39 protein-coding genes and 2 rRNA genes (2 of these 41 only partly in view) are annotated in these 42,500 nt (G+C 43.5%); 8 read left to right on the top strand and 33 right to left on the bottom strand.

From position 1 onward, the window contains the following. The 12 genes from AC5SXE_RS10535 to AC5SXE_RS10480 all read right to left on the bottom strand — a co-directional run. Positions 1–1,051, bottom strand: the 5' portion of a protein-coding gene (locus tag AC5SXE_RS10535; protein ID WP_303883232.1) for an NAD(P)/FAD-dependent oxidoreductase. Its footprint begins 203 nt before the window's first position; 1,051 of the gene's 1,254 nt are visible here — the first part of the coding sequence; the start codon lies at positions 1,049–1,051; the stop codon falls past the left edge of the window. Further along, positions 1,048–2,529, bottom strand: a complete 1,482-nt coding sequence (locus AC5SXE_RS10530; RefSeq protein WP_323721846.1) for an NAD(P)/FAD-dependent oxidoreductase — start codon at positions 2,527–2,529, stop codon at positions 1,048–1,050. Before AC5SXE_RS10530 ends, AC5SXE_RS10535 begins: the two co-directional genes overlap by 4 nt. A gap of 142 nt (positions 2,530–2,671) precedes the next feature. Continuing rightward, on the bottom strand, positions 2,672–4,183 hold the full coding sequence (gene glpK, locus AC5SXE_RS10525; protein WP_323721845.1) for a glycerol kinase GlpK: 1,512 nt from the start codon (positions 4,181–4,183) through the stop codon (positions 2,672–2,674). A gap of 25 nt (positions 4,184–4,208) precedes the next feature. Next, positions 4,209–4,610 (bottom strand): dihydroxyacetone kinase phosphoryl donor subunit DhaM, encoded by a 402-nt coding sequence (gene dhaM, locus AC5SXE_RS10520; RefSeq protein WP_493917363.1) that lies wholly within the window; start codon positions 4,608–4,610, stop codon positions 4,209–4,211. A gap of 4 nt (positions 4,611–4,614) precedes the next feature. Beyond that, positions 4,615–5,256, bottom strand: coding sequence for a dihydroxyacetone kinase subunit DhaL (dhaL, locus tag AC5SXE_RS10515; protein ID WP_310847849.1), 642 nt, complete (start codon positions 5,254–5,256; stop codon positions 4,615–4,617). A 4-nt stretch (positions 5,257–5,260) separates the two neighbouring features. Beyond that, positions 5,261–6,259: a dihydroxyacetone kinase subunit DhaK gene (dhaK, locus tag AC5SXE_RS10510; protein ID WP_310847851.1), complete on the bottom strand. Its 999-nt coding sequence runs from the start codon at positions 6,257–6,259 to the stop codon at positions 5,261–5,263. A 148-nt stretch (positions 6,260–6,407) separates the two neighbouring features. Beyond that, positions 6,408–6,983 carry a glycerol-3-phosphate responsive antiterminator gene (locus tag AC5SXE_RS10505; protein ID WP_303882097.1) on the bottom strand — a complete coding sequence of 192 codons (576 nt, stop codon included), beginning with the start codon at positions 6,981–6,983 and terminating at the stop codon, positions 6,408–6,410. Between the two features lie 129 nt (positions 6,984–7,112). Continuing rightward, the gene (locus AC5SXE_RS10500; protein ID WP_493917362.1) at positions 7,113–7,886 is read right to left on the bottom strand and encodes a hypothetical protein; all 774 of its coding nucleotides are present in this window, start codon (positions 7,884–7,886) and stop codon (positions 7,113–7,115) included. Between the two features lie 271 nt (positions 7,887–8,157). Further along, a complete protein-coding gene (locus tag AC5SXE_RS10495; RefSeq protein ID WP_303882099.1) occupies positions 8,158–9,009 on the bottom strand; it encodes a lysophospholipid acyltransferase family protein in 852 nt (283 codons plus the stop codon). Between the two features lie 137 nt (positions 9,010–9,146). After that, positions 9,147–9,356, bottom strand: a complete 210-nt coding sequence (locus tag AC5SXE_RS10490) for a TOBE domain-containing protein (protein WP_303882100.1) — start codon at positions 9,354–9,356, stop codon at positions 9,147–9,149. A gap of 18 nt (positions 9,357–9,374) precedes the next feature. After that, positions 9,375–10,658 carry a tyrosine--tRNA ligase gene (gene tyrS / locus AC5SXE_RS10485; protein ID WP_303882101.1) on the bottom strand — a complete coding sequence of 428 codons (1,284 nt, stop codon included), beginning with the start codon at positions 10,656–10,658 and terminating at the stop codon, positions 9,375–9,377. A 103-nt stretch (positions 10,659–10,761) separates the two neighbouring features. Next, entirely contained in the window at positions 10,762–12,270 is a 1,509-nt protein-coding gene (locus AC5SXE_RS10480; RefSeq protein WP_303882102.1) for a hypothetical protein, read from the bottom strand. A 288-nt stretch (positions 12,271–12,558) separates the two neighbouring features. Here AC5SXE_RS10480 and AC5SXE_RS10475 point away from each other — a divergent pair, with 288 nt between their 5' ends. Beyond that, the gene (locus tag AC5SXE_RS10475; protein WP_310847855.1) at positions 12,559–13,080 is read left to right on the top strand and encodes a DUF2179 domain-containing protein; all 522 of its coding nucleotides are present in this window, start codon (positions 12,559–12,561) and stop codon (positions 13,078–13,080) included. On the opposite strand, the gene AC5SXE_RS10470 is transcribed toward AC5SXE_RS10475, so the two are convergent. Then, a complete protein-coding gene (locus AC5SXE_RS10470; protein WP_433913040.1) occupies positions 13,027–14,421 on the bottom strand; it encodes an ATP-binding protein in 1,395 nt (464 codons plus the stop codon). The two genes, AC5SXE_RS10475 and AC5SXE_RS10470, sit on opposite strands and share 54 nt — an antisense overlap. After that, positions 14,421–15,056 (bottom strand): response regulator transcription factor, encoded by a 636-nt coding sequence (locus AC5SXE_RS10465; RefSeq protein ID WP_303882107.1) that lies wholly within the window; start codon positions 15,054–15,056, stop codon positions 14,421–14,423. The genes AC5SXE_RS10470 and AC5SXE_RS10465 overlap by 1 nt, the downstream gene beginning before the upstream one ends. A 160-nt stretch (positions 15,057–15,216) precedes the next feature. On the opposite strand from AC5SXE_RS10465, the gene AC5SXE_RS10460 reads away from it, so the two are divergent. Next, a complete protein-coding gene (locus AC5SXE_RS10460) occupies positions 15,217–15,618 on the top strand; it encodes a hypothetical protein (protein WP_433913039.1) in 402 nt (133 codons plus the stop codon). Between the two features lie 75 nt (positions 15,619–15,693). On the opposite strand, the gene AC5SXE_RS10455 is transcribed toward AC5SXE_RS10460, so the two are convergent. The 7 genes from AC5SXE_RS10455 to malQ all read right to left on the bottom strand — a co-directional run bounded on the left by AC5SXE_RS10455 (position 15,694) and on the right by malQ (position 23,240). Then, complete coding sequence (locus AC5SXE_RS10455) at positions 15,694–17,583, bottom strand: AAA family ATPase (RefSeq protein ID WP_493917361.1); 1,890 nt, start codon at positions 17,581–17,583, stop codon at positions 15,694–15,696. Positions 17,584–17,594: 11 nt separating this feature from the next. Then, complete coding sequence (locus tag AC5SXE_RS10450) at positions 17,595–18,371, bottom strand: AAA family ATPase (protein ID WP_493917360.1); 777 nt, start codon at positions 18,369–18,371, stop codon at positions 17,595–17,597. Then, on the bottom strand, positions 18,368–19,483 hold the full coding sequence (locus tag AC5SXE_RS10445; RefSeq protein ID WP_493917359.1) for a metallophosphoesterase family protein: 1,116 nt from the start codon (positions 19,481–19,483) through the stop codon (positions 18,368–18,370). The genes AC5SXE_RS10450 and AC5SXE_RS10445 overlap by 4 nt, the downstream gene beginning before the upstream one ends. Beyond that, entirely contained in the window at positions 19,480–20,046 is a 567-nt protein-coding gene (locus AC5SXE_RS10440) for an HDIG domain-containing metalloprotein (protein WP_493917358.1), read from the bottom strand. The genes AC5SXE_RS10445 and AC5SXE_RS10440 overlap by 4 nt, the downstream gene beginning before the upstream one ends. Before the next feature lie 136 nt (positions 20,047–20,182). Continuing rightward, positions 20,183–20,815: a hypothetical protein gene (locus tag AC5SXE_RS10435; RefSeq protein ID WP_493917357.1), complete on the bottom strand. Its 633-nt coding sequence runs from the start codon at positions 20,813–20,815 to the stop codon at positions 20,183–20,185. Further along, positions 20,793–21,737: a chemotaxis protein CheV gene (locus AC5SXE_RS10430; protein ID WP_303882115.1), complete on the bottom strand. Its 945-nt coding sequence runs from the start codon at positions 21,735–21,737 to the stop codon at positions 20,793–20,795. The genes AC5SXE_RS10435 and AC5SXE_RS10430 overlap by 23 nt, the downstream gene beginning before the upstream one ends. Positions 21,738–21,764: 27 nt before the next feature. Then, entirely contained in the window at positions 21,765–23,240 is a 1,476-nt protein-coding gene (gene malQ / locus AC5SXE_RS10425; RefSeq protein ID WP_493917356.1) for a 4-alpha-glucanotransferase, read from the bottom strand. A gap of 151 nt (positions 23,241–23,391) precedes the next feature. Here malQ and nifJ point away from each other — a divergent pair, with 151 nt between their 5' ends. From nifJ to AC5SXE_RS10405, 4 genes are all read left to right on the top strand, one after another. After that, the gene (gene nifJ, locus AC5SXE_RS10420; RefSeq protein WP_310847867.1) at positions 23,392–26,949 is read left to right on the top strand and encodes a pyruvate:ferredoxin (flavodoxin) oxidoreductase; all 3,558 of its coding nucleotides are present in this window, start codon (positions 23,392–23,394) and stop codon (positions 26,947–26,949) included. A 173-nt stretch (positions 26,950–27,122) separates the two neighbouring features. Continuing rightward, complete coding sequence (gene ppsA / locus AC5SXE_RS10415) at positions 27,123–29,504, top strand: phosphoenolpyruvate synthase (protein WP_310847869.1); 2,382 nt, start codon at positions 27,123–27,125, stop codon at positions 29,502–29,504. A gap of 90 nt (positions 29,505–29,594) precedes the next feature. Next, the gene (locus AC5SXE_RS10410) at positions 29,595–29,939 is read left to right on the top strand and encodes a cupin domain-containing protein (RefSeq protein ID WP_310847871.1); all 345 of its coding nucleotides are present in this window, start codon (positions 29,595–29,597) and stop codon (positions 29,937–29,939) included. 254 nt (positions 29,940–30,193) lie between these two features. Continuing rightward, positions 30,194–30,745, top strand: coding sequence for an RNA 2'-phosphotransferase (locus AC5SXE_RS10405; RefSeq protein WP_310847873.1), 552 nt, complete (start codon positions 30,194–30,196; stop codon positions 30,743–30,745). 119 nt (positions 30,746–30,864) lie between these two features. Here the strand turns inward: AC5SXE_RS10405 and AC5SXE_RS10400 are convergent, their stop codons facing one another. From AC5SXE_RS10400 to AC5SXE_RS10370, 7 genes are all read right to left on the bottom strand, one after another. Then, complete coding sequence (locus AC5SXE_RS10400) at positions 30,865–32,250, bottom strand: MATE family efflux transporter (RefSeq protein WP_310847875.1); 1,386 nt, start codon at positions 32,248–32,250, stop codon at positions 30,865–30,867. A 199-nt stretch (positions 32,251–32,449) separates the two neighbouring features. Further along, entirely contained in the window at positions 32,450–34,096 is a 1,647-nt protein-coding gene (gene hcp, locus AC5SXE_RS10395; protein WP_310847876.1) for a hydroxylamine reductase, read from the bottom strand. A gap of 1 nt (position 34,097) precedes the next feature. Further along, positions 34,098–34,328 (bottom strand): hypothetical protein, encoded by a 231-nt coding sequence (locus AC5SXE_RS10390; RefSeq protein WP_310847877.1) that lies wholly within the window; start codon positions 34,326–34,328, stop codon positions 34,098–34,100. Next, positions 34,325–34,774 (bottom strand): RrF2 family transcriptional regulator, encoded by a 450-nt coding sequence (locus tag AC5SXE_RS10385; protein ID WP_310847879.1) that lies wholly within the window; start codon positions 34,772–34,774, stop codon positions 34,325–34,327. Before AC5SXE_RS10385 ends, AC5SXE_RS10390 begins: the two co-directional genes overlap by 4 nt. A 96-nt stretch (positions 34,775–34,870) precedes the next feature. Beyond that, positions 34,871–35,644 (bottom strand): TIGR02757 family protein, encoded by a 774-nt coding sequence (locus AC5SXE_RS10380; RefSeq protein WP_493917355.1) that lies wholly within the window; start codon positions 35,642–35,644, stop codon positions 34,871–34,873. Between the two features lie 95 nt (positions 35,645–35,739). Beyond that, the gene (locus AC5SXE_RS10375) at positions 35,740–36,267 is read right to left on the bottom strand and encodes a flavin reductase family protein (protein ID WP_303882128.1); all 528 of its coding nucleotides are present in this window, start codon (positions 36,265–36,267) and stop codon (positions 35,740–35,742) included. Between the two features lie 107 nt (positions 36,268–36,374). Continuing rightward, positions 36,375–37,790, bottom strand: coding sequence for an NAD(P)/FAD-dependent oxidoreductase (locus AC5SXE_RS10370; RefSeq protein ID WP_303882129.1), 1,416 nt, complete (start codon positions 37,788–37,790; stop codon positions 36,375–36,377). A gap of 140 nt (positions 37,791–37,930) precedes the next feature. On the opposite strand from AC5SXE_RS10370, the gene AC5SXE_RS10365 reads away from it, so the two are divergent. Further along, entirely contained in the window at positions 37,931–38,686 is a 756-nt protein-coding gene (locus AC5SXE_RS10365; RefSeq protein WP_493917354.1) for an SIR2 family NAD-dependent protein deacylase, read from the top strand. A gap of 31 nt (positions 38,687–38,717) precedes the next feature. Here AC5SXE_RS10365 and AC5SXE_RS10360 read toward each other — a convergent pair whose 3' ends face one another. Together AC5SXE_RS10360 and AC5SXE_RS10355 are read right to left on the bottom strand one after the other, a co-directional pair. Continuing rightward, positions 38,718–39,158, bottom strand: a complete 441-nt coding sequence (locus AC5SXE_RS10360) for a Fur family transcriptional regulator (protein ID WP_310847884.1) — start codon at positions 39,156–39,158, stop codon at positions 38,718–38,720. Next, the gene (locus tag AC5SXE_RS10355; protein WP_310847886.1) at positions 39,155–40,177 is read right to left on the bottom strand and encodes a molybdopterin-binding protein; all 1,023 of its coding nucleotides are present in this window, start codon (positions 40,175–40,177) and stop codon (positions 39,155–39,157) included. Before AC5SXE_RS10355 ends, AC5SXE_RS10360 begins: the two co-directional genes overlap by 4 nt. A 136-nt stretch (positions 40,178–40,313) precedes the next feature. Between AC5SXE_RS10355 and AC5SXE_RS10350 the strand changes: the two genes are divergently transcribed. Further along, a complete protein-coding gene (locus AC5SXE_RS10350; protein ID WP_303882139.1) occupies positions 40,314–41,126 on the top strand; it encodes an XdhC family protein in 813 nt (270 codons plus the stop codon). On the opposite strand, the gene AC5SXE_RS10345 is transcribed toward AC5SXE_RS10350, so the two are convergent. The 3 genes from AC5SXE_RS10345 to AC5SXE_RS10335 form a co-directional block, all read right to left on the bottom strand. After that, entirely contained in the window at positions 41,089–41,703 is a 615-nt protein-coding gene (locus AC5SXE_RS10345) for a nucleotidyltransferase family protein (RefSeq protein WP_303882141.1), read from the bottom strand. The two genes, AC5SXE_RS10350 and AC5SXE_RS10345, sit on opposite strands and share 38 nt — an antisense overlap. Positions 41,704–41,769: 66 nt before the next feature. Beyond that, positions 41,770–41,885: ribosomal RNA gene (gene rrf / locus AC5SXE_RS10340) — 5S ribosomal RNA — on the bottom strand. A gap of 53 nt (positions 41,886–41,938) precedes the next feature. Continuing rightward, positions 41,939–42,500, bottom strand: a 23S ribosomal RNA gene (locus tag AC5SXE_RS10335); it runs 2,437 nt beyond the window's last position.

Below are 42,500 nucleotides of genomic sequence, written 5' to 3'. Positions count from 1 at the left end.
ACAGCCATTGAGGAGAATAAAGTCTCACGTTGCTACCTCCCAGTATCTTAATCTTTCTTGCTGGTTCTTTTAATTCTCCTGCAGCGAAAAGGGCAGCATTTTTGCCAGCCCTCTCTCCTTCTTTGCTCACCCAATCAACGAGATCGTAGACGATAACAACATTGCCAGCAGCAAATATCTTTGGCTTTGAGGTCTGCAAAAGTTCATTAACATAAGGCCCTTGAGTAACCGGATTTATCGCAACACCAGCCATTCTGGAAAGTTCGTTCTCGGGAATAAGGCCTACTGCCAAAAGCAGCGTATCGCAACCTACAAGACGCTCAGTTCCTACAATGGGTTTGCGATTCATGTCAACCTTTGCAACAGTTACTCCTTCTAGCCTATCCTTTCCATGGATCTCCACAACGGTTTCTTCCAAATGAAAGGGAATGCCATAATCATCCAAACACTGGGCTATGTTGCGCCTAAGCCCACCCGGCCACGGCATGATCTCGTAAACACCCAATACTTCTGCCCCTTCCCATATCATCCTCCTTGCCATTATGAGCCCAACGTCGCCTGAACCCAAAATGACAACTTTATTCCCAGGCATGTAACCTTCCATGTTGACCAATCTTTGAGCCGTACCGGCAGTGTATATCCCGGCAGGCCTTGTCCCAGGTATGCCTAAAGCACCTAAAGGCCTTTCTCGACATCCCATCGCCAAAACCACGGATTTAGGCGTCACCTTTTTGATGCCAAGCGAAGGGTTCATTATCCAAAAAGAACCATCGTCTTCCATGTGAAACACCATACTGTTCATCAAAAACTCCACACCGACTTCCCGAGCCTTGCTAATCCATCGGTGCATGTACTCGGGCCCGGTCAATTCCTCGCCAAATATATGCAATCCAAATCCTGGATGTATACATTGCTGTAATATACCGCCAAGATCCCAGTCTCTCTCGAATATGACAACCCTTTCGGCACCAGCCTTTTTTGCACCTACGCCTGCTGCTATTCCAGCAGGACCGGCACCAATAACCGCTACGTCTACGGTAATATCACTCATAATCTGCCCTCCCTAAACCAATACTCCTTGGTTTTCCCCACTAACATCCTCGAATGACCGCCGTGTCTCGTGACCTCTTCCCTCGGGATGTTAAGTTCTCGAGCCAGTATATCTATAACCCTGGGTCCGCAGAAACCGCCTTGACATCTTCCTGCTCCCGCGCGTGTCCATATTTTCACAGCTGCAACGGTCCGAGCCCCTCTTCTTATGGCTTCTATGACTTGGCCTTCTGTCACGCTTTCGCACCTACACACTATTTGAGCATATCTTGGATCTTCTTTAGCCAAATCAGACCTTTCTTCCATCGAGAGATAGGCAAACCTGGGAATATGCCTACGCTCCGGTACAAACTTTCTGTTAGGCTTAAACTCGACTAAATCCTTCAACTCATTTTTCATTCTTTCAACTATATGCTGTGCAATGGCAGGGGCGGAGGTAAATCCAGGAGATTTAATTCCAGCAACGTTGACGAAGCCATGAGGTTTCTTTAAGATTCCTATGACGAAATCACCCGTATCAGGATCTGCCCTCAATCCGGCAAAAGTTGTTATAGCCATATTAATTGGAATTGGTGGGATGAGTCGCCTTGCCCCTTCAATAACCTGATCTAATCCCTCCGCAGTTGTTGCAGTTTTATTTCTATCTACTTGAAATATAGATGTGGGGCCCATTAGCAAGTTATGGTCAGTTGTACTGGCTACGGTTATGCCCTTACCAGCTTCGGAAGGACATGCAAAAAAGAAACTTTTAACCAGATTTCCGACATATTTGTCAGAGATAAAATAGTCTCCTCTCCTTGGGTGTATGATAAAACTATCGTCACCTACCATGTGTGCTACCTCGTCTGAATGCACCCCAGCTGCGTTTATGACTATAGGACTTAAAAACATTCCCCGATTCGTTTTAACACCAACGACCTGTCTTTTATCCTGAGAAAGGATCACATCCAACATTTCTGTCTCCAAAAACAATTCCACTCCGTTTTGCTGCGCATTATCCATGAAAGCAAGTACAGCTTCAAAATTGTTAATGGTACAACCAGTGGGAGCCCAGAGGGCTGCGATGATTCCCCTTGATGCATTAGGTTCACGCGACCGCAGTTCATCACCACTTATTATCTCTACCGAAGGAACCCCATTCTTCTTGCCTTGCTCAAGCAGCAACTCCAGATGAGCTATCTCATCCTTGTCTAAGGCACAAACATAAGAGCCAACTTCATTAAGCGTGAAGTCAAGTTCTTCGCGCAAATTCCTGTATATCAGGTTGCCCTTCGGACAAAACTTAGCTTTAAAAGAACCTGGTTCGTCGTCGTAACCTGCATGAACCATGCCACTATTTGCCCTTGAAGCACCTGAAGGTAATTCCGACGCTTTATCAAGAACGGCTACTTTAATATCATAACGGGACAACTCGCGGGCAACTGTGGAACCTACAATTCCACCACCAATCACGATCACATCGTAATAACGGGTACTCACAAAATCACCTCCAAAAACTTTATAGCCCGTAAAACAATTTAAAAAGGGAGAAAGGTACAACCTTAAGTGCACCTCTCTCCCTCTCATGCACATCACATAAAATTTCTTAGGTCTTCGCCAAGTTCTAAGTCAACAGTTTAAATTAATCTATCCATCCTTTAGCCCTTTCGATCGCCTTTTTCCAGCCCCTGTACATCTCATCCCTCGTTTCTGTGCACATGGCGGGTTCAAATCGTTTATCAACCTTCCAGTGGCGTCTCAATTCATCCAAGCTTGTCCAAAACCCCGTAGCAAGACCAGCTGCGTAAGCAGCTCCAAGAGCCGTTGTCTCGTTAATCTTGGGACGCACGACAGGCACACCTAGAAGATCGGCTTGCAACTGCATAAGAAGATTATTACGAACTGCGCCGCCATCAACTTTTAGCTCTGTCAGAGGTACCCCCGAATCGGCCTCCATTGCCTTTTGGACATCTAAAGTTTGATAACAGATGCACTCTAGGGTGGCTCTAATTATATGCTCTTTTCTAATATAGCGAGTTAATCCAACAATACAACCCCTTGCCCTCATGTCCCAATAGGGAGCAAACAGCCCTGAAAAGGCTGGAACGAAGTATATTCCTCCTGCATCTTCGACCTTGCTAGCAAACCATTCGGAATCAGCCGCATCATCGAATAACCTTAAGTTATCGCGCAACCACTGTATAGCAGCTCCAGTAATTGCCATAGATCCTTCAAGGGCATAAACTGCTTTGCCTTCCTCGAGCCCGTATGCGACGGTTGTTAGCAATCCGCTTTTTGAAAGAGTAGGCGTTTCGCCTATGTTCAATAGCATGAAGTTTCCCGTACCATATGTATTTTTAGCCTCTCCAGGATCGAAACACACTTGACCAAAAACGGCCGCCTGTTGATCGCCTAAATCTCCTGCTACTGGGATGCTTGCTTTAAATGCTCCATTTGACGTAGTATGGCCGTAAACACAGCTACTGGGTCTAATTTGAGGCAGCATGGATTTTGGAATTTCTAGGAAGTCCAATATTTCTTCGTCCCATTCTAACTTTTCAATGTTCATGAGCATTGTCCTAGATGCATTGGACACATCAGTGACGTGAACTCCACCATTCGGGCCTCCCGTTAAATTCCAAATGACCCAAGTATCGATATTGCCAAACAAAAGCTCACCCTTTTGAGCCCTTTCCTTCACACCGGGGACATTGTCTAATATCCACTTAATCTTAGGTCCAGAAAAATAAGTGCTTATGACGAGCCCCGTCTTTCGGTTAACCCATTCGTTTGCACCAGATTCTTTTTCCCATTCTAGGCAAAAATCTTGAGTTCTCATGCATTGCCATACAATAGCGTTGTAGACAGGCTTACCCGTATCCTTATCCCATACAATCGTGGTTTCCCTTTGGTTTGTTACGCCAACGGCTGCAATCTCGTTAGGATCTATGTTGCCCTTTTCTAAAGCACCTCGGATGACGTCCTGAGTACGTGACCAGATCTCCATAGGATCATGTTCTACCCACCCAGGCTGAGGATAAATTTGCTCATGCTCCATTTGGCTACTGGACACCGGATTGCCTTCCTTATCGAATATCATGCACCTCGTACTCGTCGTCCCCTGGTCAATGGCCGCCACGTATTTTTTTGCCATTCTTATCTCCTCCTTGTTTTTGTTCTTAATTAACAAGTTTTTTGAGCAAGTGGGCGCTCTCTGCCACTTGCATAACCTTTTCTTTTGGGGAACCAGTACTAGCTTCTACAGCTGCCATCATGGTTCCTTCCAAAACAGGGGCATCGGCGATAACTACCTTGCTTTTCTGTTCATCTGCCAAAAATCCTAAAGCAGCTTTGGTAGACAAAACAGCGCTTCCCAAATCAGGAATGACCACGACGCCTTCGCATTCATTTAGGAGTTCGCTCAACGCGGCGTAAATGTCAGCAATAGAAGTTCCAATTTCTCCTTCCTCATTTCCTCCTACCCCTACTACTTTGACTTTTTCGCCAGCCATCTGAGATGCTATTTCTGCAATACCTTTCGCAGCCTTAGCGCTGTGACATACTACAAGAATTCCAATCATGACCTCAATTCTCCAAAGCCTCATAAAAGGCCTTTAAGATTAAATAACTGGATGTCGCTCCCGGATCTTGATGCCCGGCCGACCTTTCACCCAAATAGCTTGCTCGTCCTTTTTTTGCCACCAACGGTATAGTATCCTTCATCCCCTTTTCAGCCATTGCTAAAGCCTTTGCCAACCCATCTTTTAAAGATGATCCTTCCTTTGCGGCCGTTTCTAAAGCGTCTATGGCGGGGATGAGAGCATCGACCATAGTCTTGTCTCCCGGCTGGGCCTTGCCCAAGGCTATCACTCCATTTAACCCTTCGCGAAAGGCTTGGGCCAATAATGTAAGATCAGCTTCTTTATGACCGGCAAGCTTCATTGAAGCCCTCATGAAAAATGTACCGTAAAGAGGTCCCGCCGCTCCACCAACGGTACTCATTAAACTCATGGCCACGTCTTTGAAAATTGATCCAATATCGAAGTACTGATTGTTCCGCACCTTTTCTATTGCTTTTGAAAATCCCCTGTTCATGTTGATGCCATGATCGGCGTCCCCAATCGCAGAATCAAGCTCTGTTAGATAGTCTTTATTTGCCTCAATTATGTCTTTTATGCGTTCCAATATTGCGATGGTTGTATTGACATCTAACTTCTCATTGTCCAACTTATTACATCCCCCATCTAAGTCCCGGAGTACAAACAGGAGCATCCCATAACCTTTTCATTTCATCGTCAAGGCGTAAAAGGGTTATTGAACAGCCCTGCATCTCAAGGCTAGTAATGTAATCTCCAACCAAACTTCTAGCGATTTTAATGCCTTTCTTACCAAGGAAATCGCTCAGATCGTTATAGACTATATAAAGTTCAGATAGAGGGGTCCCTCCCATACCGTTCACAAAAGCCAAAACTTCATCTCCGGCTTTAAAGGGCAAGTCTTCTACTATAGCACTTGTTAACATCTCTACTATTTCTCTAGCAGGTTTAATTTTCATACGATGTCTTCCCGGTTCTCCATGAATTCCAATTCCTATTTCCATTTCATCGGGGCCAAGTTCAAACGTGGGCTTTCCTGCTGCCGGGACAGTACAAGGAGAAAGAGCCATGCCCATCGAGCGTACATTAGCGTTCACATGCTCGCACATCCTCTTGACTTCTTCCAGCGTTCCGCCTTCCTCAGCCTTCGCACCAACTATTTTCTCAGCCAGGACAGTTCCTCCTACGCCACGTCGACCAGCAGTATAAAGAGAATCCTCTACGGCAACATCATCATTGATGACTACCTGTTCCACATGTATACCTTCGGCAGCCAACATGTCTGCGGCCATCTGAAAGTTCATGATGTCCCCTGTATAATTCTTAACTATAAAAAGAATGCCCTTCCCTCCATCGACGACCTTTGCAGCCTCATACATCTGGTCCGGAGTAGGAGAAGTAAAGACTTCGCCGGGACAAGCCGCATCCAGCATGCCAAACCCAACATACCCTCCATGCATGGGCTCGTGTCCGCTGCCACCACCCGAGATTACAGCAACTTTTTCCCGGGGAGAGTCTGCCCTTAACACTGCCCTTACCGACGGATGTAATTTCACCATGTCAGCATGAGCCTTAGCAAGACCACTAAGTGATTCTGCAACTACTTTTTCAACATCATTGATGAGTTTCTTCATCTTTCCCTACACCCCCTCATTCATAGTAACATTCTACTAATTTAGCATATAATAAAAGAGAAAGCACGTGGCGGCAACTGTCACCAGGGCTTTCTCTTTTATTCTCCCTGCCCAAGAAATTTTTGTGTCGCAAATTTTTATTTGGTCGTTATCGTTCCCACAAGCTTTTTTCGCTGGTTGAGACCGCCAAAACTCCCCTTGAAAGTATTTCGTTTACTTGTTCCATTGTTTTTATCAAACCTCCTGCGATTAAAGGAGATGGTATTTCTTTCAGGATGGCATCATCGACAGAAATCATTGAAATGCCTGGGAGCACTTCAACAAAATCTGGATTCACGCTGTAGGCTAACTGTTTGCCTTTTCTAAAGGCTTGAGAATCCAGCAAAAAGATTCGCAATATGGTTAGTAAATGTAAATCCCTGGCATTTTCAATAACACTTTTATGAGTACTTATCAAGCCATCAGGATTAACTTCACGAACTAAGAATCTTATTCCCGAGGGATCGGTTTTTAACCCTTCTACTAGGTCTGCATGGACAAATACGATATGGCCTCTTTTTTTTAATTCATCAACAACACTTCTTAAGGATTCGATCGAGGACTCGAGGACAAAAACGCACTTTGGCGCTATCTTCAGCGCTGCATCGACATCTTTACTGGACCTCAAAGCGGGAATTATTGAATTTTTCCTTAGCAAATTCTTCAAATCGCTTTGTCCAACCACAGGAATTCGCAACCCCTTTAATATTTTTCACTATTTATCAAGGCTTGCATTTGCTTGACTTCCTGTAATCTATTCTACCAGGTACAGCGCCAGCGTACAACTAAAAATGTAATTTAATTGTACGCTTTATCAAGAAATGGCGATCAAATTCCCCATTTCCTTCGCGCTTTTGCCATAGAGCATCATTTCATTAGCGCCATCCACTGCATCCCGGAAACCCCAGCAGGCAAAAATGACTTCTGATAAGGAAAGTAAACACCTGGTGCGTAAATCTCCCCACAAGGGCATACTCAAGCTCAGCCATGTATATAAGGATTGAGCTTCAAAGGCTTCTTTAAAATGATAAATATACCGCAAAAGGTACGAGTCTACGCCTTTGATGACTGTAGGATTGCTTTTACTGAGCTCAAAATGTCTCAATTGATCTGTCATAAAGCCACTTTCTTCCCACTCGTGTAAAGTTGATTCATCTGGAAGTTTTGATAAAGAAAACCACATCGGGGGAGGAGGAATGTAAGAGGGATCTAAAACATCAATAGCTCTAGATAACCATATTTTCATGCGAGTTACGGATTCAGTCATATTCCAATGCAAAGCCCATCTTAGTCCCCAATAAGCAGTTTCCAGTGTGATATCTTTAACGCAGCTATCTAGAGTATTCATATAATAAGGCTTTATAATTTCGCTCTTTTTGGTTGTTGTTGCAGTTCGTTTACGCATAATACTATGCAGAACGGAAATAGTCATCTCATGATCCCCGGGCGGTTCTAAAAGCTCGAGCAATCCTTTACGCAACATGTTGACCGATTCTTTCGTCAGTAGAATTCTCCCAAGCAAGCCCATGTCAAAAACTTTCGCTTTATTATGACATAATGTAACTTCGTTCCATTGATAGCTTCCCATTTTACCCCAATGCCATACTTCGTAACTCCCGCAAAAAGCGCTTCCGATTAAAACTCTATTAAAGGGCATAAAGAGCACAACAAGGGGGAGAATTCCACTGGGATACCTGCCACAGAGCTACTATCAGGCAATCTTGCTATCTCTCCTGAGGACATTAATTCATATAAGCGCATATTGCGCTTCACCCCCTCTATCTCCCATTATAAGTTTACCCTTAGATTGCCCCAGAAACAAGTCCTGGCTTAATGTTAATAATGCTTATAGGATAAATTTAAGACCTCCATCGCCTATGAAGCCACAACCACTGTTCGGGATGTTTCTTGACAAAACATTCCAATAACTCGTTAAACATCTCGGTCATCTTTTTTATAGCATCGTCCCTTGATAAATCGCAAAGTGGCTCTATGGGAGGCAGAACCAATACCTCATGCTTAAAGGGGGCAACTCTATAGGAAACAATGGGGACAACAGGGGCCTTCACTAGCAGACTTAATGCGGCCGGCCCCCCAACTGTGCTGGCCACTTTGCCCATAAAAGAAACATTGATCCCATCTTTCCCTCCATCTTGATCGGCCAAGATTCCAATAAACTTTCCTTGTTTTAATAACTTAGCACCCCTCAACAATAATCTCTTTTTAGGTATGGTTTCCACGCCTAACATTCCTCTATAGCTCGCTAATAACTCAGAAATATGCACATTGTCGGGATCACGAACTCCCGCAACTAAAGGATATCCCCTGTAAATTAACCAGGCTGCCAAAAGTTCCCAATTTCCCATGTGACCAGTGAGCAATACTACCCCTTTTCCAGTTTCCGTCATGCTCTTTAAATACTCTTCACCCTCTACCCTAGTCACCCATTCCGATACTGCTGATGGATTTTTGGTTAAGGCAAGAAACTCCATTACGGACAAAGCTAGATGATAATAAAGCTTTCTTAAAACCTCTTTCCTCCATGCAGGGCTGCTATCGGGATAAGCTATCTTTAAATTCATCAAGGCAACTTCTTTGCGAATTCCAACAAGACGGGCCATATTATACAATAGACATGTTAATATGTTGGCTCTTATGCCTGGCTTTACAAGGAGATGCGCTCCTTTTATAAGGCTGGCCGTTACGCTCATTTTATTTTTTCCCCTTATTTCTAGATATTACCCCTACTATAATATACTACAAATAAAGCAGGAAGCTGGCTTCCTGCTTTATTTGCTGCTTCAACTCATATTGTCGCTTAATTAGGGCATCGCCATGCCAAGAAACTTCAATCAGTCGCCACCATTACCTCGGATGCCTTAATCACAGCATAGGCATCCATCCCTTCTTTTAGCCCCAGTCTTTCTGCCGAGGTCTTGGTAATAATCGAAACTATTTGCTGTCCTCCGGGCAATTCCAACGTAATCTCAGAATTAACAGCACCATGAACGACCTTTATAACTTTTCCCTTTAACACGTTCCTTGCACTTATTTTCATCGAATGTCACCTCTTTTATCAAGAACTAATACATTTGATTAAATGATACCTCTTCTTCCCAAGTTTTAACAACATATATTTTCCGTACAGAAATTCATTGTTGTGAACTTCATAATTTTCATCAACCACTTTCTCGCCATTTATCGCAACACCGCCGCTACGGATTAACCTGCGTGCCTCACTCTTACTGGAACAAACACCCACTTTTACCATCACATCAATGAGGGAAGCAGGAATTCCAGTAATATATCCACTTGGAACCTCCCGGCCTATTTCCTCCAAAAGCTCCAAAGTAAGATCATCAAGAGTATATGATTCTCCGAAAAGTATTTCGCTAACTTTTTTAACCCTTTTTACGATTTCATCGCCATGTACAACACGGGTTACTTCGTAAGCTAACTTCTTTTGAGCCAGGCGCAGCTCCGGACACTTGTTGTGCTCGTTCATTATCCCCTCTATCTCGCCAAGCGGGAGAAAAGTAAAAAGCTTTAGAAATTTAGACACATCGCGATCATCTGCATTTATCCAGAATTGATAAAACTTATATGGCGTAGTGCGCGTTGGCGAAAGCCAAACTGTCCCTTCTTCAGTTTTGCCAAATTTTTGCCCCGAGGCAGTTAAAAGCAACGGGTATGTAAGTCCATAGGCTTTGGCTCCAAGTTTCTTACGAATGAGATCTATGCCGGCAATTATGTTGACCTGTTGATCATTTCCACCCATTTGTAGCGCACAGTTTTCATTTTGATATAAATGGCAGAAATCATAGGCTTGTAAGAGTATGTATGAAAATTCTGTGTATGTAATGGATTTATCAGGATCTTCAATCCTACTTTTGACGTAATCGCGGGCAATCATAAAATTAACGGTGAAATGTTTTCCAATATCCCTTAAAAATTCAAGCAATCCTAATTTAGATAACCAGGTATAGTTATTAATGATCTTGGCAGACGACGCCCCGCAATCGAAATCCAAGAAGTGTTCAATCTGTTTTTTTATTGAGTCCATATTGCGCTCAACTTGCTCTAAGGTCAAAAGCTGTCTTTCTTTGGTCTTTCCAGAAGGGTCGCCGATCAAGCCCGTGCCTCCACCCGCCACGGCTATGGGTCGATGTCCAGCACGTTGCAGCCATGCTAAACCCATTATTGGAACTAGATGTCCAACGTGAAGGCTATCTGCAGTAGGGTCGAACCCTATATATCCAGAGGTAAGTCTGGTCCTAAAAACGCGGGATAATTCATCAGGATCGCTACACCATTCTACAAATCCTCTTTCCTGCAAAATTTGGAATAAATCCCTTTCCATTGATATTCCTCCTGAAATACGTAATATTTTTAAAGTCTATTTATACAATTCGTATAAAATGCCACCCATATAAAATACAACAAATGACAGTCATTGCATCTAATTATTGTCCATATACGTTTAAATTATTATACTGCCAAACTATCTCACCATTACTAAGATTATGTATTCCAATAAATAAGTGACCTGCGTTCCTTAGCTCATCTGCAACTTTAAATAACTTCCCAAATTTCTTATCGAACGGCATGCCTTCAGACACCTCAGAGTTGAACATGTCACCTATAATATCCCCTATAGAAAGAATTCTTTCAATATCGTTAGCCACGGAGCCGAAATCTATATCGACCCAAAGAAGAAACTCCCGCTCCACAATTTCAGGAAAAGCTTCTTCCAAGGAAACTCCGCTTGAGAGACTCTCCTTCGAAATAAGGCCAATCAAAGTCAATTCGTCGCTAGAAACTGCTATCAGGGATATCGGCAGCTCAATGGCCCCTCCACTTTCATAACCTGCTATAGAACTTCTGTTAATTGATAAACTTTTAAGCCTGTTTCGCCATATATCGCTCACTATGGTTTTGCCAATCTCTCCTCTATTGGGAAATTGAAGAAGTATCCCTGGCAAAGAAAAGGAAAACACATCAGCTTTCCCTCCAACTGTTAGGATCATTTGGCCCTTCAAAAACTCCAGCATTTTTTCGTTTGTTTGACCAAACGCGTTAGCAAGTAGAGGTACGCTTTCCATAAGCTCGGGGGTATCGACCATAGTGACCCCCAAAGACAAAGATCGCTGAGTTGGCAATACATATTTCCCAACCCATTTTTGCGGTTGAAATAACTTTATTTCTTCGTCAGAAAATATTCCTTCTATCCCCTCTATCATCCATTCTGCTTGAAGCTTTTCGTTATCCGAAAACCAAGCCAACTCTACCCCCGAAGGAATATTCTCAAAACCATTAAAGGATACGACTCCAGATGGCATGTGACATGTCAAATGACCGGGCCAATCTTTTTGTATGCGCCAACAAGGAAAAGATGGCTTTCTTTTATCAGTTATGTTTTGTTCCATGAGGTTTAGATCATCGATTGAAGTGGAGATAAAAAGAACATTTTCACTGATAGTCATCCACAAAGAAAAATCATGTGACACATCGACTTTGAAGCGACCTTCTACAAGTTCATAGCTTATATCAGGAAAGGGCTTCTTCCAATTTGGAGGCAGATCGCCTGAGGCAACTGATAGAATCGTATCTTCTTCGGGTTCGATCGCCAAATAGAACTTTCTTTCCAAAGGAAATGCAATGAAAGCAGTGTTTTTTGAATCCTCAAGAATAGTTAAAAACATGCTAATAAATCTGAAGTCAAATCTATCGAAGAACGGAAACGCAAGAAGAACTTTATTTAAAGAAACAAAATTCCTCATTTGTAATAAAGTAGGACTTTCGTCTACATACAATATATAAAATGACCCTTCGTCAGGAACCGGCAGTGCACCAACTAAGCTTTTTTTCGTTACTGGCTTACCCAAAAAAAACAGTCCTGATATCAAAATGGCCAATGCAACCATACAAGAGAACCAAAAGACAAGGGTGTTTTTTAATCTCTTATTCTGCAAAGAACTTCCCTCCTCAGTTAAAAATATAATACATCATAATAGCTTACAAGGATTCCTTGCCGTTATTATTCAGGACAATTTATAAAAATTCAGCAGCCACTTTAGTATCCAGCAAAGCGCGACTAAAGGCTGACCAAAACGTGCTTGCTAGTTTTAGTTTAATTTACAATAATAGAATAACAGTATTAGAATAACACTAGGCAAGATACCTTTCATGATAACTCGTATAAATATATCATTTTGCCGATGACATCACCACCATGATAAAAACGTTAGGAGCGATGAACAATGACGACCGTCTTGGGCCTTTTTTTCATTTTTTTCGCTAGGATGGCGGACGTTTCGATGGGGACTTTCCGCATTCTATTATTGGTTCGAGGCATGAAATTAAGAGCTGCTTTGATTGGTTTTTGCGAAGTAAGTATATACATAATTGCCCTTTCCGTCGTCTTGGGAGGGGGAAAATTAAGCCCTCCCGAGATAGTCTTTTATGCCGGCGGATTCGCAGCGGGCAATTATCTTGGGGCGTTCCTTGAGGAAAAGTTGCTCTCAGGATATGCGCTGGTCGAAGTGATAACCGAAAGCAGTCCCTTGTTATCAGAAAAAGTTGACACCTTAAGGGAAGCTGGATATGGCACCACCGTTCTTTCTGGCAGAGGAAAGAACGGTGAGAGGATGATCCTCAAAATCGTTTGTGAAAGAAAAAAAATCAGCGATGTCTTGGGCAAGGTAAAGGGATTAGGTTTCGTTTACATTTCAGATGTTAAAAGCGTCTCGGGGGGTTTCTTCTCCACTAATAAGGGGAAATGAGACCTTGCAAGTGATCGTTGTTCCTTTTTCTAAAGAGGACGACTGTACGTCAATTTTTCCCTTAATCATGCGCATTCTCTCTACCATGTTGGCAATCCCCCTGTGCCCTTTCACTCTTAAAGCCTCTACATCCCCTTCAAATTCAAACCCACTGCCATCATCTTCAATTTGAAGCACAATAAATTCTCCATCATATGAAACTTTAACCCAAACATTTTTCGCACAACCATGTTTCACCGCATTATTAATTGCCTCTTGTGCTATCCTAAAGAAGGCAAGAATTATGTCTTTGCTCACTTCTGGCAGTTCACTCGCCTCTAAATAAATCTTAACTCCATATGTGCGAGCAAGTCGATCGGTCAGCTCCGTTAAAGCTTGTACTAATCCCAAGTCTAGCCAAGGCGGTGAAAGCGTATCGCATAATACACGCAACTCCCTTACGGCAGCAACGGCACTTTCTTCGGCTATTTCTATATATTTTTCTGCTCTTTCGTTCCAGCTCTCTTGCTTCAACAGCAAGATTCTCTGTAACAACGCCGTAACGTCCTGGAGGGGGCCGTCATGTATCTCTCTAGCTAGTTTTGTTCTTTCTTCTTCTTGAACCCTAACTAAATCCGAAACATATCTCTGCCTAAGCTCCTCTCTTTCTCTGGCGGTTTGAGCTAACTGGTACAAAACTTTCCTGAGTCTCCGAAGTTCCCATACGGCAGGTGGGTCATCAGGTTTAGGAAGATCTTTCCCCCACTTCAAAGTACTCACTTCAGACTCCAGCGAAAGTAAAGGCATTATGAGCCATCGCCAAAAGGCCCACACCGCGCACATCCCGGCTATGGCCAAGAGCCCAACAGCAGCAGGCCACAAATGAGAAAAGCGTACCATTGGCCCCAATAATTGCGACCATGCTACAGCAGAAATCACATACCATCCTTGCGACGTAGGAATCGCTGCAATCGTATAGGTATCGCCAAAAGGACCTTCCACCAATGTCGTCCTTCCCACAGGAATGCCTCCCTGCCAAATTTGCGGCAATACATCTTGCGCCCGCGAAGATGCAGCTAGCAAATTTCCGCTTTCATCTACCAGAGCAACCCATCCCGGCAATGAGATATCCAAGACAAAGGAATCAAGTACTCTCGGCGGTGTCATCATCTGGGCACGATGCATAAAACGCGGCCTGTCCACTCGCATGGCCACTGATTGTGCCAAGTCCAACACGTAAGATTCAGCTATCTTTTTCATGGCCCTTTCATGTTCAACAACTCCCCACCCAGTAACAATCAGGATTGCAAGGGAAGGGATTAATACCAACAACGTAAGAATCAAGAGCAAATGTCTTCTCATTATTCCAGCAATTCCTCCAAAGTTACTACACCATATTTTAAAGCCAGAAGCAGAGCTTCAGTTTTGTTGCGCGCTCCCAACTTATCGTATATTGATGCCAAGTGCGTTTGCACGGTCCTTTCGCTTATATAGAGCTTCGAAGCTATTTCCTTGCTCGATTCTCCTCTTCCGGCCAATAATAAGACTTCCCTTTCCCGTGGAGAAAGTTGTTCGGGGCTAAAGCCTGGTTCCTCGACAGCCAAAGCAACTTCCTTGTCCAGGTATACCCCTTGCGATGCCACTATCTTTATAGCTCGCAAAAGCTCATCTGGCGACGCGGTCTTTAGAATATAACCCTTTGCCCCTGCCCTCAAAGAGGCTAATACGTATTGTTGGGCATCATAGGAAGTTAGCATTAGACAAGCTACATTCAATCCCTCCTGCCTTACCCGACGAACCAAAGACACGCCATCGATACCAGGCATTCGAATGTCGATAAGTGCAACATCAGGAAGTTGTTCTTTTATCACTTCCCAAGCGCTCTCACCGTCAGAAGCTTCTCCTACTAGCTTGATATCTTCTTTTCCTTCCAAATAAGACTTAAATCCCTCTCGTGTCAAGGGATGATCATCAGCTAATACGACCTTTATGACCATTTTGATTCGCCTCCAATATAACAATATTATCCTGTCTATCGTCTTCCTCTACACTAGTATTTTAACTATAATCCTTCAGCTTAATTACGCAAAGATGCTTATTATTGTCACCGTGCTGGTTTCTGGTGTATCATAACTTTTGTTTAAAGGAGGTGGAATTTTGTTAAACTCAAAGAAAATACTCATATGCATCTCATTGGCCTTGATCGTCATTTCACTTTACTTGGGAGTGGAGTTACATAATTTAAAGGACAAACTTGCCTCGCTCGAAAGGGAACATCAAAAAATGCACTTAACGATTCCTCCTTCTCCCTCTTGGCCAGAGGGAATTGCGAAGGAAGAGATGATTGATCAGCTTGCCAAGCGCTCTGACATCTTTCCATGGCAAGGTGTGCTCGGAGGAACTATGGGGATTTACGATCAAAATTTAGTTTGGTTCATCGGCCCTTCGTGGTGCCTCGCTTACATAGAAGACGGACACATTGGCGGTTATATTTTATTGCGATATGAGATCACACCTCGCGGGATCGAGTGGCAATTATTGGATAGCGAGCAAATTTAATTTACGTGGCGCTAGCTAACATATACACTACCCGCTAACCTACAAAATTAGCCCCAAAGCAGGATGTTAACATCATCAGTGTTTAACCAGCCTAATTCTACCCGCCTCAACCTCTATACGCTTTGGAAAAAGGGACGCAAAATCAGAATCATGTGTTATGACCCCAACGAATGCTTCCCTGCCTAAATCATCAAATAAGTCTAACATCATTTCTAAATTCTCGTCATCTAGCATGGCCAGGCCCTCATCGATAAATAGAACTTGTTTAAAACCAACTTTATTGGCCAAATGTCTGAGCATTAGAAGGGCTACTATCGCTCTTTCTCCTCCCGATAAACTCGCAGCATCCCGCTTAAATCCATTGACTACCGCATAAAGCTTTCCGCTTTCCGCCGTCAATGAAAAACCCTTGGATAAAAGACTCTCGTTAACGGCACCAAGTAGCTCTTTAAGTATGGTATCGCTTAAAAATCGAACAAAATTCTTTCCATCGGAGTATCTCTGAAGTTTTAAGGCAACATCATATGCCTGGTCAAGACATTCGTAGCGTTCCCTTGTTGACTTCATCTCTTTTTCCAATTCTTTCCTCTGTCGTAAATCGTACTTTAGCTTGCTCATAGCGTCTTTGAGGGCTTCTTTGTCCACCTCGAGCTTTCTTTTCCGGTCCAGCAACACGCTCGAATCTGGAATATTATCTGAGACTTCAGACCTAAAACATTGAAGTTCCTCTTGAGCTCGGTACAACAAACCCCGCAACCACTCGAGGTGGTTTTGTGCTTTTTCAACATCTACTTGCCTACAAGGAGTCAAATCGGGACAGTGCACCAATGTACGTTTGTCTTCATGGCTTAACTGATACTTCATACATATCGTTTTAAAGAGGCTTGCGGCCTCTTTAAGTTTTTTATTCGCACTTTCGCATTCCCATCTAATTTTGGCCAATTCAACTTCCATCACATGTTTTCTCTCGGTAAGATGGTTAATCTCTAAGTTCAGCGCATCGCCATTGTTTCTTATCATTTCCATTTCTTTTAATAAATTTTCCCTTTGCCCGCATGCTTTAATGATATCATTTGGCGAATGCCCATTAAGTTTTTGTTTTAGCTGAAATAAGAAGGCTTTAATTTCTTGAAAGTCGCTTGAGCTTTTTTCAAAGGCACCTGATAACTTTTGCCTCTTATATTCAAGCATCTTTATGTGCTCTTCTAAATCGTTTAGAGCAGTTTCGATTTCGCCGTTAAAAAGTTCGGCTACAACTATATCGTTGCCCAAGGAGTCAATCTCTCTCCTTAACCGTCGACCTTCTTTTAAAAGCACCAGGGATTTATTTTGAGCGTTAGCCCATTCAGAGAAAGCTTGACCTAAATCAGAGGAAATTAATGCTTTGGCCAGATCAACGGCACCTCTGCCCTTGAAACGATCAAAATCAACAATGCCATCGGGCGCTAATTGCTTAATCCAGTCGATCAATCTGCTTCTTATTTGTTCAAGGGCAACCGCCATAATACGGGCAGTGCGCTTATGGTCACATATTATCTCAGATAAATCCTTCTTGAGTTTCTGGTAAATTAAGGCTTGGTGTAGTCTCAAGGCATCATCAAGAGCTTTTCTGTTTTTTTCTATATCTTCATTAAGAATTTTAATCTCTTCTTCACACTTCTTTAAGCGTTCACTTAAATCTATACACTTATACGCAACATCTCGATATACGATAGTGCTATTTAATTTTTGAATTTTAATATATAAATTTCTGTAACTATTTCTTAACAGATCTATCTTATTTAATTTTGGCTTTAAAATCTCCTCGATAGCATTAATATTGGCTTTAATTTGCCTTTCTTCTTTGCGAAGGTCACCATAATCTTTGGAAATAGCAATGAGTTTTTTTAAAGCTTGCTGTGCATCATAGAGCCTGAGATTGTCATAAAGCCGCTTAGAAGTAATGCTGGCTTCCTCTCGCTCCATTTCGAGTTGGGCTACCCGTAATTCAAGCTCCTCAAGTTTTTCTCTTTTTTCATCGCCTCCTCATTCGAGGCAATCTCGTTTTCCAGTAGTTCCAATTTATCTTTTAAGTTTCTCAATTCCTCATTTATTCCCTCAAAAGGTGGTAACTTTGCAAGGAAATCTGAAATTTGAGATAGATTTCCCTTAATATTCTCAATTTCAGCAGACGCATCCTCTACCACCTTACGAACCCTCTCCTGAAGCTTGCTTTCGCTCTCCAAACCCAAGGAAGCAACCAAAATTTGCCATCTCTCTCCAGGAGAAACATCCACAAATTTAGTGACCATTCCTTGAGGAACAAACACGGTAGATATAAAAGCATCACGCAATCTACCCAAAGTTGTATCTTCAATGCTTCCAATGAAAGGCGAAAGCACCTTCGCGATTCCTTCATTTACTTCTCTAACGGTAGAGGCTAAAGATGTCCAATCCTCCTCAACGTATTTTTCCAAGAGCGCCTCCTGTTGCCCCTTGGGAGCCTTAAACTTTCTCGTCACTTTATACTTAAAATCGCCCTTGGCAAAGGTGCAAACGACGTAGCCCTCTGATGCACCTATTCTGATAATATTTTGGTTACTGACGGTCCTTACAGGGGTAGTAGAGCCAAAAAGAGCCAACACCAAGGAATCGAGGATCGAGCTTTTCCCCGCTCCATTCGGGCCAACTATAGCTACAGCTCCTGGTTCAAAATCAATAAAGGCCTCTTTTAAACCAAGAATATTTCTTACGCTTAACTCTAAAAGTCTCATTCTTGCTCGCCCATTTCAAAATAAAACTTTAATTCTTGCCATATGGTTGAGGGGTCCTTCCCTAACAACAAACTTTCGCCAACAGTTTTCAAAATTTGCTTTGTTACATCGTCCTCTTCTTGGCATTCTATATAGCGTTTCCATAGAGCGACTACATCAAAAGGATCTTGAGTCGAACTGGTAATGGGGGTAAAACCTTCATTGATCGAGACAACAACTATCCGCTCATCAACCAAAAAACGAAATTTTTCCAGCAACTGTGACGCTGGCAAAGACGATCGATCTAAAATAACTCTGATGTATGCATCTTGCGAAACAGATTCAACCGATTCTTTTAATCGCGCTGATGCTTCTGCTTCGTCTTCATATTGCAGGGTGACTAGCGGCCTGCCCTCCAAAGGAATATCTAGCACATTTGCTTTTTCATCAATGACATACACTCCAAGATGATTATCTTCTTCTGTAAAATCCAAACGAAGGGGTGAACCAACGTAATACACCGGTACATCTCTGTCCATGATCCTTCCGTGTCTATGGATATGTCCACATATCGTTTTATCGACCTTTAAGTCTTTCAAAATATCCTCTGGAAGAGTAACTTCCGAAAGACCCGGGACAGTCTCGTCTAACGCCATATGGGCGAAACACAGACGAACCCCTCCTTCGGGCGCTGAATCCCATTGTGATTCGAGGAATTCTTTTAATTCTTTCCCCTTTGGTAAATTATGCTTGCGCAAATAAGGCACTAAAAATACCATAAAGTCATCAAGTCTTAGAAAGGTTACCTCATCCACGAAGATAAACCTTCCATCGTCTTGAAAAAGCTCCCAAACTTTAATTCCACTCCAATCATGGTTTCCCTTGAGCATATACACAAAGGGCTTGGAATTAAGATTTAAAATCTTAGAAAAAAATTCAGCTACTGGCGTTACAATATCTTCGCCAGGATATCTAAAGCTATGAAAAACGTCTCCGAGCACAAACAAAGCACCAATATCAAAGTCCATAGCAACATCGTATATTTGAGATAGTGCAAACAAAATTTCCTCTTTTCTATCAACTCCCCACGTACGTGCCCCGGCATGCAAATCAGCACAAACGAGGATCCTCAAGCTTGTCCCAACCCCAATTCTCGTTCAATGGGTTGCAATGCCTGAATAACATGTTCAATTAATTCCTTCAAAGGCATGTTAAGCATCTCTGCTCCTTTTTCGATAATTTCTCTGTTTACCCCTTTAGCAAAGGCTTTGTCCTTCCATTTTTTCACGACCGATTTTGCCGTAAGATCTGAAAGCGAACGGCTTGGCCTAACCAAAGCCACCGCAATGATAAACCCTGTAAGTTCATCAATAGTATAAATGACCTTTTCCATCAAAGAAGTAGGCTCAACACCTGTTATGTCCCATGCATGGGCCAGCACTCCACGTATCACTTCTTCGGGATATCCTGCTTCCTCTAACCATTCCACTCCCTTTTTTGGATGCTCCTCAGGACATTCCTCCCAGTCCAGATCGTGGACCAATCCCACTATACCCCATAGATTTTCGTCTTCACCATAATATCTTGCAAAATACCTCATAGCCGCTTCTACAGCTAGAGCGTGCTTAACATGACTTTCGTCACGATTATGGGAGGTGAGCAGTTCGTAAGCCCGCTCTCTCGAAAGCTCGGTCATCACTAACTCCCCTTTCTATAGTCAATAAATTTAAATTGATTCAAATGAAATATGTTACTTTTGATTAGCCCTGGAGGAATAACTTGAACGACAGTTCATTGCAGAGCCTTAAATAGATAGACCTAAACTATCACCTTTAATGATCAATAGAACCTAACAAGGATATAATCTCCTCAGTCTCGAACTCATTGCAAATGCTCGATATGGCAAGCTCTATCGGATCGTCGGTTTCATAGGGAATGAAAAAGCGACGATAACCAAATTTTTCAGCAAAATAGGATAGTGATGGGGTAGCTTTGGCGTCAACGTTCTTCGCAAGTTCTTGAACAAAATGTTCCAAAAAATTTTTGTCGTCAAAAAAAGGATTACTGCTTATTAAAGCAATTGCTTTGTATTTCCCCAAAGGCATTTCCCTATCCCAAAGGTCGCAAAAACAAACGCCAACCTTGATTTCGTCCATTTCCTTAACAAAACGCGAGACAAATTTTTCCATCGCCTTAGAAAAGGAAAAAATCACTACAAAACCCAGGGGGAAAGATATGCTTCTTCCCGGATCTATGGTCTTATCATAAGAAACGACTCCAACTTCTCCATATCGCATTCCGCTTAAATAAATAAGCTCGCTTTCAAGGTCCATCGCATAAGTCGCAACGTCTTGCAACAATCGATCTGCCCCGCCTACGAACGATACCGGTTTATAGTCAAGCCCATATGGAGTCCATATTGGCACTTCAAAGCTCACAATTCTATCCCAATGAGGTAGTCCCATCATATTTTCTCCCTTTATCCTCCCGACTTTTCAAAAGCTCACTAACCTGCACTATTAATTGTTCTATCTCTGGCTTGGTAATATGGCCATCTGCACCCACGCTCTGCGCCTTTCTTTTAATGTCATCAGCCATAATTGAAGAAAAGACAATCACGGGTATGTTACGCAAACACTCATCTTCTTTGATTCTTTTAGTTAAGCTTAAACCATCCATCTTTGGCATTTCAATATCGGTTATAACCAAATCGAAAGCTCCATCCTCATCACATAACCTGTCCCAAGCCGCCTTGCCATGTGATACCACTTCTACGTTGTGAAAACCTCCTTTACCCAGTACGTCCTGAATCATCTTTCTTATCAAAGGAGAGTCCTCGACAACCAATATTCTATATTGATCAGGATCGCCCAACTCGGAAATAACACTTTGTATCTTAGCCGAATCCATCTGGTATTGGTCTGCAAGTTGAGGATTTACTACTTGTACTATCCTTTCAAAATCCAGCAATAATATGTTTCTATCGTCCCTTTTAATTACATATAAAACGTTTTCTCCCAAAAAAGTGCCGGTTAAGGTTGCATCTAGCTCTTCTGAGTGTATGCGATAAATTCTTTCTACGCCGTCCACTACGAATCCTAATTTCATCTGATTAAACTCCGTGACGATCACTTTGCTCTGTTCTTTGGAAACCGTAGGCGTAATATTCAAATAAATGCGAAGGTCAATTAAAGGTATGACCTCTCCTCGAACAGTGGTAATACCCAGCATTGCCGGATGCGACTGAGGAACGGGGCGGACTCCGGTCCACCGCAAAATTTCTCTCGTTTTATCAACGTTTATGGCAAAACTTTGATCTCCCAAGGTAAAAACGACCACTTGCCATTCGTTAGTGCCAACTTCCGTGATGATACGATCTTCTCGCATTTTTCCACCTCCTTACTATCGACCTCTTTAGCATCTGTCTGCAAGTCCGGTGATCTCCTTAAACCATTTTAGCACCGGAGCGCTCATCATGTCCTCGTGCATCCGCCATCGCCAATTTCCTTCCCTGCTAGCAGGCTTATTCATTCTAGAGCTGGAATCTAACCCCAGTATATCTTGAAAAGGAATAATTACCAATTTCGCAACAGAAAGCTCAACCAAACGAATCATGTCCCTGGATACGGAACTTACATCCGTTTTGCGACCTAAGTAAAGAGCCAAATTCCTTATAGCCTGAGGTGAAGCTTCCTCTGAATACCAACCTGCCACGGTATTATTATCATGTGTTCCGGTATATGCGACACAATTTTCCTTGTAGTAGAAGGGTATATGTATGTTACCTTTAGGATTTCCCATTCCAAAAAGTAAAACTCTCATTCCGGGAATATCATGATCATCCATAAATTGACGTACATCATCCGTTATATCCCCGAGGTCCTCTGCTATTATCGGAAGATCTCCCAAACGATTTTTTAAGACGGCAAACATCCTTTCTGCCGGACCTTTAACCCATCTTCCATTGACAGCAGTGGATTCATAGAACGGTATTGCCCAATAAGCCACTAATCCTCTAAAATGATCTATTCTAACCATGTCGTATAGGCTAAAAGCATGTTCGAGCCTTTTTATCCACCATTCAAATCCTCGTTCTTCTATTATTTCCCAATCATACAAGGGGTTACCCCAATATTGCCCTGTTGTGCTGAAATAATCGGGAGGAACACCCGAGACTTCAAGCGGCATTCCCTCGTCATCTAGGCAAAACATCTCTTGGTTCGCCCATACATCAGCACTATCGTGCGCTACGTACAAAGGCATATCCCCAAATATGCCAATCCCTCGAGACTTTGCATAATGATGCAGCTTGCCCCACTGATCATAAAAGACGTATTGAACAAACTTTTCTTTATTTATATAATCAGCAAACTTTTCTTTAGCCATATCAACGGCTCCAGGTTCTTTCATTCTCAAATCTTGTGGCCACATGTACCAAGGAAGGCGATAATAAGATTTAAGAGCTTGGTACAATGCATAATCCTCTAGCCACCACTCGTTTGTTTTGCAAAAGAGTTGAAACTCGTCGCTTGGGAAGAAGCAATCATACGCTTTTTGTAATAGTTTTTTGCGAACGCTCGAAGCGCGCTTAAAATCGGCATCTGGGCTACCGAATTTTGAGGGGAGGTCATCGTTACACAAATAACCCTCCTCAACCAACATCTCAAGGCTTACGAGCAAAGAGTTGCCAGCAAAGGCAGAAGTTGAGTTATATGGAGAAAAATCATAAATTTCCTCCGTTGGATTTAATGGTAAAATTTGCCAAACCGACTGGCCATGCGCCCATAACAAATCAACAAAGCGATACCCCATCGGCCCCATGTCCCCAATGCCCCAACCGGATGGCAATGATGTCAAATGAAGTAATATCCCACTTTTCCTGTGAACCATAAAATCATATTCCGTCCTGTTTGCGATATTTTTCATCATTTGGTAAAATGATATACCAAAATATCTGACTTGTTAGTATAATGTTTTCGAGTTCTTGGTGTCAATTTACGCTTTCTTTAAAAAACAATTCTCACGTAAGGAGGTTTACGTAATGCCAGTAAAAAAATATGTTACTATCGATGGCAACGAAGCCACAGCATCAGTCGCGTATAGGCTATCTGAAGTTGCTGCAATATACCCCATAACACCTTCTTCTCCGATGGGCGAGTATGCTGATGAATGGGCTGCGAAGGGTGACCCCAATGTATGGGGCTTCGTCCCAAAGATCGTCGAATTACAGAGTGAAGGAGGAGCTTCTGGTTCTCTTCACGGAGCACTTCAAGGAGGAGCACTTGCCACGACGTTTACTGCATCTCAAGGATTACTCTTAATGATCCCCAATATGTACAAAATTGCAGGAGAGTTGACATCCGCTACCATGCATGTCTCAGCAAGAACCCTCGCTACCCATGCACTTTCCATATTTGGAGATCATAGCGATGTCATGGCAGTCAGGCAAACAGGATGGGCCCTTCTAGCATCGAATTCGGTGCAAGAGGCACATGACCTTGCAGTTATAGCCACAGCCTCGACACTAAAAAGCAGGGTCCCGTTTCTTCATTTCTTTGACGGCTTTAGAACGTCCCACGAAATCAGTAAAATAGAGTACATTGACGATGACACACTGAGACAGATGATAGACTTTGATTTAGTTCTAGAGCACAGAAAACGTGCACTTTCCCCTGACCGTCCCTTCATCCGCGGCACAGCCCAAAATCCCGACGTTTTCTTCCAATCTAGAGAGGGGTGCAATCCCTATTTCATGGCTTGCCCCAAAATCGTACAGGAAGTGATGGATCAATTTGCGAAGCTAACTGGCAGGCAATATCACTTGTTTGACTACGTGGGCGCACCTGACGCGGAGCGAGTGTTAGTTTTAATGGGCTCAGGCGCCGAAGCGGCCCACGAAACTGTAGAGTACCTCACCGAACATGGAGAAAAGGTTGGTATCATAAAGGTGCGGCTTTACAGACCCTTCTCCATAGAGCATTTCGTAAAAGCTCTTCCCAAAACCACTAAAGCAATTGCTGTACTTGATCGCACTAAAGAACCCGGCAGCTCGGGTGAACCCTTGTACCTCGACGTCGTAAACGCCATATATGAAGCCAAACGTAACGGCAGTCTAAGCCCCGATTTCGATCCGACTGTTATTGGCGGACGATATGGTTTATCTTCCAAGGAATTTACACCGGCCATGGTTAAATCCGTCTTCGATGAGCTAAAGAAATCCAGCCTCAAAGACCATTTTACCGTCGGTATAGAAGATGACGTAGCCGATACAAGCCTGGATGTGGATCCTAGCTTTTCCATAGCAGATCCCGAGTCCACAAGGGCAGTATTTTTTGGCTTGGGCGCGGATGGCACGGTAGGTGCAAATAAAAATTCGATCAAGATAATTGGCGAGGAGACCGATCTTTATGCTCAAGGTTACTTCGTTTACGACTCCAAGAAAGCAGGTGGTTATACCATCTCGCACCTTCGTTTCGGACCAAACCCCATTCGTTCAACTTATCAGATCGATAAAGCCAACTTCGTAGCTTGTCATCAGTTTGCCTTTACAGAAAAGCTAAATATTCTCGATATAGCTGAAGAGGGAGCTATATTCTTGCTCAACACTCCCTACACTGCCGGAGAGGTGTGGGATTATTTGCCACGGACGATGCAGCAGCAAATTATAGACAAGAAACTGCGTTTCTATGTAATAGATGCCTATAGCGTGGCAAGGGAAAAAGGATTAGGCCCTCGCATCAACACTATAATGCAAACATGTTTCTTCTACTTGAGCAGGGTTATTCCTTTTGACCTCGCCATAGAAAAGATAAAAGAAGCGATAGTACAAACCTACGGCAAACGCGGAGAAGCCGTAGTGAACAAAAATATAGCAGCGGTCGATGCTGCTTTAGAACACCTGCACGAGGTCAAGGTGCCTGGCGAAGTGACGAGCAACTTTGACATCAAACCAGCCGTGTCCGATAAAGCTCCGGAATTTGTCAAAGAAGTACTCGGTCCCATGATGGTGCTACAGGGGGATAAGCTTCCTGTGAGCAAGCTTCCAGATGATGGAACCTTCCCCTCGGGAACCTCGAAATGGGAAAAACGCAACATCGCCGTTGAAGTTCCTCAGTGGAACCCGAGTGCATGCATCCAATGCGGTCGTTGTACCTTCATTTGCCCCCATGCCACTATAAGAGCAAAGGTATATGACAAATCATACCTAAACGACGCTCCAGAAGGATGGCAATATGCTGAAGCGAAATGGCCTCAATATAAAGAGCAAGTCTTTACTATTCAAATCGCACCTGAAGATTGCACGGGATGTGGCAGCTGTGTCGCCAATTGTCCGGTAAGCAAAAACGAAGACGTTTCTAAAAATGCACTTACCATGGTGCCTCAAATTGATGTACGCGATAAGGAAATCCCCAAGTGGGATTACTTCCTCTCGCTCCCAGAGATCGACAAGGAAAAGCTAAATACCCAATCGATAAAGGACCTAATGTTGATTCAACCCCTGTTCGAATTCTGCGGAGCCTGCGCTGGATGCGGAGAAGCCCCTTATCTTAAGTTATTAAGCCAATTGTTCGGAGATCGAGTTACGATTGCCAACGCTACTGGTTGTTCATCAATCTACGGTGGCAACCTGCCCACGACGCCATGGACAACAAACAGAGAAAACCGCGGACCTGCCTGGGCTAACTCACTTTTCGAGGACAACGCCGAATTTGGATTTGGCTTGAGGTTAGCACTGAATGCCAGAAACGCCAGGGCAAAGCAGCTTTTAACAGAGCTTGCGAGCGAAATTGGAGATAGATTGGTGCATGACATCTTGAACGCCGATCAAAGCACTGAAGAGGGCATAAAAAATCAGCGGGCAAGAGTGGAGGAGCTCAAGAAAGCACTAAAGAACATTTCAAACATCAAGGCTAAAGAGCTACTACATTTGGCTGACGACCTGGTCGAAAAAAGCGTCTGGATTGTTGGTGGCGACGGATGGGCATATGATATTGGTTATGGCGGCTTAGATCACGTACTTGCTAGCGGCGAGAACGTAAATGTCTTGGTACTCGACACGGAAGTTTACTCTAACACAGGAGGCCAGGCTTCAAAAGCGACGCCTTTAGGAGCATCCGCTAGATTTGCCTCAGCCGGCAAACCCACCGGCAAAAAAGATCTAGCTTTGATGGCAGTAACATACGGCAATATATATGTTGCAAGAATTGCCATGGGTGCCAATCCCACTCAAGCAGTAAAGGCCTTTCACGAAGCCGAATCTTATGAAGGGCCTTCCTTAATCGTGGCTTACTCCCACTGTATAGCCCATGGGTACAACTTAAAACAAGGCGCAGAACACCAAAAAATGGCCGTTGATTCGGGACAGTGGATCCTTTTCAGGTATGACCCGAGGTTAAAAGAGGAAGGAAAGGCCTTCCAGCTAGATTGCAAAGAGCCGACTTTGCCTCTAAGGGATTACATGCTTTCTGAAACAAGATTTGCAATGCTTCACAGAGACTTCCCAGAAAGGGCGGAGTTGCTCATGAAGGAGGCCGAGAAATTTAACCAGGAGCGCTGGGCCTTGTATAAAGGCTTAGCCGAAGTGCTTAATAAGAAGTAAGCCGTCGCATCGCATGCGATAAGCTTAATGAAGACAAGCATAATAAAAGAGAGAGATTAATCTCTCTCTTTTATTATGCTTGAAAACTCCAACGCTTCTTTATAATTCATTCCACAATATGGTATATTTATAATCGCACCAAAAAGAAATCTTGAAAGGAGAGTGACAGAGAAATGGCAAAAGGCACCTACAGTTACATTAAATGGTTTGAAGAACTCAAAAAAGAAGACATCCCATCCGTCGGGGGCAAGGGAGCCAACCTTGGAGAAATGACCAACCACGGTATTCCTGTACCGCCAGGTTTTTGTGTATTAGCAAAGGCCTATAAAGATTTCGTAACCCAGTCTAATATCAACAAAGTAATTGAAGACTTAGTCTCTAAGATTAATTTTGAAGACGCCAATGACCTTGAAGAAAAAACGGCTAAAATACGCAACCTCATTGTGGAGACAGATATGCCTGTTCAAATCGAAAGAGACATCTTGCAAGCTTACGCTGAGTTGGCAGAACTTGTTAATTTGAACGAACCTGAGGTAGCAGTTAGAAGCTCTGCTACCGCAGAAGATCTTCCCGATGCTTCCTTTGCCGGACAGCAAGACACTTACTTGCACATAAAAGGTAAGGAAAACCTTTTAAAGAACATAAAGAAATGTTGGGCCTCTCTTTGGACATCTAGGGCTACTTATTATCGCCACGTTAAAGGCTTCGATCACATGAGCGTTCTTCTCAGTGTAGTGGTTCAAATAATGGTAAACGCCTCTAAATCTGGAGTGATGTTTACGATTAATCCAATCAATAACGATCCCAACGAAATTATGATCAATGCAAGCTGGGGCTTGGGCGAGGCTGTAGTATCTGGAGCTGTCACCCCCGATGAATATATCGTCGATAAAAATACTTTAACCATAAAAGAGAAAAGGATCGCTAAAAAGACTGTTATGGTTGTAAGGGAAGCTTCTGAAATCGGGACAACTAAAGTTAAGGTAAAAGACATATTAGGTCCCGGAGCTATTTCAGAACCCTGTCTAACCGACGATGAAGTCAAGAAAATCGCTAGTATGGGAAAGAAGATAGAAAGCATTTACAAATTTCCTCAAGACATAGAATGGGCTATAGACAGAGATACAGGTGAACTTTACATACTTCAATCAAGACCTGTTACGACCTTTACGCCTCAAGAGGAAAGGGAACTAGTGACGCTTGAGGCAAAATCAGAACCCGAGGTCTTGGTTAAAGGTCTAGCGGCTTCCCCTGGAATAGCCGTGGGCAAAGTTAAAATAATACGTAGCATTAATGAGTTAGATCGCGTTCAAGAAGGAGATGTCTTAGTAACAGCTATGACTAATCCAGATATGGTTCCTGTGATGAAAAAAGCCGTAGCGGTCATTACAGATGAGGGCGGAAGGACATGCCATGCAGCTATAGTATCCAGGGAATTTGGGATACCCTGCATAGTTGGCACACAAAACGCCACTTCCGTGTTAGAGGATGGCATGGTAGTTACGGTCGATGCTACGAGGGGCGTAGTATATAAGGGCGATAGGTTGATTCAATTACAAGGAGAAAAACCCAAGGCAATTGCCCAGGTAGGCGGAGCAACCGAGCAAAAAATAAGAGAAATAGTGGAACATTGGAGTCCCATAACGGGCACGAAAATTTACATGAACCTAGGAGAACCTGGATTAATAGACAAATATAAAGATCTTCCCTTCGACGGCATTGGCCTGATGAGAACCGAATTCATCTTCACCGATATGATCGGCATACACCCAATGTACCTGGTCAAACAAAATCAAGGAGATATATTGATCAATAGAATGGCTGAAGGAATTGCCCAAGTCGCACAGGCTATATATCCAAGACCTGTAGTGGTTCGTTTTAGTGATTTCAGGACCAACGAGTTCAGGGGATTAGAAGGCGGAGATGAGGTTGAACCCATTGAAAACAACCCCATGATAGGTTGGAGAGGGGTATCTAGGTATATATCACCTGAATACGAAGAGGGGTTCAGGCTGGAATGTCGGGCTATTCGCAAAGTCAGGGAAGAATTCGGCCTAACGAATGCCTGGGTTATGCTACCCTTCGTCAGAAACCTATGGGAATTGGACAGGGTTAAAAGTATTATGACCTCTGAAGGCCTGGTCCAAGGAGGCGCGCTTAAAATATGGATAATGGCTGAAGTGCCTTCAGTTGTTATGCTGGCGGAAGAATTTGCTCAAAAAGTCGATGGGATAAGCATAGGAAGCAATGACTTGACCCAGCTTACCTTGGGAGTAGACAGGGATTCAGGAATACTTAACCGAATGGGTTACTTTGACGAACAGGATCCAGCAGTATTAAAAGCCATCGAGATACTTATCGCAGCAACGCACAAATATGGTAAAACGTGCTCTATATGTGGTCAAGCACCATCTGTGTATCCTGGGTTTGCCGAATTTTTAGTTCGAAAGGGTATCGACAGTATCTCCGTAAACCCCGACACTGTTGCTTACACTAGAAGACTGGTAGCCTCAGTTGAACAAAGACTGATGCTTGAGAGAGCTCTTGACAAATAATCCCATTAAGTTAAGACATGGCATATGGAAAGGAAGGGTTCTTATCTTTTTGTCATGTCTTTCCGTGTTTTAATCGAGGGGGGAATCAATATGACGATACTAAAGCAGTCAAGCGAAGGCGTGACGCGCGAAAACATGAAGGGCGGTTCTGGCAAAGCTACTTTTTACTACGTTCCTATCCCCGACGATGATGGGGCTATTACAATGGCCTCTCGCATAGAATTGGAACCCAGCGCATCCATAGGTTTTCACGAACATTCAGACGACGAAGAAGTATACGCCATAGTATCGGGCAAAGGCGTTTTCACAGATGGCACAACAGAAACGGAAGTGAACCCTGGCGATATACTTTTAACGCGCAAAGGGATGTCGCACAGCTTGAAAAATACCGGAAATTCTAAGTTGGTGTTTTTCGCTGTCATAGCCAAAAAATAAAATACTCCATTATTATCGAGGTGCTTTTGCTCGACAAGAAACTATGCCAAAAATTTTGGAAAAGGCATTAAATAACATATCTTAGGGGGTTAGATTGGAATTTAGCCCCCTTATTTTCATACTGCTGAAGGCCGATCTTGAATTTTAAGATTAACCAGTTTGATATTCTTTGGACAAGGCATTCCATTTCGGAACTCCAATAAAATCGGTGAATTTCTCAACATGTTCTATTAACATAAGGGTGAAACAACGCAATGAGCAAAATAACATATGTAAACTTGAGTAAAACAATAGCCCATGCTTTGAGGCATGCGCCTGAAAGGTATGGTTTAATTTTGGATGAGAAGGGTTGGGTCAGCATTAATAAACTACTAGAGGGATTAAAGAATCACTCTAGAATGTTTAAAAATGTATCCATACATGATCTTGAAGAGATTATAAAAGAATCTCCCAAAAAACGGTTTGAAATAAAAAATGGAAAAATCAGAGCAATCTATGGCCATTCTGTACGATATAGGATAGAACAACAACCTAAAATGCCCCCAAAATTTTTATATCACGGCACAACACCTAAGGCGGCAGAAAACATTTTACGAAGGGCCCCAAAACCAATGGGCAGGCAATATGTACATCTTTCCATTGATGTTGAATCTGCATACACTGTAGGACGGCGTAGAACAAAAAATCCGACAATCTTAAAAGTCTTTGCACAAGAGTCTTATAAAGCAGGGATTAAATTTTATGAAGAAAATGACGGCATATGGTTAAGTGATGCTATACCGGCCGAGTTCATCGAGAAATTATAACAATAAACAAAGATTCTATGCCAAAAAGAATCTTATTGGCCTCCATGTTTCCCTATGCATCTTAAGCCGTCTTACTTCTTCCTTACAATATGACAATATGGAACTTGAGGCATTTATTTTTATACTTCAATCGTTTTCCAGTATTCTGAATTGTATCTTGCATAGATGAAAATTGAGCGGAAAAGCTGGTCTAGGAGCTGGGCCATCCAGGCGCCCATTAGCCCAAATCCCATGCTAATAAATATCTTTGCGAACACAACTCGGATGCACCAAATCCCGATCATGGTAGAAAACAGGGGCCAGACTGTATCTCCAGCACCTCGTAGCGCACCCGCCAGAATAAACTGGGTGGACTGTAAGGGTTGCATGATGGCAACTATCTTCAGGGCTCCGGCAGCCATGAGCGCGACCTCCGGGTCGTCGGTATATATATTGGCGATTTGTTTGCCGAAAAAGAAAAACAAGGTAGCAATAGAAGCGGCTACCATCATACCCAAGCGACGCGTTTCCAATCCGCATTTTTCGGCAATATCAGGCCTGTTGGCACCAAGGCTTTGGCCTACCAATGTTGTTGCAGCTATACTAAAGGCTTGGCTCGGAGCAAAGGAAAGACCGACAACATTTAGAGCTATTTGATGAGCGGCAAACACTGTAGTACCAAGGCTCGCTGTAGTACGGGCAAATTCCACCTGGCCCGTCCTCAACGCTAACTGCTCCACTCCGGAGGGTAGGCCTATCTTTAACATGCGCTTCATGAGGTCAACATCGATCAATCTTTTTGGCGGAGCAGGAAGAGAAAACAGAGAATTGGGGCGAAAAACGGTATAAAGCGCCATAATCATCGCCAACCCGCGGGAAATTGTGGTGGATAGAGCGGCACCTGTTACACCTAAAGCAGGAAATCCGAGCTTTCCGTAAATTAACATGTAATTGCCAAACACGTTTATAAAGTTGGCTAATAGATTATATCTCATAGGGCTCGCTGTATCACCAGCACCACGCAATGCAGCGCTTACACCCATGGTAACGGCAACGAAAAAAGCGCCCGACGACACAATGGAAAAATAGGACTTAGCCAAAGGAATTACATCAGGCTCTGCCCCCATGAAGGTAACCACCCTATGAGCACAAACAAACCCTATTATGCTGGTTATGATGCCCAGCAACATAGCAAGGATAATAGTTTGTTTCAGTACCAAATAGGATGATTGACGATCACCTGTGCCCATAAAACGAGCAACTAGAGCCATGGTACCCACATTTAACGCCTGGAATACCGCGAGGATGAGCATCATAGGTTGATTACTTATTCCTACCGCTGCCAATGATGCTGTACTGACATTGCCCACCATAACCATGTCTACCATTCCAAAGAGAGTTGCTAATAAGAGCTCTATCAAAGAAGGGAGTGCAAGGGTCCAAATATGTTTGTTCACTGCTTTTATATTTAGTTCTTCGCCATCGAACAAACTAGCAAGGCTAGTTGACTCTTTCTCGACATTCATTGTCTAAGCCCACCTTCTAATTCTATTAAATATTGTAGCACGGGTCGCTGTGTTAAGACGAAAATTGATAAACGTAACGCTAACCGCCTGCTCACCCATTCAAGTGGTCAAAAAATAAACGAGGGCAAGCAATTTACTCTTGCCCTCGTTTATCGAGCTAAACTTGACCTCAAAAAGGCAAAAGACAGATTCTCTGATGCTAACCGAGTATCGCCTTTAAATCCTCTTGAGGCGTTGTAATGGGCTTTAAGCCAAGATTTTCGCTCAGGTAAGAGATGACTTTTGGTTTCAGGAACGCGGGGAGAGTTGGTCCAAGCCGCATATTTTTGACACCAAGCGCAATCAGGGACAATAAAATGCAAACTGCTTTTTGTTCATACCACGATAGAATTAACGAAAGTGGAAGGTCATTTATATCAGTGTCAAAGGCATTAGCAAGAGCTTTGGCCACCACTATGGCCGAATAAGCGTCATTGCACTGCCCCATATCAAGCAACCTGGGGATGCCTTCTATTTCGCCGAATTCAAGTTTGTTAAAACGATACTTGCCACATGCTAAGGTCAATATTAGACAATCCTCTGGCACGCTTTTAGCTAGATCGGTATAGTAATTTCTTCCAGGCTTCGCTCCATCGCATCCGCCGATCAAAAAGAAATGGCGAATTTTACCCCTCTTTACCAGATCTACGATCTTATCTGCTACAGATAGGACCGTACTCCTTGCAAAGCCTATGGTGATGAATTGTTCAGGAGCATCTTGGGCATAGCCGGGCTGAGCTTGAGCAGCCTCTATAACGGGAGAAAAGTCCTTGTCAGGTCCGATATGACGCACCCCGGGCCATGCGACAAGGCCGGTCGTGAAAATCCTGTCCTTGTAGGAATCCTTGGGCTTTTGAATGCAGTTAGTCGTCATCAGGATTGCACCGGGGAATTCGTCAAATTCGTTCCTCTGATTCTGCCAGGCGCTTCCATAATTACCGACGAGGTGGGAATATTTCTTAAGACCAGGATAGGCCAAACAGGGCAACATTTCTCCATGAGTATATACGTTTATACCTTTCCCCTCGGTTTGCTTTAAAAGTAGGTCCAAATCCCTCAAGTCATGTCCTGAAACGACTATGGCCTTTCCTTTTACGGGAGTTACTCTTGCTTTACTTGGTTCCGGGTGACCGTAAGCATCGGTATTTGCTGCATCAAGCAGCTCCATCACCTTTAAATTAAAATGGCCCGCCTCAATGGCTTTCCCCAGCAATTCCTCCTCGGTAAAACTTTCTTTGGAAAGAAAATTGAGAAATGCGTGAAACCCCCCATAAATTTCATCGCTTCTCTTGTTCAAAATTTGTGCATGATCAGCATAAGATGCGCTCCCCTTTAAACCAAAGAGGATTAAATCATGAAGTCCACCAATGACCTCGCCAAATTTTTTAGCGCGTGATTCAGGCGTTACCTGTTCGCCTTGAGATATCAAACCGGTTCTGTCCTTTGCAAGTTCAAAGATAGCCGGCCCGCTCAATGTTTCAGGAGTTAACCCATTAGCTTTGGCTGCATTTTCATACAGTTTACGCGCCTTATATCTCATATTTTCTGCCCTTCGAATCATTTGTTCCATGCGCTCTTCGTCGAAGTTTACGTTTGTTACGGTCGTAAATAAAGCTTCAACGACGAATGAGTCTACTTCTGGGTCCGAAGCTTCAAGGGAACGGGCACGATGGGCGTACATTGATATTCCCTTCGTGATGTGAATAAGCAAATCTTGAAGATCTGACACCTCAGGGCTCTTGCCACAGACTCCAAAATTCGTGCAACCGCTACCTTGTGCTGTCTGTTCGCACTGATAACAAAACATATCAATATCCCTCCTTTTTGTTCGATTTATCGTAAAAATCGGCATCGTCCAACTTGGGACAACCGATGAACAGCGCACTTTTGCCGCCTTTAAGAAAAGCCTGCCGAAAGCCCGGGATAGCAAAACCCATACAATCCGCCGCCAAGACAATAGGCGCTCCTTGCAAGTAAGGCGCATCCTTCGTGACATGTACTTGCACAAAGGCCACAACCATCACATTAGCTTTCGTCAATTCTTATTATCCGCCGCAACACTTTTTGTTTCATTAATCTCACTTCCTGTTAAATCAGCCAATGTCATGCTTGACATATACCTCACAAACTCATTGTTAATATTTTTCAGCATCGAACCGAATATGCATGATCCAAAGGGACAATTGTCTTGTTGGAGCAAACAATAGTCCGATTGAGGCGAGCCTTCTATCGCCTCATAAATCTCAAAAAGGGTTATCTTTGAAGCAGGAAGAGCTAATTCAACCCCTCCTGTCGGGCCCCGCGAGGAGTTCACCAATCCAGCTTTTACCAATCTTTGAAAGACCTTCGCCGCATGTGTTTCAGATGCAGACATCATCTCTGAGAGCTCCCCTATGCTCATTTTTCTGCCACGTAAAGCAAGTAGTCCCATTCCGTGTAATGCAATTGAGACAGCTTGTGAGATTTGTACCACTCCGTCCTTCATTTTCCTACTCTCCTTTCAATACAAGAATTATGGTACCTAAATACCTATTTGTCAAGAAAAAAATTTTAATATCTCTATGTCAATTAGTTGCAAATTCTAACGCTTCAGGTTGAGTAAAACCACATCATAGCCTCTTCCTTCCATGCCAACGTGAGAAAGGGCAAAATCATACCTCAATGGATCGTCCGGGCGTATAGTCTTAAAAGCTTCAGTAAGTTCCAGTGCAGCCTTTACGTCAGGCGTAGATCTTTTAATCCACCCCAATTCCTTGCCAATTTTCCACATGTGAACATCCAAAGGCACCACAAGGTTCGAGGGGGTTTCAACAGTCCAGCCCCCTGGATCTACATTGTCGCTCCTCACCATCCACTTCACGAAAAGTCTAAGCCTTTTGCACGGACTTTTTTTGCTGAGATCGGGAACCAGAGCGCTTATATCGCAAAATGATTCACTCCTGAAAGCTGTGGCAAAGCCAGCCAAGGGATCTTTGTGCTTATTCATGCACGATTCATAAAGGCCTTCTAATGAGCCATATCGCTCTATCAAAGTTTTGCAGGAATATAAGAGACCAGCAATCTCACATCCGCCAACCCATCTATGCTTAAAACCATCAAGTCTAGCCATCAAGGTTTCTGCTGACGTCTTTGCTACGAAGCCCACTGGATCGTCTCCTAGTATGGATATGATTTTTCCGACCGAGTCTATTATCTGAGAAACCCTCCCAAAGACTAACGAAGACGAAACTATGCCTACATTTTCCCTGGCGCGAATATCATTGAAGCAATGCAAAAACCTAACGGGGTCTTCTTGAGCCTTGCTTAAATTGTTATACTTTTCATACAAACTTTCTAAAAACTTAAAAGCGGACAATTTTGTATTGGTCCTCCTATTTCAAATCAGTTATGCCGACAAACAAGCGGAGGAACGCTTTACTTGTTGGCGCTCCTCCGCCATCGAAATTTAAACTACGCCTTGTTAAAGACAAAGGTTGGTGCGTTCTTTGGGGATTTCCCTCCCTTTATTAAGCGATAGTTAGCGTATGTCAGGACTGTACCGCTTTTTATGGTCTCTGCAGATACCACCTCGGCAATAAATAATTTATGCGTATAGACAGGAATTATATCTATTACTTTTGCCTCGATAACGGCAAGGGCATGGTCTAATACCAGAGGCACTCCAGTATCGCCAACTTTATATTGGCATTGGCGCATCTTGTCTATTTGACGTCCGCATTTAAAGCCAAATGTCCCTATAAAGGTCATTGGTGTTTCCTCTTCAAGCACCGAAACACCAAAGGCCCTTCCCTTTTCAACCAACTCTGTAGTTAAGTTATCCCTATGCAGAGCTGCTACTAAGCATATCGGCTCTGCCGTGACTTGCATCAAAGCATTGGCAATTTGGCCATTCATTTTCCCACCATAAGCCCCGGTAACTACATAAAGCCCATAACTAATGGTGAAAAGGGCTTGTAAGTCTATCTTATCCGCACTCATGACCCTTCCCCCCTCCTGACATAGATCAATCTTCCATGACAGCTAAACTTAATCTAACATGAATAAAGCGCTAGGCGAGTCGCCACGAAGATTGCACTGCAACCTCGCTAGATTCTTGAATTCATTTTATGAATGTCTTCCATTATGCTCCTTGCAGAAACTAGACCACTGGCTGAAGCCTGTATGACACCCCTGGTCACTCCCGCGCCGTCGCCAGCAGCATATAAGCCCTTGACCGAGGTTTCCAACCTTTCATTTAAAGAAAGCTTCAGGCTATAAAATTTTACTTCAATGCCATACAGCAAGGTATACTTGTCGTTTACATGAGGAATGATCGATTCTAACGCCTCAAGCATTTCCAGGATGTCCTTTAAATGCCTGTAGGGAAGAGCGAAAGAAAGATCTCCGGGTTCGGCTTCAGCTAGCGTCGGCTTTACTAATCCCCTCTCTATCCTTGAGCGAGTTGAACGCCTACCTAACTTCAGGTCACCCAAACGCTGAACTAAGACGGTGCCACCTAACATATTGGCAAGCCTTGCTATATGAACACCATAACCATTTGGATCATGAAAAGGTTCAGTAAATTCAGTACTTACAAGTATGGCAAAATTTGTGTTGTCAGTTTTTTTGTCCCTATAACTATGGCCGTTTACAGTAACTACACCTCCATCGGATTGAAATTCAGTCACAACTTCTCCGTGAGGACACATGCAAAAGGTGCGAACTTGGTCGTCAAATGTTGGGGAGTTATATATGGCCTTTACTTCATAAAACTGCTCCGTCAATTCTTCGGCTAACTCTGCCGGGATTTCAACCCTCACGCCCACATCAACAGGTAAAGAATCAACGGAAAGTCCGAGTTCCTTGCTTGTTCGTTCCATCCAAGGAGCTCCTTCCCTTCCAGGAGCAAGCAACACATACTTTGAGTTCAGCATTTCGCCGCTTGCAAGCTCTACTCCTTTTACCCTTCCATCTTCGACCATGATGCGCTTTACTTCCGTATTCATCAATATGTGAACTTTATCGCGCAACTTATAGTATATGTTGCGGAGAACTTCTATCGTACGATCGGTTCCTATATGGCGTATTCTCGCTGGAATCACCTGTAAACCCGCGGTACGAGCTTTTTTGATAACCTTCGATGCGAACTCCGGATCAGGCTCATAAAGAGGAGCAGAGTCAGCTCCATATTCTTTCCATATCGAATCGGCTTCATCGAGCAAGCTCAGAAGTCTTTCTTTGCCAACGTAGTTCTCGAGGTTTCCTCCAAAATGAGGAGTCAACGTTAATTTGCCGTCGCTGAAAGCACCGGCTCCACCCCATCCGCACATCAAACTACAGGAATTGCAATGAGCGCATACGCGGGCCTCTCCCGTCTTTAACGGGCATTTTCGTTCTTCGAGGGGTTTCCCCTTATCAACCAAAGCGACTCTAACGCCTGCTTCTGCTAATTTGAGGGTGCCAAAAAGACCAGCCGGACCTGCCCCTACTACGATTACATCATAAACGTCACTCACACTCATCCCTCCATCTATGTAGCGAAAGAAAAGATTTCTTAACGCTTTAGATTGTCTTTAAAAAGAGGAGGATGAAAATATCCTCTGATAATGATAAAGTATATAAGAAAAATATGCGATATAAAAAGTTTACGGGGGTGAAGGAAGTGTCCGATTTAGCTGCTAAATGTGCTGACATGATCAAAGAAACTAAAAAAATCTGCCTACTTTCCGGTGCAGGTATTTCTACCAATGCGGGCATTCCTGATTTTAGAGGTCCAAAGGGATTATACCATACAGCAGGCATAGAAAATCCCGAAAGGATATTCGATATATCTTATTTTTACCGTGATCCATCCCTTTTTTACAGATTTCACAGGGAGTTTTTAAAGGCGTTAGAGCGAGTAAAACCAACATTCGCACATCAGTTTTTCGCCAAGCTGGAAGAAAAGGGGAAATTAATTGGGATCATTACACAGAACATAGATTCTCTTCACCAAAGAGCTGGGTCTAAAAAAGTTTACGAGATACATGGAGGCGTGTGGGAAAGCTATTGCATCAAATGTGGCAAGCGATATGACTATGAAGAAGGTGTCAAAAAGACCTTTGAGGAAGATATTCCTCATTGTGACGACTGTGGAGGTGTGATAAAACCGGATATCGTGTTTTTTGGCGAACCTGTTAAATACCTGGACAAATGTATCCAACTCGCAAGAGAAAGCGATTTATTTTTTGTGGTGGGCTCTTCCCTCGTAGTAACCCCCGCAGCCTTAATACCATCTGAGTGCAGGGGCTCTATTGTAGTGGTAAATAAAGGAGAATTTTCCACCGCTTATTTACCCATGAGTAGGGTGAGCTTAATTGTAGATGAAGACATCGATATCTTTTTCAAAGCAGTAAATGAACATCTCATGCTTCTTTGAAGGCAAGCCCAACCCGAGGTCAATGCTTCGATCAACTGAAATTATTTTGACACTTGCTGCAAATGCCATATACCAAAAGTTGCTTGCCTTCAACATGGTACCCACGAGGGACTTCGATGAAAGGCAATTTGCATTCTTTTAGACACTCCATACGACCACATTCAAGACAATAAAAGTGCGGATGATCTCCAGGACATCCTGGTTGGTCTGTCTCGTGAAGGCAAAAATACCAACAGCTATCCACTCCGAGGACTTTGTGTACCAAGCCTGCTTCTACAAGAGCATTAAGGGTTCTGTATAAGGTAACTCGGTTAATTTCCTTTAAACGCTCGTCTGCTTGTAGTTCGCCATGGGATACTGGACAACCAGCTTTCATCAGCACTTCGCAAACGAGAATTCTTGCCTTGGTCGGTCTTAATCCAAATAGCTTCAATGTAGCTTTTATGTCTTCTCTTATGTCTTTAGAATTCAAATCTTCACCCCAAAAGAACAATTTGGAAAGGTACAATTTTTACAACGCCTACATAAACCTCCAACGCCAAAACGACGAATTTCTTCAAGCGTTGGAATCAAACCAGCAAATATCCTTGGCAAAATTAAGTCCAGGCTGGTCCATTCATCATGAACAACACACGCAGGAGCACCAATGATCACTTTCTCGCCTTTTAGGCCCAGCATGAGCATTGATCCAGGTAAAACAGGGATTCCCTTAAATTTTATCTCATCGCATACTTCTGATATCGCTCGCGGAGAGTTGTCGTCGGCATCCACGCTCATACCTCCAGTACAAATGACTATATCGGCACCTCTATTTAAAAAATCACGAATCGCCACTGAAATTTCCTCTGATTCATCTCCCACGATATTTTGTCCCACTACATTTCCACCAAAATAAGCCACCTTTTTTTCAAGCTTTGGCCTAAAAGCGTCTTCGATTACTCCCGCTTTAATTTCTCTTCCGGTTGTCACAAGGCCAACCTTAAGAGGGTTAAAACCTTTTACTTCAAATCGGGCTGATATCTTTATTGCCCTCTCAAGTTGAGCTTTTTTTATAGCAAGCGGCAAAATTCTAAAACCAGCCACTAAGTCCCCGGGCCCTATCACCGTATAAGGATTTGCGGTGACTACTACCCAGTCGGGGTCATCGTTTATAAAATGAATTTTATCGGGGTCAAAACAAAGAAGCCCTTTTTTCTCAGAGACCAAATCGCACCTTCCTTCATTAGGTCCCCTTAATTTTAATCCATCACCACGCATAGCTAATCCTAAAGCCAAAGCGGCATCATCTTCATGCACCTCGTCTTCCTCAAGCTCCAAGACCGTCAAGTGCTCTCTTCCCATAGACCTTAGAACACTTATATCCTCTTCCTTGATAACATGGCCTTTCTTAAATCTAGGACCTTTATAGCCACTTTCAACGTCTATCTTCGTTAAGTCGTGGGATAAAATATGGTTTATGGCTTGATCTAGATTTACGATCTTCTTTCGCATTCGATAAAAATCCTCCTAAAATATCTTTTTCAAGGTCCAAGCATTTGCATGACCTTAACGGGCTCGTGTATTTTATAATATTAATACTTGTATATTTTATAATAAATATACATAAAACTGGAGGAGGCAAAAAAAAATGGATCTTGCTATCATTGAGGCCCTGAAGAACTCCATAGAAAAGGGCAAAAAGAGCGTCTTATGCACAGTAATAGACGAACAAGGATCAACTCCTCGAAGTGTCGGCGCAAAAATGCTTGTATGGGAAGATGGTTCCATAGTCGGAACCATAGGAGGAGGCATTCTTGAGCACCACGTCATCCAAGAAGCATTGAAGATGATTCGTGATGGCAAGTCAACAGCCTTATACAGCGAAGAGTTCATGGCTACTGAAGCTTCTGATCCAAAGGCTGCTTGCGGCGGAAAGGCCATCATTTTCCTAGAACTCATAGGCAAAAAGAAGGAACTAATTATCTTTGGCGCTGGACACGTAGGAAAGGCCGTAGCCCGACTTGGAAGTTTTCTAAATTACGCGGTTACGGTATGGGATGAAAGGAAAGAGTTCGCTAACCAGGAAAATATCCCCTGGGCCAGAACAATAGCCTGCCCTCTCGATGAAGCCTTTGAAAAACATTTGACATTTCACGATTTAACGCACATCGTTGTGGTTACAAGAGGACACTCCTTGGATACAGAAGTGGTACAAATGCTAGACGGCAAAAAGACGGCTTATGTAGGGGTTATCGGTTCCAAACGCAAGGTAGCGGTTATGAAGGAAAATCTATCGAAAATGGGGACGTCCCAAGAGCTGATCGATAGCATATTTGCACCCATAGGATTGCCCATAAAGGCAGAAACGCCCGAAGAAATCGCTGTATCAATTATGGCTGAAATCATCGCCGTTGATAATGGAGCTAATGTGCGAGCCCTTCGTCAGCCTCTTGAAGTCTGATCTTTAAAATAGATTCAGCCTTTTTAAGGTCATCCGGCGTATCGATATCCAATGCAACCCCTTCATCATCAACTGGCACCAAAATTCTTTCTTCCGGGGGCGGCATTATATCTTTAAGCGTACAATTGAGCGGGGCACATCGTATGGTTTCAATCATGGGCTCCGGGATCAATAAGGGATGATACCTCTTGTCCTTGTAAACTGGTTGGACTACTTTTAATGGATTTTGCATCAGCAATATCGCCTTAATAGTTTCTGGCTTTACTAGAGGCTGATCTCCAAGCACAATTAGGACATTTCTGGTGTCTTCGGGTAAATGATATATGCCCGCTTTTATGGACGAAAACATCTCATTTTTGTAGTTAGGATTTTCCACGATGTTTAAGCGGGAATCGTATTTTTGTAACCAGCTTCTCATTAAGTCAACATTATATCCAATAACTACTATAACATCTTGAGGGCTAAAGCCAGATGCACGTACTACATTCAACGTCCAAAATATCATGGGCTTGCCCAAGATAGGTCTCAACATTTTCTTGTAATTTAAGCGTCGTCCCTCACCAGCCGCAAGAAGCAACGTCTTTATAGATATGTCTTACACCTCGCCTGTTACTTTAATGTCGCAAATAACAACAAAGCAGGCACATGGCAACGACCTACTCTCCCACGGGTCCCCCCCGCAGTACCATCGGCGCTTGAGGGCTTAACTGCCGGGTTCGGTATGGATCCGGGTGTTTCCCCTCCGCCATGGTCACCATATGCCTGCTTTAAACTCGACTCAAAAACCACAAGGAAAAGAGGAAAAAACTTTTAAGGACAAGGCCTCGGTGTATTAGTACCGGTCAGCTACACCCTTTACAGGGCTTCCACCTCCGGCCTATCTACCCTGTCATCTCCAGGACACCTTACCTGGCTTTCCCAGTGGGGGGTCTCATCTTGAGGTAGGCTTCCCGCTTAGATGCCTTCAGCGGTTATCCTTTCCGAACGTGGCTACCCGGCTCCTGCAGCTGGCGCCACAACCGGTACACCAGAGGTTCGTCCACTCCGGTCCTCTCGTACTAGGAGCAGCTCCTCTCAAACCCCCTACGCCCGTGGTGGATAGGGACCGAACTGTCTCACGACGTTCTAAACCCAGCTCACGTACCGCTTTAATGGGCGAACAGACCAACCCTTGGGACCTGCTACAGCCCCAGGATGCGATGAGCCGACATCGAGGTGCCAATCCCCGCCGTCGATAGGAACTCTCGGGCGGGATCAGCCTGTTATCCCCGGGGTAGCTTTTATCCGTTGAGCGACGGCCCTTCCACTCGGAACCGCCGGATCACTAGGACCCACTTTCGTGCCTGCTCGAGCTGTCGCTCTCGCAGTCAGGCC

This window comes from Acetomicrobium sp. (assembly GCF_059026225.1).
This window is presented reverse-complemented; position numbering and strand designations above follow the sequence as displayed.

Coding starts and splice junctions, on each gene's coding strand:
- ppsA (WP_310847869.1), top strand. CDS start 27,123: ATGGCAAAAGGCACCTACAGTTACATTAAATGGTTTGAAGAACTCAAA.
- AC5SXE_RS10370 (WP_303882129.1), bottom strand. CDS start 37,790: ATGAGTGTGAGTGACGTTTATGATGTAATCGTAGTAGGGGCAGGTCCG.
- AC5SXE_RS10375 (WP_303882128.1), bottom strand. CDS start 36,267: ATGAGTGCGGATAAGATAGACTTACAAGCCCTTTTCACCATTAGTTAT.
- malQ (WP_493917356.1), bottom strand. CDS start 23,240: ATGGTTCACAGGAAAAGTGGGATATTACTTCATTTGACATCATTGCCA.
- AC5SXE_RS10435 (WP_493917357.1), bottom strand. CDS start 20,815: ATGGGACTACCTCATTGGGATAGAATTGTGAGCTTTGAAGTGCCAATA.
- AC5SXE_RS10355 (WP_310847886.1), bottom strand. CDS start 40,177: ATGCGAAAGAAGATCGTAAATCTAGATCAAGCCATAAACCATATTTTA.
- AC5SXE_RS10470 (WP_433913040.1), bottom strand. CDS start 14,421: ATGAGAAGACATTTGCTCTTGATTCTTACGTTGTTGGTATTAATCCCT.
- AC5SXE_RS10465 (WP_303882107.1), bottom strand. CDS start 15,056: ATGGTCATAAAGGTCGTATTAGCTGATGATCATCCCTTGACACGAGAG.
- glpK (WP_323721845.1), bottom strand. CDS start 4,183: ATGGCAAAAAAATACGTGGCGGCCATTGACCAGGGGACGACGAGTACG.
- tyrS (WP_303882101.1), bottom strand. CDS start 10,658: ATGGAAAGGGATTTATTCCAAATTTTGCAGGAAAGAGGATTTGTAGAA.
- AC5SXE_RS10450 (WP_493917360.1), bottom strand. CDS start 18,371: ATGAGACTTTTAGAGTTAAGCGTAAGAAATATTCTTGGTTTAAAAGAG.
- AC5SXE_RS10475 (WP_310847855.1), top strand. CDS start 12,559: ATGACGACCGTCTTGGGCCTTTTTTTCATTTTTTTCGCTAGGATGGCG.
- AC5SXE_RS10385 (WP_310847879.1), bottom strand. CDS start 34,774: ATGAAGGACGGAGTGGTACAAATCTCACAAGCTGTCTCAATTGCATTA.
- dhaK (WP_310847851.1), bottom strand. CDS start 6,259: ATGAAGAAACTCATCAATGATGTTGAAAAAGTAGTTGCAGAATCACTT.
- hcp (WP_310847876.1), bottom strand. CDS start 34,096: ATGTTTTGTTATCAGTGCGAACAGACAGCACAAGGTAGCGGTTGCACG.
- AC5SXE_RS10410 (WP_310847871.1), top strand. CDS start 29,595: ATGACGATACTAAAGCAGTCAAGCGAAGGCGTGACGCGCGAAAACATG.
- AC5SXE_RS10430 (WP_303882115.1), bottom strand. CDS start 21,737: ATGCGAGAAGATCGTATCATCACGGAAGTTGGCACTAACGAATGGCAA.
- AC5SXE_RS10350 (WP_303882139.1), top strand. CDS start 40,314: ATGGATCTTGCTATCATTGAGGCCCTGAAGAACTCCATAGAAAAGGGC.
- AC5SXE_RS10495 (WP_303882099.1), bottom strand. CDS start 9,009: ATGAGCGTAACGGCCAGCCTTATAAAAGGAGCGCATCTCCTTGTAAAG.
- AC5SXE_RS10500 (WP_493917362.1), bottom strand. CDS start 7,886: ATGGGAAGCTATCAATGGAACGAAGTTACATTATGTCATAATAAAGCG.
- nifJ (WP_310847867.1), top strand. CDS start 23,392: ATGCCAGTAAAAAAATATGTTACTATCGATGGCAACGAAGCCACAGCA.
- AC5SXE_RS10490 (WP_303882100.1), bottom strand. CDS start 9,356: ATGAAAATAAGTGCAAGGAACGTGTTAAAGGGAAAAGTTATAAAGGTC.
- AC5SXE_RS10440 (WP_493917358.1), bottom strand. CDS start 20,046: ATGACCGAGCTTTCGAGAGAGCGGGCTTACGAACTGCTCACCTCCCAT.
- AC5SXE_RS10455 (WP_493917361.1), bottom strand. CDS start 17,583: ATGGAGCGAGAGGAAGCCAGCATTACTTCTAAGCGGCTTTATGACAAT.
- AC5SXE_RS10405 (WP_310847873.1), top strand. CDS start 30,194: ATGAGCAAAATAACATATGTAAACTTGAGTAAAACAATAGCCCATGCT.
- dhaM (WP_493917363.1), bottom strand. CDS start 4,610: ATGATTGGAATTCTTGTAGTATGTCACAGCGCTAAGGCTGCGAAAGGT.
- AC5SXE_RS10400 (WP_310847875.1), bottom strand. CDS start 32,250: ATGAATGTCGAGAAAGAGTCAACTAGCCTTGCTAGTTTGTTCGATGGC.